General features: G+C 66.7%; 53 protein-coding genes. 28 read left to right on the top strand and 25 right to left on the bottom strand.

What is annotated here, in order from left to right; genetic code table 11:
• The first annotated feature begins 120 nt into the window (after positions 1–120).
• From ABZ004_RS04540 to ABZ004_RS04525, 4 genes are all read left to right on the top strand, one after another.
• Positions 121–1077 carry a tyrosine-type recombinase/integrase gene (locus ABZ004_RS04540; protein ID WP_355678367.1) on the top strand — a complete coding sequence of 319 codons (957 nt, stop codon included), beginning with the start codon at positions 121–123 and terminating at the stop codon, positions 1075–1077.
• Between the two features lie 397 nt (positions 1078–1474).
• On the top strand, positions 1475–2083 hold the full coding sequence (locus ABZ004_RS04535; protein ID WP_355678366.1) for a maleylpyruvate isomerase N-terminal domain-containing protein: 609 nt from the start codon (positions 1475–1477) through the stop codon (positions 2081–2083).
• A gap of 49 nt (positions 2084–2132) precedes the next feature.
• Positions 2133–2846: a UMP kinase gene (gene pyrH, locus ABZ004_RS04530; RefSeq protein ID WP_355678365.1), complete on the top strand. Its 714-nt coding sequence runs from the start codon at positions 2133–2135 to the stop codon at positions 2844–2846.
• 347 nt (positions 2847–3193) lie between these two features.
• Positions 3194–5179: a translation factor GTPase family protein gene (locus ABZ004_RS04525; protein WP_355678364.1), complete on the top strand. Its 1986-nt coding sequence runs from the start codon at positions 3194–3196 to the stop codon at positions 5177–5179.
• A 46-nt stretch (positions 5180–5225) separates the two neighbouring features.
• Here the strand turns inward: ABZ004_RS04525 and ABZ004_RS04520 are convergent, their stop codons facing one another.
• The 5 genes from ABZ004_RS04520 to ABZ004_RS04500 all read right to left on the bottom strand — a co-directional run bounded on the left by ABZ004_RS04520 (position 5226) and on the right by ABZ004_RS04500 (position 9705).
• Complete coding sequence (locus tag ABZ004_RS04520; RefSeq protein ID WP_355678363.1) at positions 5226–6413, bottom strand: macrolide family glycosyltransferase; 1188 nt, start codon at positions 6411–6413, stop codon at positions 5226–5228.
• Between the two features lie 52 nt (positions 6414–6465).
• Positions 6466–6927 carry a GNAT family N-acetyltransferase gene (locus ABZ004_RS04515; RefSeq protein WP_355678362.1) on the bottom strand — a complete coding sequence of 154 codons (462 nt, stop codon included), beginning with the start codon at positions 6925–6927 and terminating at the stop codon, positions 6466–6468.
• A complete protein-coding gene (locus ABZ004_RS04510) occupies positions 6927–7781 on the bottom strand; it encodes a putative protein N(5)-glutamine methyltransferase (RefSeq protein WP_355678361.1) in 855 nt (284 codons plus the stop codon). Before ABZ004_RS04510 ends, ABZ004_RS04515 begins: the two co-directional genes overlap by 1 nt.
• On the bottom strand, positions 7774–8724 hold the full coding sequence (locus tag ABZ004_RS04505; protein ID WP_355678360.1) for an SDR family NAD(P)-dependent oxidoreductase: 951 nt from the start codon (positions 8722–8724) through the stop codon (positions 7774–7776). The genes ABZ004_RS04510 and ABZ004_RS04505 overlap by 8 nt, the downstream gene beginning before the upstream one ends.
• A 90-nt stretch (positions 8725–8814) precedes the next feature.
• Positions 8815–9705 (bottom strand): LysR substrate-binding domain-containing protein, encoded by an 891-nt coding sequence (locus ABZ004_RS04500; protein ID WP_355678359.1) that lies wholly within the window; start codon positions 9703–9705, stop codon positions 8815–8817.
• A 118-nt stretch (positions 9706–9823) separates the two neighbouring features.
• On the opposite strand from ABZ004_RS04500, the gene ABZ004_RS04495 reads away from it, so the two are divergent.
• From ABZ004_RS04495 to ABZ004_RS04470, 6 genes are read left to right on the top strand one after another with little or no spacing between them, the layout of a single operon-like run.
• A complete protein-coding gene (locus ABZ004_RS04495) occupies positions 9824–10810 on the top strand; it encodes a hydroxyacid dehydrogenase (RefSeq protein ID WP_355678358.1) in 987 nt (328 codons plus the stop codon).
• Complete coding sequence (locus ABZ004_RS04490; RefSeq protein WP_355678357.1) at positions 10807–12000, top strand: enolase C-terminal domain-like protein; 1194 nt, start codon at positions 10807–10809, stop codon at positions 11998–12000. The genes ABZ004_RS04495 and ABZ004_RS04490 overlap by 4 nt, the downstream gene beginning before the upstream one ends.
• A gap of 10 nt (positions 12001–12010) precedes the next feature.
• Entirely contained in the window at positions 12011–13306 is a 1296-nt protein-coding gene (locus ABZ004_RS04485; protein WP_355678356.1) for a sugar ABC transporter substrate-binding protein, read from the top strand.
• A gap of 5 nt (positions 13307–13311) precedes the next feature.
• The gene (locus tag ABZ004_RS04480) at positions 13312–14244 is read left to right on the top strand and encodes a sugar ABC transporter permease (RefSeq protein WP_355678355.1); all 933 of its coding nucleotides are present in this window, start codon (positions 13312–13314) and stop codon (positions 14242–14244) included.
• Positions 14234–15076, top strand: a complete 843-nt coding sequence (locus ABZ004_RS04475) for a carbohydrate ABC transporter permease (protein ID WP_355678354.1) — start codon at positions 14234–14236, stop codon at positions 15074–15076. Before ABZ004_RS04480 ends, ABZ004_RS04475 begins: the two co-directional genes overlap by 11 nt.
• Positions 15077–15079: 3 nt before the next feature.
• Positions 15080–15850 carry a sugar phosphate isomerase/epimerase family protein gene (locus tag ABZ004_RS04470; protein ID WP_355678353.1) on the top strand — a complete coding sequence of 257 codons (771 nt, stop codon included), beginning with the start codon at positions 15080–15082 and terminating at the stop codon, positions 15848–15850.
• Here the strand turns inward: ABZ004_RS04470 and ABZ004_RS04465 are convergent.
• A complete protein-coding gene (locus ABZ004_RS04465) occupies positions 15837–17177 on the bottom strand; it encodes a hypothetical protein (protein ID WP_355678352.1) in 1341 nt (446 codons plus the stop codon). The two genes, ABZ004_RS04470 and ABZ004_RS04465, sit on opposite strands and share 14 nt — an antisense overlap.
• A gap of 101 nt (positions 17178–17278) precedes the next feature.
• On the opposite strand from ABZ004_RS04465, the gene ABZ004_RS04460 reads away from it, so the two are divergent.
• Entirely contained in the window at positions 17279–17737 is a 459-nt protein-coding gene (locus tag ABZ004_RS04460) for a carboxymuconolactone decarboxylase family protein (RefSeq protein ID WP_355678351.1), read from the top strand.
• A gap of 45 nt (positions 17738–17782) precedes the next feature.
• Here ABZ004_RS04460 and ABZ004_RS04455 read toward each other — a convergent pair whose 3' ends face one another.
• Positions 17783–18382 carry a TetR family transcriptional regulator gene (locus tag ABZ004_RS04455; protein ID WP_355678350.1) on the bottom strand — a complete coding sequence of 200 codons (600 nt, stop codon included), beginning with the start codon at positions 18380–18382 and terminating at the stop codon, positions 17783–17785.
• Between the two features lie 75 nt (positions 18383–18457).
• On the opposite strand from ABZ004_RS04455, the gene ABZ004_RS04450 reads away from it, so the two are divergent.
• Complete coding sequence (locus ABZ004_RS04450) at positions 18458–19150, top strand: SDR family oxidoreductase (RefSeq protein WP_355678349.1); 693 nt, start codon at positions 18458–18460, stop codon at positions 19148–19150.
• Positions 19151–19200: 50 nt separating this feature from the next.
• A complete protein-coding gene (locus tag ABZ004_RS04445; RefSeq protein WP_355678348.1) occupies positions 19201–19545 on the top strand; it encodes a YciI family protein in 345 nt (114 codons plus the stop codon).
• Positions 19546–20086: 541 nt separating this feature from the next.
• Here the strand turns inward: ABZ004_RS04445 and ABZ004_RS04440 are convergent.
• The 3 genes from ABZ004_RS04440 to ABZ004_RS04430 form a co-directional block, all read right to left on the bottom strand.
• Positions 20087–20596 carry a carbohydrate ABC transporter permease gene (locus tag ABZ004_RS04440; RefSeq protein WP_355678347.1) on the bottom strand — a complete coding sequence of 170 codons (510 nt, stop codon included), beginning with the start codon at positions 20594–20596 and terminating at the stop codon, positions 20087–20089.
• Positions 20597–20621: 25 nt separating this feature from the next.
• The gene (locus tag ABZ004_RS04435; protein WP_355678346.1) at positions 20622–21671 is read right to left on the bottom strand and encodes a LacI family DNA-binding transcriptional regulator; all 1050 of its coding nucleotides are present in this window, start codon (positions 21669–21671) and stop codon (positions 20622–20624) included.
• A gap of 75 nt (positions 21672–21746) precedes the next feature.
• On the bottom strand, positions 21747–22469 hold the full coding sequence (locus ABZ004_RS04430; protein WP_355678345.1) for an SDR family oxidoreductase: 723 nt from the start codon (positions 22467–22469) through the stop codon (positions 21747–21749).
• 54 nt (positions 22470–22523) lie between these two features.
• Here ABZ004_RS04430 and ABZ004_RS04425 point away from each other — a divergent pair, with 54 nt between their 5' ends.
• Together ABZ004_RS04425 and ABZ004_RS04420 are read left to right on the top strand one after the other, a co-directional pair.
• Positions 22524–23069 (top strand): MarR family transcriptional regulator, encoded by a 546-nt coding sequence (locus ABZ004_RS04425; protein WP_355678344.1) that lies wholly within the window; start codon positions 22524–22526, stop codon positions 23067–23069.
• A 67-nt stretch (positions 23070–23136) separates the two neighbouring features.
• Positions 23137–25425, top strand: a complete 2289-nt coding sequence (locus ABZ004_RS04420; protein ID WP_355678343.1) for an excinuclease ABC subunit UvrA — start codon at positions 23137–23139, stop codon at positions 25423–25425.
• A 621-nt stretch (positions 25426–26046) separates the two neighbouring features.
• Here the strand turns inward: ABZ004_RS04420 and ABZ004_RS04415 are convergent.
• The 8 genes from ABZ004_RS04415 to ABZ004_RS04380 all read right to left on the bottom strand — a co-directional run bounded on the left by ABZ004_RS04415 (position 26047) and on the right by ABZ004_RS04380 (position 33455).
• A complete protein-coding gene (locus ABZ004_RS04415; protein WP_355678342.1) occupies positions 26047–26832 on the bottom strand; it encodes an SGNH/GDSL hydrolase family protein in 786 nt (261 codons plus the stop codon).
• A 144-nt stretch (positions 26833–26976) separates the two neighbouring features.
• Entirely contained in the window at positions 26977–27750 is a 774-nt protein-coding gene (locus ABZ004_RS04410) for an ABC transporter ATP-binding protein (protein ID WP_355678341.1), read from the bottom strand.
• Positions 27747–28505 carry a cobalt ECF transporter T component CbiQ gene (gene cbiQ / locus ABZ004_RS04405; RefSeq protein ID WP_355678340.1) on the bottom strand — a complete coding sequence of 253 codons (759 nt, stop codon included), beginning with the start codon at positions 28503–28505 and terminating at the stop codon, positions 27747–27749. The genes ABZ004_RS04410 and cbiQ overlap by 4 nt, the downstream gene beginning before the upstream one ends.
• Positions 28502–29524 carry an energy-coupling factor ABC transporter permease gene (locus tag ABZ004_RS04400; protein ID WP_355678339.1) on the bottom strand — a complete coding sequence of 341 codons (1023 nt, stop codon included), beginning with the start codon at positions 29522–29524 and terminating at the stop codon, positions 28502–28504. Before ABZ004_RS04400 ends, cbiQ begins: the two co-directional genes overlap by 4 nt.
• Positions 29525–29569: 45 nt before the next feature.
• The gene (locus ABZ004_RS04395) at positions 29570–30928 is read right to left on the bottom strand and encodes an NAD(P)/FAD-dependent oxidoreductase (RefSeq protein ID WP_355678338.1); all 1359 of its coding nucleotides are present in this window, start codon (positions 30926–30928) and stop codon (positions 29570–29572) included.
• A gap of 67 nt (positions 30929–30995) precedes the next feature.
• Positions 30996–32087, bottom strand: a complete 1092-nt coding sequence (locus ABZ004_RS04390) for a hypothetical protein (RefSeq protein WP_355678337.1) — start codon at positions 32085–32087, stop codon at positions 30996–30998.
• A gap of 22 nt (positions 32088–32109) precedes the next feature.
• A complete protein-coding gene (locus tag ABZ004_RS04385) occupies positions 32110–32928 on the bottom strand; it encodes a hypothetical protein (RefSeq protein WP_355678336.1) in 819 nt (272 codons plus the stop codon).
• Between the two features lie 5 nt (positions 32929–32933).
• Positions 32934–33455 carry a SigE family RNA polymerase sigma factor gene (locus ABZ004_RS04380; RefSeq protein ID WP_355678335.1) on the bottom strand — a complete coding sequence of 174 codons (522 nt, stop codon included), beginning with the start codon at positions 33453–33455 and terminating at the stop codon, positions 32934–32936.
• A gap of 152 nt (positions 33456–33607) precedes the next feature.
• Here ABZ004_RS04380 and ABZ004_RS04375 point away from each other — a divergent pair, with 152 nt between their 5' ends.
• The 4 genes from ABZ004_RS04375 to ABZ004_RS04360 all read left to right on the top strand — a co-directional run bounded on the left by ABZ004_RS04375 (position 33608) and on the right by ABZ004_RS04360 (position 36445).
• Positions 33608–34354, top strand: coding sequence for a metallophosphoesterase (locus ABZ004_RS04375; protein WP_355678334.1), 747 nt, complete (start codon positions 33608–33610; stop codon positions 34352–34354).
• A 130-nt stretch (positions 34355–34484) separates the two neighbouring features.
• Positions 34485–35330, top strand: a complete 846-nt coding sequence (locus tag ABZ004_RS04370; protein ID WP_355678333.1) for an alpha/beta fold hydrolase — start codon at positions 34485–34487, stop codon at positions 35328–35330.
• 42 nt (positions 35331–35372) lie between these two features.
• On the top strand, positions 35373–36131 hold the full coding sequence (locus tag ABZ004_RS04365) for a methyltransferase domain-containing protein (RefSeq protein ID WP_355678332.1): 759 nt from the start codon (positions 35373–35375) through the stop codon (positions 36129–36131).
• Between the two features lie 98 nt (positions 36132–36229).
• Positions 36230–36445: a hypothetical protein gene (locus ABZ004_RS04360; protein WP_355678331.1), complete on the top strand. Its 216-nt coding sequence runs from the start codon at positions 36230–36232 to the stop codon at positions 36443–36445.
• 67 nt (positions 36446–36512) lie between these two features.
• Here the strand turns inward: ABZ004_RS04360 and lpdA are convergent, their stop codons facing one another.
• A complete protein-coding gene (lpdA, locus tag ABZ004_RS04355) occupies positions 36513–37907 on the bottom strand; it encodes a dihydrolipoyl dehydrogenase (RefSeq protein ID WP_355678330.1) in 1395 nt (464 codons plus the stop codon).
• A 241-nt stretch (positions 37908–38148) separates the two neighbouring features.
• Between lpdA and ABZ004_RS04350 the strand changes: the two genes are divergently transcribed.
• The 3 genes from ABZ004_RS04350 to ABZ004_RS04340 are packed head-to-tail and all read left to right on the top strand — an operon-like array spanning position 38149 to position 41287.
• Positions 38149–40284: a peptidoglycan DD-metalloendopeptidase family protein gene (locus ABZ004_RS04350; protein WP_355678329.1), complete on the top strand. Its 2136-nt coding sequence runs from the start codon at positions 38149–38151 to the stop codon at positions 40282–40284.
• Positions 40277–40810: a M15 family metallopeptidase gene (locus ABZ004_RS04345; protein ID WP_355678328.1), complete on the top strand. Its 534-nt coding sequence runs from the start codon at positions 40277–40279 to the stop codon at positions 40808–40810. Before ABZ004_RS04350 ends, ABZ004_RS04345 begins: the two co-directional genes overlap by 8 nt.
• An 18-nt stretch (positions 40811–40828) precedes the next feature.
• On the top strand, positions 40829–41287 hold the full coding sequence (locus ABZ004_RS04340) for a PGPGW domain-containing protein (RefSeq protein WP_355678327.1): 459 nt from the start codon (positions 40829–40831) through the stop codon (positions 41285–41287).
• Here the strand turns inward: ABZ004_RS04340 and ABZ004_RS04335 are convergent.
• Entirely contained in the window at positions 41237–42163 is a 927-nt protein-coding gene (locus ABZ004_RS04335; protein ID WP_355678326.1) for a helix-turn-helix transcriptional regulator, read from the bottom strand. The two genes, ABZ004_RS04340 and ABZ004_RS04335, sit on opposite strands and share 51 nt — an antisense overlap.
• Positions 42164–42279: 116 nt before the next feature.
• Here ABZ004_RS04335 and ABZ004_RS04330 point away from each other — a divergent pair, with 116 nt between their 5' ends.
• The 4 genes from ABZ004_RS04330 to ABZ004_RS04315 are packed head-to-tail and all read left to right on the top strand — an operon-like array spanning position 42280 to position 48151.
• On the top strand, positions 42280–45051 hold the full coding sequence (locus ABZ004_RS04330) for a family 78 glycoside hydrolase catalytic domain (protein ID WP_355678325.1): 2772 nt from the start codon (positions 42280–42282) through the stop codon (positions 45049–45051).
• Positions 45052–45069: 18 nt separating this feature from the next.
• A complete protein-coding gene (locus ABZ004_RS04325; RefSeq protein WP_355678324.1) occupies positions 45070–46386 on the top strand; it encodes an extracellular solute-binding protein in 1317 nt (438 codons plus the stop codon).
• Positions 46386–47303, top strand: coding sequence for a sugar ABC transporter permease (locus ABZ004_RS04320; protein WP_355678323.1), 918 nt, complete (start codon positions 46386–46388; stop codon positions 47301–47303). Before ABZ004_RS04325 ends, ABZ004_RS04320 begins: the two co-directional genes overlap by 1 nt.
• Positions 47300–48151 carry a carbohydrate ABC transporter permease gene (locus ABZ004_RS04315; RefSeq protein ID WP_355678322.1) on the top strand — a complete coding sequence of 284 codons (852 nt, stop codon included), beginning with the start codon at positions 47300–47302 and terminating at the stop codon, positions 48149–48151. Before ABZ004_RS04320 ends, ABZ004_RS04315 begins: the two co-directional genes overlap by 4 nt.
• Before the next feature lie 569 nt (positions 48152–48720).
• On the opposite strand, the gene ABZ004_RS04310 is transcribed toward ABZ004_RS04315, so the two are convergent.
• Positions 48721–49863: an aminotransferase class V-fold PLP-dependent enzyme gene (locus ABZ004_RS04310; protein WP_355678321.1), complete on the bottom strand. Its 1143-nt coding sequence runs from the start codon at positions 49861–49863 to the stop codon at positions 48721–48723.
• A 233-nt stretch (positions 49864–50096) separates the two neighbouring features.
• On the opposite strand from ABZ004_RS04310, the gene ABZ004_RS04305 reads away from it, so the two are divergent.
• Together ABZ004_RS04305 and ABZ004_RS04300 are read left to right on the top strand one after the other, a co-directional pair.
• Positions 50097–50849, top strand: coding sequence for a glycerophosphodiester phosphodiesterase (locus ABZ004_RS04305; protein ID WP_355678320.1), 753 nt, complete (start codon positions 50097–50099; stop codon positions 50847–50849).
• A gap of 65 nt (positions 50850–50914) precedes the next feature.
• The gene (locus tag ABZ004_RS04300) at positions 50915–52288 is read left to right on the top strand and encodes an MFS transporter (protein ID WP_355678319.1); all 1374 of its coding nucleotides are present in this window, start codon (positions 50915–50917) and stop codon (positions 52286–52288) included.
• Positions 52289–52334: 46 nt separating this feature from the next.
• On the opposite strand, the gene ABZ004_RS04295 is transcribed toward ABZ004_RS04300, so the two are convergent.
• The 4 genes from ABZ004_RS04295 to ABZ004_RS04280 all read right to left on the bottom strand — a co-directional run.
• A complete protein-coding gene (locus tag ABZ004_RS04295) occupies positions 52335–53768 on the bottom strand; it encodes a polysaccharide lyase 6 family protein (RefSeq protein WP_355678318.1) in 1434 nt (477 codons plus the stop codon).
• Positions 53769–53824: 56 nt separating this feature from the next.
• Positions 53825–54679, bottom strand: a complete 855-nt coding sequence (locus ABZ004_RS04290) for an AraC family transcriptional regulator (RefSeq protein ID WP_355678317.1) — start codon at positions 54677–54679, stop codon at positions 53825–53827.
• On the bottom strand, positions 54676–54804 hold the full coding sequence (locus ABZ004_RS04285) for a hypothetical protein (protein ID WP_355678316.1): 129 nt from the start codon (positions 54802–54804) through the stop codon (positions 54676–54678). Before ABZ004_RS04285 ends, ABZ004_RS04290 begins: the two co-directional genes overlap by 4 nt.
• A partial coding sequence (locus ABZ004_RS04280; protein ID WP_355678315.1) for a polysaccharide lyase 6 family protein occupies positions 54801–56212 on the bottom strand: 1412 nt, incomplete at its 5' end. The genes ABZ004_RS04280 and ABZ004_RS04285, both read right to left, overlap by 4 nt.

The following is a 56212-nucleotide window of genomic DNA, read 5'->3' as shown; positions in this document are numbered from 1 at the left end:
AAGCTTTGTCATGCATAATTGGCATTATGCATGACTGCTGAAACTCGTTGCTATTGGCAATCAATGCGCCGGCATCGGCAGTCGACGGGAATTGTCGGTGGGGTCCGGTAGACCTTGCTTATGAAGGTTCTCGCTGCTCAGGCGGCGTTCTTCGCGGCTCGGCGCCCGCGCAAGGACTCGCCGCACACCACCGCCGCTTACCGTCGCGACCTGGCCGGCATCACGGCCCTGCTCACCGGCGATCCCGAGAGCCTCGACGTCACCGATCTGACTCCGCAGTTGCTGCGCGACGCGTTCGGTGCGTTCGCCGACGACCACGCGAAGAGTTCCGTACTGCGTGCCTGGTCCACCTGGAACCAGTTCCTCACCTTCTGTGTGTCCGACGGTCTGCTGACCGGCAACCCGATGGGGGCGGTCGCCAGACCCAAGACCCCTCCCCTCTCCCCCAAGCCGCTGCGTGGCGAAGACACTCCGGAGAAGTTGCTCAAGGCAGCAGCCGACGGAGCACGGCGTACTCGCGACCCTTGGCCGGAGCGCGACGTGCTCGTCATCGCGCTCGGTCTCGTCGCGGGGCTCCGTTCGGCCGAGATGCGTACGCTGACGGCCGACTCCCTCGCCGGCCGCCCTGGCGAGATGCGGCTGCACATCCACGGCAAAGGCAGTCGCGATCGCTCGATCCCGGTCGAGCCGATCATGGAGAAGATCGTTGCCGCGTACGTCGAATCGTGCGCGCGCCGCTTTCCCCGCAAGCGTTTCGGCCGGTCGGTGAAGCTGCTGCTCGACCGCGAAGGTGAGCCGATCGGTCGCGGCGGACTCGAGTATCTGGTCAAGTCCTGCTACCGCTGGGCCGGACTCCACGACCGCGTACCGGTCGGTGCGAACCTGCACGCCCTGCGGCACACCTTCGCCACCCGCCTGGCCGAGGACGGTGCCACCGCGTCCGAGATCATGGCGCTCCTCGGGCACGCCAGCCTGGCGACCAGCCAGAACTACATCGAGGCAACCGGCCGCGAGCAACGTTCCGCCGCCGCCAGCAACCGCACCTACCGAACCCTGGACCGCATGGTCGACCCCTAACAACATCCGCCGCACCGATCAGCCACCTCAAGCCGGACTGCTCCGCCCTGCTCAGGACGGCGCCGCGCTGCTCAGGGGTGCTCCGTCTGTGCTGGGTGCTGCTCCAGAGCTACTCCGGGCTGGTTGGAATGCACTGTGCGGGTTGGCTCGGCCGCGCGCTGGATTGGGGCGGGCTGGGCCGCGCGCTGGGTTGGGGCGGGGTGTGCCGCGCGCTGGTTGGGCTGCTGCGAGTCGTGGGCGGGTGGGCTGGGCCCTGGTGTGCCGGCTGTGTTGGGAGGTGTCGGCTGGGCAGGTGGGCTTGAGCTCAGCCGGGGTGGTTTGCCCGATTGGACCTTCACTGGGAAGGCTTGGCGGGGAGAATGCCTAGATGGATGGGATCAGAGCTGACTTTTTGGACGTGTCTCGGATTGCTGCTGGGTTGCTGCGGGAGCCGCGGCTTGCGACCGTCTGGGGTGAGAGGAGCGCGTTGGCGGAGTTCAGCGTCGGTGGGCTCGCCGGGCATCTCGCGTATCAGGTGCTGGCGATTCCGCAGATCGTCCGCGAACCGATCCCGATGGAGCCGACGATCACGCTCCTCGAGCACTACGCGCGAGTGCAGTGGATCGACGCGAAGCTGGACGACGAGATCAGCGTCCGGATTCGCGCCGGTGGCGATCAACTCGCCGTCGACGGACCTCAAGCGCTCGCCGAGCAACTCGACGCCGCGATCCAGCAGCTGGAGAGCGATCTCTCGACGACGCCCGACCGCTCCGTACGGATCTCGCTGTGGGGTCCGTGGTCGCTCATGCTCGACGACATGCTCGTCACCCGGATGATGGAACTCGCGGTGCACTCCGACGACCTGGCCGTCAGCCTCGGCGTACCGACTCCAGCTTTTCCGGACAGTGCGATGCAGGTCGTCGTGGATCTGCTCACCAGGTTGGCCTTACGGCGCCACGGCCAGACCCCGGTACTACGGGCGCTCAGCCGCTCCGAGCGTTCCCCCGCGTCGATCGCCGCGTTCTGACGGGCTACTCTTCACCCCGCGCCATCCGCCTGATTCCGAGGAGCACGGAATGCCGAAGTACCGCCGCTTGGTCATCAAACTCTCCGGCCAGGCGATCGCCGGTTCGGCCGGGTTCGGGTTCGACAAGGAGCGGCTCAACCATCTCGCCCGGGAGGTGATCGCTGCTCGCGACACCGGTGTCGAGGTGGCTGTCGTCGTCGGTGGTGGGAACGTCTTCCGGGGGAACCGCGCCGAGGACTGGGGTATCGACCGGGTCGAGGCGGACAACATCGGCATGCTCGGCACGGTCATCAACGCTGTGCTGCTCCGCGGGAAACTCCACGAGCTCGGCGAATCCGACGTACGGCTGATGACAGCTCTCCCGATCAACAACCTCGCCGAACCGTACATCCGGCTGCGCGCTCTCCGGCATCTTGAGAAGGGCTCGATCGTCCTGCTCGGCTGCGGCAACGGCCAGCCGTTCACCACCACCGACTACCCCGCCGTCCAGCGCGCCGTCGAGCTTGATGCCGATGCGCTGCTGGTCGCGAAGAACGGCGCCGACGGCGTGTACGACGCCGATCCCAACAAGGTCCCGACCGCGCGTCGCTTCGACCACCTCACCTACCAGCAGGTGATCGACAAAGGCCTCGGCGTGATGGACCAGGCCGCCTTCATCCTCGCCCGCGACCACCACCTCCCCCTGCACGTCTTCGACATCGACCGCCCCGGCGCCGCAGCCGCCATCACCACCGGCTCCCCCATCGGCACCACCATCAGCTGACAACCACTGCGCGTGTACTCCGGTGGGTCGGCGCGCCGGCGACCCAAGCCGGCATCACCGAGCGCCGCTTCGACCTGCTGCGATCAGAAACCGTCAACCAGGCATCTTCTGGCGACCCGAGAACCCACAGAGAGCGCTTGGTGGGGTGCCGGTCTTCATCTCAGGGACGGTAGGTGCGGCCGCTCCGTTGGCGCACGACTCCAGGCGGAAAATGGGTTGGTGGGGTTTGGGTGGGTCTGTTGTACTCGGTGGGTACTTGTTGGTCTCTCAAAGGAGCGCAGTCGTGCGATCTCACTTCATGTCTGGACTGAGCGGAAAGTTCACCTGTTCAAAGGACATGGGGTTTGGTGCGAACACTCAATTTGGGGATTTTGGCGCATGTTGACGCGGGTAAGACGAGTCTGACCGAGCGGCTGCTGTTTGCGGCTGGGGTCATCGACGAGGTCGGGAGCGTTGATGAGGGGAGTACGCAGACCGATTCGCTCGCGCTGGAGCGGCAGCGTGGGATCACGATCAAGTCGGCTGTGGTGTCGTTCGCGATCGACGATGTGACGGTCAATCTGATCGATACGCCGGGGCACCCGGACTTCATTGCTGAGGTCGAGCGGGCGCTCGGCGTGCTCGATGGTGCTGTGCTGGTGGTGTCTGCCGTTGAAGGTGTGCAGGCGCAGACGCGGGTGTTGATGCGGACGTTGCAGCGGTTGCGGATTCCGACGCTGATCTTCGTCAACAAGCTCGATCGGGCCGGTGCGCGCAACGACGAGCTGGTGCGGAGTATCGGCGAGAAGCTGACCAGCGCGGTGCTCCCGATGGGGTCGACCAGCGGGCTCGGTACGCCGGGCGCCGGCTTCACGGCGTACGGGCGAGACGATGCGGGATTCACCTTTGCGATGGTCGATCTGCTGGCGGAGAACGACGATCAGTTGCTGGCGACCTATGTGGAGAACGAGAAAGCGCTCTCGTACGACGCTCTGCGGGCGAAGCTGGCCGAGCAGACGCAGCGGGCGCTGGTGCATCCGGTGTACTTCGGGTCTGCGATCACCGGGGCTGGTACGGACGAATTGATCGCAGGGATCCGGGAGTTGTTGCCGGCGACCGAGGGCGACAGCGACGGGCCGGTCGTGGGGTCGGTGTTCAAGGTGGAGCGTGGGCCGGCGGGCGAGAAGATCGCGTTCGTCCGGATGTTCTCCGGGGCGATCCGGACCCGGGACCGGCTGCGGTTCCAGGGTGATCAGGAGGCGAAGGTCACCGCGATCAGCGTGTTCGACAACGGGTCGACGCTGACCCGGACCGAGGTGTCGGCCGGCCAGATCGGCAAACTCTGGGGCCTCACCGCCATCCAGATCGGCGACGGTATAGGTGCCGTCAGCAACGGAACCGGGAGTGGGTACTTTGCGCCGCCGACGTTGGAGACGGTGATTGCGCCGGTGCGGGCGTCGGACAAGGGAAATTTGCAGGTCGCGCTCTCTCAGCTGGCCGAGCAGGATCCGTTGATCAATCTGCGGCAGGACGATCTTCGCCAGGAGACGTACGTGTCGCTCTACGGTGAGGTGCAGAAGGAGGTCATCCAGACCACGCTGGCCGGTGACTTCGGGATCGACGTCACCTTCCGCGAGTCGACGACCATCTGCATCGAGCGGCTGAACGGCACCGGTGCAGCAGCGGAATTCAAGCGCGTCGACCCGAACCCGTTCCTGGCCACCGTCGGGCTACGAGTCGAGCCGGCTCCGGTGAACTCCGGCGTGACGTTCCGGCTCGACGTGGAGCTCGGGTCAATGCCGTACGCGTTCATCAAGGCAGTCGAGGAAACCGTCCGCGAGACCCTGCAGCAAGGTCTCTACGGCTGGCAGATCCCCGACTGCACAGTGGTGATGACACACTCGGGCTACAACGCCAGGCAGAGTCACTCGCACGGCGTGTTCGACAAGAGCATGTCGAGCACCGCGGGCGACTTCCGCCTCCTCACCCCACTCGTACTGATGGACGCACTGAAGGAAGCCGGTACGACGGTCTTCGAACCGATGCATCGCTTCCAGTTGGAGATCCCGACCGACACAACCCGAGCTGTCCTGGCAGCGCTCTCCCGATTGCGGGCGATCCCGCAGATCCCCGCATTGGCAGCGACAACCTCGGTCCTCGAAGGCGACATCCCAGCGGCTGCTGTCTACAAACTCGAGCAGCAGTTGCCCGCCCTGACACGTGGCGAGGGCGTACTCGAGTCAGCCTTCGACCGGTACCACCCGGTCACCGGTTCGATCCCGACCCGAACCCGAACCGACCGCGACCCGCTCAACCGCCGCGAGTACCTACTACACGTCGTACGGCGGGTCTGAAGGAGCCCTGGGGGCGGGGCCACCAACCTCACCTCCAGGACGAGTCTTACTCAGTTGCCGCGAGGTAGGTCTCAACCGCGTCGGCTGCAGCGATCGGCCCGCCGGCCTCCCGCACGTGCGACGCCATCGCCGCCAGATTCTCCCGGATGGCAGCATCCGCAGCGACGACGTCGATCGTGCTCCGCAGGCTCTCCGGTGACAGATCCGTGATCGTCCGGCCGAGACCGAGCTCCGCCACCCGGCCGGCGTTCGCCTGCTGCTCCGCCGTCTGCGGGAAGGTTGCCAACGGCACCTGGTTGAGCAGCGCCTCCATCACCGAGTTCATCCCGGCATGCGACAGGAACGCCTTGGCATGCTGCAGTACGACGGGTTGCGGGAAATACGTCCGTACGTCGAAATTCGCCGGGATCTCGCCGAGATCTTCGCGCCGCACCTGCTCCCCGATCGCCATCGCCACCCGCCACTCACTCCCGGCGAACGCCTTCGCACAGTTGGCGAAGAAGTCCGGCCGGTCGTTCACCGCCGTACCGAGTGACACGAACAGCACCGGCGCCCCGTCCGTCGGCGGCTCCCAATCGGACGTCTCCGGACGCGCCCCGACGGACGGCCCGACGAAGTGGAAGGACGAGTCGAACGTCTCCCCCGCGATCTGGAACGCGCGTGGGATGAACACCAGGTTGAGCGGTGCGGCCGTCCCGGTCGGCGCCACCTTGTCCACCGGTACGCCGAAGTCGTGGGCGAACGCGGCGCGCGCGGCCAGGAACTCCTGGAACTTCGGATGGGTCGGGTCGAAGTTCGCCGGCACCACCGCGTCGCGCAGGTTGAAGTGCTCGTTGCCGGCGAAGTTGGGCACCGTGGTGGCTTCGCGCAGGCCGAGTCGCTCGGCCATCATCGGACCGAGGAACGTCATCATGTCGTAGCAGAACAGATCCGGCCGGTCGTTCGTCAGCCAGCTTTCCACCGCAGGCAACACCCGTCGCATGCTCTCGACGAAGAACAGCAGCATCGTCGAGAGGTCTTCGGTGGTCTGGCCGTCGCGGGAAACCGTCAGCGTCTTCGGAATCCAGTCCAGCACCACGGCCTCGGCGCCGGCGGCTTCGACCGTCTCCTTGAACGCGGGCCCGGTCGCATAGCTGACCCGGTGCCCGCGTCGTACCAGTTCGGCCACCAGCGGCAGCGTCGGGTTGATGTGCCCGGAGGCCGGAATCGTCAAGAACGCAATGTGCTCACCCATAGATCACCCATCCTCCTGGCGACCTGGCGTCCCGCCAACCGAGTTTGCCCGATCAGGCATCTCTGGCGAGGATGATCGAGAGTGGCGCGAAGCCTCGGCTCTGGTAGAGCGCGATCGCGGCGGCGTTGGCCGAGTACGCCGTCACCTGCAGCCGTGATGCTCCGCGGGTCTGAGCCCACTCGACGAACGCATCGACCAGGCTCCCGCCGACGCCGTGGCCACGGAGTTGCGGTTGGACGTACATGCTGACCAACTCCGCCCGGGGAGCGGTCCACATGTCCGAAGGATCGGAAAGCATCCCGACGAGGTGCCCGCCGATCCCCGAGGGTCCGTCGGCCACCAGAACAAGCGTCTGAGGATCCGCCAGCAACTCACGGCACCACTTCTCTCCGTGCTGCGCCGGCCAATCGAGGTTCCGCAGTGGATCGCGCTCTCCCGCGTCCTCGGCGAACAAGGCCGCGCTCGAGGCGACCACCGCATCCAGATCATCGATCGACGCCGCCCTGATCTCCATCAGGCCAAGGTAGCCCCGCCCCGGGTCCCGACGACGGTATCGTCGTCCTTGGTCCCGACGACGGTGGCGCCGTTGGTCCCGATGACGACGGTCGCGCCGTACTCCGGTTCGCTGATCACCCGGGCCGCCAAGCCGTCACCCTCGAAGATCGCCACCGCAGTCGCCGACTGGTCTTCGCTGGTCTCGACCAGAACATGCCCTCCCGGCACGAGCCAGGAACCCGCTTCGGCACTGACCCGTCGCAGGATCCCGAGCCCGTCCGCTCCCCCGTCGAGCGTCACCAGCGGCTCGTGCAAACGCGCTTCCGCGGGCAGCAGCCGCACCTCATCGCTCGGCACGTACGGAACATTCGCCAGCAGAACGTCCACCCGTCCTTTCAATGCCGAGGGCAACGGCTCGAACAGATCGCCCTCGAACACCCGGCCGCCCACGCCCGACACATTCCGCCGGGCACACCGAACCGCAGCCGCCTCCACATCGGCGGCGTACAACTCCACCGCCATACCAGCAGACGCCACTGCAACCCCCAACGCCCCAGACCCACAACACAAATCCAGTACTACGGCGCGCTCCCCTGCAGCTGGACTCGACGGAAGCAGCGCGATCGCCTCGGCCGCGAGGATCTCCGTACGCCGTCGAGGCACGAAGACCCCAGGGTCGACCTCGATCCGCAACCCACAAAACGACGCCCAGCCGACCACATGCTCCAGCGGAAGACCGCTCACCCGCTGCTCCACCATCCGCGCGAGCTCGACGTCGTCGCGAGCGCTCGACATCAGCAGGTCGGCCTCGTCCTCGGCAAACACACAACCTGCAGCACGAAGGGTGACAACCAGATCGGTCGTGTCAGGCAAAGGCGTTTACTCCGGTGAGGTCTGCTGAGATGGTCCAGAGGCGGGCGGCGGAGTCGGGGTTGATTGCGTAGGAGCGTACGCCGGGTGCGTCGTCGTCCGATACCGGGGCGATGTCGCAGTCCTCGCAGAACACCCCGCCGAGACCATCGAGCTGCGGCGACGTCGCCGCCCACACCTGCGTCGCAGCACCCTGCTCAGGCGTCTTGAACAGCTCGTTGAACTCGCCGGTCTCCTCGTCGATCCAGCCGAATGCGACCATCTCCTCGCGCGGCAGATGCCGCTGCAGCGGCGTCATGATCCCGCCCGGGTGCAACGCGAACGCCCGGACGCCGGAATCCTTGCCCAAAGCATCCAACTGGACTGCGAACAGCACGTTGGCCGTCTTCGCCTGCCCGTACGCCGTCCACTTCTCGTATTCCTTCTCGAACTGCAGATCGTCCCACCGGATGTCCGATCGCCGGTGCCCCGTCGACGACACCGAGACCACCCGGCCGCCACCGTCGGCCGCGATCGCCGGCCACAGCCGGTTCACCAGCGCGAAGTGCCCGAGGTGGTTGGTCGCGAACTGCGCCTCCCAGCCCGGACCGACCCGGGTCTCCGGGCACGCCATGATCCCGGCGTTGTCGATCACCAGATCGAGGCTCCGCCCGGAGGCGAGAAACCGCTCGGCGAACGAGCGCACGCTCTCCAGATCAGCCAGGTCCAGCGTCTCGATCTCGACGTTCTCCACGCCAGAGAGCGCTTCCTCAGCAGTCGCGGGCCGACGAGCCGGTACGACGACGCGCGCGCCCGCCTTCACCAGAGCCTTGGTCGTCTCCAGCCCGATCCCGGAGTAGCCGCCGGTCACCAGCGCGAGCTTCCCGGTCAGATCGATTCCCGCGAGCACGTCGTCCGCAGTACTCCGATAGCCGAATCCCGACCCGAGCTTCTCCTGTGCAGTCATGTCCACGACAGTACGAGCTAGAGCCAGCTCTAGGTCAAGCGGGCAGGTGCGCGACCGAGGTGCCGATCGCGTTCAGACGCCACGCCGCCGTCAGGCATCCAGGTGGGGGCTCTGCTCGAGCGACTCGATCAGACGCTGGAGCGCTGGGTTGGGGTTGTCGGGGCTCCAGCATGCGTGGAGGGTGACCGAGTGGGCGTCGGCGGCGTCGAGTTCGCGGTAGCGGACGCCTTGGACACCCATCGCCATGATCGATCGCGGAACCAGCGCGCAGCCGAGCCCGGCCCGGACCAGCGCCAGCATGGTGGGTACCTGCGAGGCGAGTTGGCTCACGGCGTACCGGTTCATGCCGATCATCGCGGCGCAGATGTCGTGCAGATAGCGCGATCCCTCGGGGCTGTAGCCGATGTAGTCGTCGGTCACGTCCACTAGCGACACCGGACCGTCTCCAGCAGCGAGGGCGTGCTCAGCCGGTACTGCGAGCACGAGGTCCTCCGAATGCACCAGGAGCGACTCGAACTGCTCCGGGATCGGCGGTCGCACCAGGCCGATGTCGATCTCCAGATTCGCCAGCGCCGTGAACTGGTCCGGGCTCACCAGTTCGGTCAGCTCCGACGTCACGGCCGGCGTGCGCTTGCCGACCATCGTGAGGAAATCAGCCAGTACTGCGTACGCCCCGATCGCGGTGAACGCGATGCGCAGCGTTCCCGTCTGTCCGTCGGCCGCTCGGCGAGCCGCTTCGGGGGCGATCTCCAGTAGGGCCAGCACTCGGCGGCAGTGCTCGAGGAAGACCGCGCCGGCTGCGGTGATCCGCACTCCCCGCCCGGTTCGGTCGAACAGAGAAACGTCGAGAGAGCGCTCCAGGCCTTGGATCTGCCGGGTCAGCGGCGGCTGGGTCATCGACAACCGCTCGGCGGCCCGGCCGAAGTGCTGCTCCTCGGCGACCGCGACGAAGCCTTTCAGTTGCTGCAGCGAGAGGTCCATGCGATGCCCTCACGGTATCGGTCGATGCGGAAATGGGCTTGGACGAGCATAACGGAAAGCGCATACCTTCAAGGCAATCCGCCGAGATCGCGCGGAAGCCGCCGAATGAGGAGTCAGGTTGCTGAAGCTGGCTGTGGTGATGTCGCCGGAGCGGGTCGCCGATGTGTGTGGGCCGGATGCTCGGGAGCTGCTGGATGAGCGGTTCGAGGTCAGCTGGGCGGGGACCGATCTGTCGCCGGGCGCTGTCGAGAAGCTTGTCGTCGGGAGCGACGTCGTGCTGACCAGCTGGGGTACGCCTCACCTGGAGCGCGCGTGGTGGGACGGGGGCGACGGGCCGAAGGCGGTGGCGCATGCGGCCGGGTCGGTGAAGAAGCTGGTCGACCCGGCGATCCTCGACCAGGGCGTCGCGGTCTTCTCGGCCGGTCCGCGGATCGCGTGGTCGGTTGGTGAGTACTGCCTGGCGGCCATGCTCACGCTGGCGCGACGACTCCCCCGGTTCGACCAGGCGATTCGGGGAGGTGGCTGGAAGCAGATCGCTTTTCGAGGTGGCGAGGTAGCGGGTCAGAAGGTTGGGATCCTCGGTGCGAGTTCGACCGCACGGGCACTGATCACGCTGCTCGAGCCGTTCGATTGCGAGGTGCTCGTCTACGACCCTTATCTGAGCGACGAGCGAGCCAGGCAGCTCGGCGTACGGGGTGTGTCGTTGGAAGAGGCGTTGCAGTGCAAGTTCGTCTCGCTGCATGTTCCGGATGTGCCGGAGACGCGTGGGCTGGTGACGAGGAAGCTGATCGAGCAGCTGCCAGATGGAACGATCGTGATCAACTCGTCGCGCGGTCCGGCGATCGATCAGGAGGCGTTGCTGGAGCACTGTCTCGACGGCCGGCTCCTGGCCGCGCTGGACGTCTACGATCCCGAGCCACCGAGGTTCGGCCCTGAAGTCCTTGCTGCGAGCAACCTATTGCTGACGCCGCATGTCGCCGGCGACACGGTCCAGGGTCACCTCGCGCTGGCGGGGTATGTGCTCAAAGATGTCGTGAAGTGGCTGGCGGATGGAACTCGCGGACCGAGCTTCGTCGACCCCGCCGTCTGGTCGATCGCCGCATGAGCGGCGATCGGGCCGGCTCTCTGACGCCACCGGGCGGGATCGGCGCCGGTGCGCGGATCTGCAAAGTCGAGGTGTTCCCGGTCGCCGTTCCCTTCGCGCGGAAGTTTGTGCTTGGTAGTGGGGCGGTTGGATCGCCTGACCAGGTGGTGGATCAGGCGAGTGCGGTGGTCTTCGTCAAGCTCACCACCGAGGACGGGGTGGTCGGGTGGGGTGAGCAGAGAGCGCTCCCTAGTTGGAGCTACGAGACGGCCGAGACGATCGCCGTGGTGATCAAGCGGCATCTCGTGCCGATCCTGCTGGAGCTGACGCCTTTCGACATCGAGCTGTTCCACGCGCAGGCTAGCAAGCGATTGAGCCCAGCCGTCTCCAACGGGTTCCCGTTCGCCAGAGCGGCCATCGACCTCGCGATGCACGATGCGGCCGGCAAGCTGGCCGGCGTACCGGTGCATGCCCTCCTCGGCGGGAAGTTGTTCGACGAGCTTCCGCTCTGTTCGGCGATCGGGGTCGGGGCGCCCGACGTGGTCCGGGAGCACGCGCAGCAGTCGGCCGACTATTCGGCGTACAAGGTGAAGATCGGCGGCGATCCCGACGCGGATGCCGCGGCCATCGAGGCCGTTGCCGAAGTCGCCGGTGGGAAGCCGCTGTGGCTCGATGCGAACCAGTCGTACCGGCCGAGTGCCCTCAAGCAACTGCTCGACCGTACCCGCGACGTCGGCACGATCCATTGCGTCGAGCAACCTGTGCCGAGCACCGACACCCTCGCGATGCACCGGCTGCGGAACCTGATCGACCTGCCGATCGCGATCGACGAGGGCAGCTTCACCGCGCAGGATCTCGCCCGAACGATCCAGCTCGACGCGGCCGATCTCGTGGTGGTGAAGATCTGCAAGTCGGGTGGTCTGCGGAACGCCCTGAAGACCGCTCAGGTAGCGCTCTCCGGCGGGCTGGAGATTCTCGCCAGCGGCCTGACCGACTGCGGAATCGGGTTCGCCGCCGCCCTGCACCTGTTCAGCCAGCTCGAACTCGCGCTGCCGGCCGAGCTCAACGGCCCGGAGCTGCTGGCCGACCTGTACGTCGAAGGTCTCACGATCACCAAGGCCGTCGCCACGGTCCCCACCGCGCCCGGTCTGGGCGTCCAGGTCGACGAGGAGCGGATCCGCGCCGAATCGATCGACCTGCTCTTCAGCTGAGGAGTCGCCGATGCTGTCCCGCCGCAGCTTCATCAAAATAACCGGCCTCGCCGCCGCCACGTCTGGAGCGCTCTCCGGATGCTCCTCGGCTCCGGCCGACGCGGCCACCTGGTCGATGTGGTCGAGCAGTCCCGCCGAACGCAAGGTCTGGGACGCGTTCAGCCAGTACGTCGAACAGCAACTCGACGTCCGCTCGATCCCGAGCCTGACCCCATCCAGTGGCTACCCGACCAAACTCGACCTGCAACTGGTCAGTGGCACAGCCGGCCTGGTGACCGCGCTGAACGGAACACTGATCCCGACGTACGCCGCCCGCGGCGCGCACCGGCCGCTCGACGACCTGATCGCCGCCGACCCCGACCTGCGACTCGAAGACTTCTATCCGACGATCCAGAAGATCTCCAGCTTAAACGGCCAGACCTATGCGATCGGGTTCGATGTCGCCCCGACCGTCCTGTATTACAACAAGGATTTGCTGAAGAAGCAGGGCATCGCCGCACCCTCGCGCACCGAACCGATGCAATGGGCAACCTTCCGGGAGCTGGCCAAAGAGCTGACCGGAAACGACCAGTACGGCTTCACCTGTGCACCGGCAATCGACGATCTGGTGTCGTGGATCTACTCCGCCGGCGGGAACGTGATGAATGCCCCGCAAACCGCCAGCACGCTGAACGCGCCGGAAGCGATGCAGGCAATGCAGTACGTGATCGATCTCTTCACCAAGGACAAGGTCACCCCGCCGATCAAGAACCTCGTCACCGAGAGCTCGCTGAGCAATTTCCTGCAGGGCAATGTCGCCTTCATGCAGAACGGCCCGTGGCAGGTGGTGAACGTCCGGAAGGCCAAGTTCGACTGGGACGTGATCCCGTTCCCGGCCGGTCCGGCGGGCAGTCTGCCTCGGGTGTCCGGGTCGTCGTTCGCGATTCCCTCCGCTGTCAAAGGCGACCAGCTGGAGCTGGCCTGGAAGTTGCTGAAGACGCTGACCAGCACGGGCGCCCTGGACATCTATGCGAAGGCCGGGCGAAACAACCCCGCTCGCAGGTCGGCAGGCAGCGCCTTCAAGCCGCCGCCCGACAACCTGGGGATCGTGCAGGACATCCTGGCCGGCAAGGTCGGCGGCGGTCATCCGTTCGATGTCACCACGAACTGGAACCAGGTCAAGCAACTGCTCGGCCAGGATCTGCCGCGGACGTTCCTCGGCCAGGTCTCCGTGGCCCAGGCGATCGACGGCCTGACGCCGCGCCTCGACGTACTGATGAAGCAGCACCAGGACAACATCCGCCAGGCCGCCGCCCGGAAGGGGTGATCATGATGGCCGTCGACACCCTGCCCGCCACCGCGGCAACAGCGCCCCGAACTCCAAGCACCGCAAGGAAGAACACCGAAGCGCTCACCGCGTGGTTGTTCATCCTGCCCAGTCTGATCGGCTTCGTGATCTTCACCGCCGGTCCGGTCGTCGCCGCGGGTGTGATCTCGCTGCTCAACTGGAACCTGTTCAGCGCACCGACCTGGGCCGGCCTGAAGAACTTCGCCCGCCTCGGCCCGGATCCGACGTTCTGGTCGGCGCTCGGCAATACGGCGTACTTCACCTTGGTCAGCGTCCCGGTCACGATGGTCGTCAGCCTCGGGCTCGCCGTCTTGCTCAACCAGGGCCTGCGGCGGATCACCGTCTTCCGCAGCCTCTTACTGTTGCCATACGCAACGATCACGGTGGCGGTCGCGTTCGTCTGGATCTGGCTCTACATCCCACACGACGGGCTGATCAACTCGGTCCTCGGCCTGGTCGGCATCAACGGCCCGGCCTGGCTGATCAGTGACCACTGGGCGATGCCGGCACCGATCGCGATGAGCGTGTGGAAGAGCTTCGGCTTCGGCATGGTGGTGTTCCTGGCCGGCTTGCAGGCGATCCCGCAGCAGTTGTACGAGGCGGCGAAGGTGGATGGCAGCTCGAGCTGGCAGACCTTCCGCAGCGTCACGTTGCCGCTGCTATCCCCCGCGTTGTTCTTCGTCGTGGTGACCTCGATCATCGGATCGTTCCAGGTCTTCGACCAAGCCTTGATCATGACCAACGGCGGTCCGGGATCTCGCACGACGACGCTCGTGATGTACATCTACCGGACCGGATTCGAGAACTACGACCAGGGCTATGCGGCCGCGCAGTCGCTGGTGCTGTTCGCGTTCATCGCGGCGATCACCGCGTTCCAGTTCCTCCTCCAGCGGAGGCTCGTCCACTATGACAACTGAAGTCCTCACCCCGGTACGCCGTACGCAGAAGCTCGTCGTCTTCGCCTGCTTCCTGGTCACCGCGGTCACGCTGATCCCGGTCGTGATGATGGTGCTGGTCGCGTTCCAGTCCGATGCCGAATCGATGGCCGCGAAGCCGTCCTTCTGGCCGAGCAGCTGGCACCCGGAGAACCTCCAGCGGGCCTTCGACCTGGTGCCGCTCGGCCGCTATCTGCTCAACACGGTGATCTTCGCGGGCGGTACGACCCTCCTGGAGACCATCACCGCAGCCCTGGCGGCCTACGCCTTCGCCCGGCTGCGGTTCCCCGGCCGGACCTGGCTGTTCGGCATCTACCTGGCGACGCTGATGATTCCCACCCAGGTCACGCTGATCCCGCAGTTCGTTCTGGTGGCGAAACTGCACGGCATCGACACCTGGCCGGGGATGATCCTGCCGCACGCGTTCACCGCGCTCGGCGTCTTCCTGCTCCGCCAGTTCTTCCTGGGCATCCCGCGCGACTACGAGGAAGCGGCCCGCCTCGACGGCGCGAACCGCTGGCAGGCCTTCACCCGCGTGATCGTCCCGCTCGCGATCCCGGCGATCGCCACCCTCGCCGTCTTCAAGTTCATCGGTCAGTGGAACAACCTGCTCTGGCCACTCGTCATCTCCAACAGCGATTCCACCCGTACTGCGTCCGTCGGGCTCCAGGTCTTCCAGGACACCAACGGCACCCAATGGAACCTGCTCCTGATGGCAGCGACCGTCACGACCGTCCCGCTGATCGTGCTCTTCTTCCTGACCCAGCGCTGGTTCGTCAAAGGCATCACCATGAGCGGGCTGGGAGGCCGCTGACCTATGACTCGATATCTCTGGTCCGTCTTCACCAAGCCCTGGGCCGGTCTGCCGGGTGACGAACTCGGCCGGCTGGTCGCGGGACTAGGGTTCGCCGGGGCAGAGATCCCGGTCCGGGACACCGCCTACGTGACGCCGGCGACCGCCGAAGCCGAGTTGCCGAAGTTCGTGGCCCAGCTGCGGGCCGCGGGAGTCGAGCCGATCAGCGTCGCGAGCGATCTCTCGGAGAGCGCGTTCGCGGCGTGTGCCGAAGCCGGAGTCCCGTTGATCCGGATCATGGCGGCAGTGGGCGACGACGGGTACGCGGCTTCGGTACGGCGTACGCGGGCGTTGTTGGAAGAGGTTGCCGGGTTCACCGAGCAGTACGGCGTACAGGTTGGGGTTCAGCCGCATCATGGGCGGTTCGTGGCGTCGTCGCTCGGTGTTCTGCAGTTACTGGAAGGGCTTCCGAAAGAGCGCTTCCTGGTGATCTGGGATGCGGCGCACGACGTTCTGGCGGGCGGCGATCCGGCGGTCACATTGCCGTTGGTTGCCGATCGGCTGGCGATGGTCAATCTGAAGAACGTCATCTACACCGCTACGGACGGGAAGCCGTGGTTCGTCCAGGGCAGTGAGGGGCTCGCCGACTGGCCGGCGATCTTCCGCCAGCTCGAGGGGCTGAACTATTCCGGTCCGATCTGCCTCACCGGCCAGTACTCCGACCCGGTCGTCCCCGTCCAAGGCCGCCTCCAGGTTGATCTGGAGGCGGCCCGGCAGGCAGCTACGACGTCGTGAGGACGAAGTTCGGCGACACCTGCCAGCTCAGCGGGCGCCCGGCGTACGTGAACGCGGGCACCAGGAACCGGTAGGCGACGCGGCCGCGCTGGGTGGCGGTGAAGGTGTAGTTGCCGACGCCATCGGTGAGTTGCACCGACTTGAGGTCGCGCCAAGCGGTGCCGTCCCAGCGCTGAAGTGTCGACGGCACGTTGGCCAGCGGGATGATCGACACATGCGCGGTCGCCTTCTGGCCGTAGGTCACCGTCGGGTCCAGGAACCGGCCGCCGACTTGCGGCCGGACGGTCGTCGTGGCCGCACCACTGACGGTGCCGTAGCCGAATCCGATGGCGCTGAAGTAGTCCGGGACGACCAACCGGTACTGCCTGGTGCCGAGCGATGTCGGCGCGAAGGTGAAGTTGCCCTGGGCATCGGTCTTGGTGCTGCCGACCGTGTACCACGCCGACGTTGCGTTGGCGCGGGCCTGCAGGATCACCGGGCGCGAAGGGTCGGGGTAGGTGGACGTCCAGCAGGGTCCGGGATCGCATTCCTGTACTCCGCGCCCGAGCTGGCCGGTGATGTTGGTGGGCTTGGCGTAGTCGGCGAACGGCGGCACGGCCAGCTTGAGCCACTCCTCACCGTCGACTCGCTGCGTCGCGGAGTACTGCACGCCCCACTCGTTGTAGGTCAGGACGCCGAACTTGAATGACGGCCCGGTGAGTTCGGTGAACGTCGCGCTTGTCGCGGTGGTCTTCGGAGCCACCACCTCGTACTGGTTGAAGTTGTTGTAGTTGGCCCGGATCTCGTACTGCGGCGGCACGGCCGGCAGGTCGAGCGGGTCACCCGGATTCGGATCCGCCACCGTCGCCGGGTGCCACCTCACGGCCACCTTGTTCACGCCCGCTCCGCCGATCGAGTCGACCAGAGCCTTCGGACCGGTCAACGTGTCGAACGCAGGCGACAACCCGGCCGGGCTGGTGTTCCCGCCCGCTTCGGTCCCCACGAACACCGCGACCCGGACCGCAACCTGGCCGGCTCCAGTGGTCGAGAACTGAGCAGCCGGTACGTCGAGCTGGTTCGGAGCGGCAGCGGCCACGTAGTGCTTCTCGGATCCACCCAACGGCGATTCCGACGTCACCACGTTCGGCTGCGAACCCGTCTCCTTCCAGGTCACCCGGACCAGCGTGTGAGCGGCGTCTGCCCAGGCAACCGTCACCCCCGTCGGAGCCGGATCCGCGCTCGTCGCAGCCTCCGCCGAAACCACCAGCCCAGGCAGCGCCACCACCGGCAACGTCACAGCAAGCCCGGCACTCATCAACGCCCTACGCACCAACGATGTCTTCTTCATATCCACCTCGATGCGGCCACTGCCCGGAAAGTTCTGTCACATCTGTGGGCGGTGGCTCGTCAGGGGGGTGGAAGTGCAGACGATCAAGGAGTGAAGGAACTATGACTGCTCGGATGAAGAACCCCGCGGTGATCCTGCCGGACGCGATGGCCGGGATCCAGAACATCTACAAGGCGATGTACAAGGGCGGGGTGCCGCAGGCGACGCTGGAGCTGGTGCATCTGCGGGTGAGCCAGATCAACGGGTGCAGCGCTTGCATCTACGGCGGGATCGACTCGGCCAAGAAGAACGGTGAGACCGACGAGCGGCTGCATCAGGTGGCGGCGTGGCGCGAGTCGGAGCTGTTCACCGGCGCCGAACGGGCCGCGCTGGCGATGGCCGAAGCGGCGACCCGGCTGGCCGACCACCCGAACGCGGTCAGCGACGAGATCTGGGACGAGGCGGCCGACCACTTCGACGAGACCCAACTGGCGGCGGTGGTCTTGATGATCAGCCTGACCAACCTGTTCAACCGGCTGAACACCACCGTCCGCGCCACCGCCGGCGCCACCTGGAGCTGACCGACGCCCTGCCGGTGCGGGGGAAGACGAGCCCCGGACCGGCAGTCAGGCGCTGATCGGCCGTCTGGTCCGGACCGGGGTGAGGGCCGCGCGTAGTGCCGGGGTGAGGATGCGGCGTACGTCGGCGTCGCTCAGGGCCGCGACCGGGCGGAGCGGACTGAGGTAGCGGGTGAAGACGACCCCGCCGATCACCGCGACCGCCGCAGTCGCCCGCTCGGTCGCATCCGGCCCGCGGAGAAATTCAGCAATCCGGCCGAGGATCTCCCGTTCGAGGAACTCCTGCAGCACCTGCAGTACGTCGACATCCTGCGGCGCCATCCGGGTGAGCTCGGCCAGCGGCTCGGTGTCGGCCCACATCTGAAGTACCGCGTCCAGCAACCGGTCGGCGAACCCCGCTTGGTCGCCCTGCAGTGCGAGTGCCATCGCCGGCGATTGCCCGCAGCGGAACTGCATCGCCTCGCCGAACAGGCCTTGCTTGGACCCGAAGTGGTAGCTGATCAGCGCGGAATCCACCTCCGCCGCCGCGGCCACCCGGCGTACCGTCGTACCGCGATAGCCGTGCTCCAGGAACAGGTCGTAGGCCACCTCGGCGATGCGTGCCTTGGTGTCCGGATTGCCTCGGGGACGTCCTCGGGATTTATTCATCAGCGTTGAATATGGTCGCGTACCCGCGCAGAGTCAAGGGCGTCACCGGATCGTCCGGGACAGCGAGGGAGTGAGATGCGCATCGTCGTCTTCGGCGCGGCCGGTTCGACCGGCCGCACACTGGTCGAACAAGGTCTGGCCGCCGGCCACGAGGTGGTGGCCGCAGTCCGGAGTCCCGAGAAGGTCGAGCCGCGCACCGGGCTGACCGTCGTACGGGCTGATGTGGCCGATCCGGACGCGGTGCGGTCCGCGGTCGCGGGCAGCGACGCGGTCCTGTCGGTGGTCGGCGGAAAGCCGAGCCGGCAACCGGTCAGCCTCTACTCGACCGCGGCCCGCAACATCATCGAGGCAATGCACGAGTACGGCGTGAAGCGGCTGCTGATGGTGAGCACCGTGATCCTCGAGCCCGGATGGCGACCGAGCAACGCCTTCTTCTTCAACAACGTTCTCGATCCGCTGGTGAACCGGGTGCTGGCCAGGACCACTCACGACGACATGCGCCGGATGGAGGCGCTGGTCCGCGAGAGTGGACTCGACTGGACGCTCGTGCGGCCGTCGGGGCTGTTCAGCAACAAGGCGACCACGCCGTACGAGGTGCACGAGGACCAGGCCGACGGGTTGTTCACAGCCCGGGAGGATCTGGCGGCCGCGATGCTCGCGCAGCTGACAAGCGACGAGTTCGTCCGGCGCGCGATGGCTGTCATCACCACTGCGGTGAAGCCGAATGTCGCACAATTGATCTGGCGAGAGGCCATCATGTCGAAGTGAGACAGGCGGCTCCGACGTCGCCGGTATCAGTGGCCGACGAAGGAGAACCGATGAAGTACATGTTGCTGATCTACGGGAACGACGAGACCTGGAAGCAGCTGCACGAGACCGGCATCGACGCGGTGATGGAGCAGCACCGGGTGGTGACCGAGGAGGCGAAGGCGGCCGGAGAGTTCATCGAGTCGCACCCGCTGACCACCCAGCGTGCGCGGATCGTGCAGCTTCAGGACGGTGTCGCGACCGTGACGGACGGGCCGTTCACCGAGGCGAAGGAAGTTCTGGCGGGCTACTACCTGCTGGAATGCAGCCTCGAACGAGCTACTGAGCTGGCCGGCAGGCTGCCTGAGGCGCCCTACTCCCCGATCGAGATCCGCGAAGTGCCCGACGAGGATTAACGCCCACGGCCGGGGAAAAACTGTTCCAGAGGCTTGCCGGTCTCAGCTCGGCGCTGACCTGAGACCGGCGAGCCACTGATTCAGCTTGTCGAGCTCGACGCCAAGGTGACCCCACCTGAAACGGGCTGGTCGCCCATCCCGCGGCCACCCTGGACATACACGGTCGCGCCCCGCTCGGGTGCCGGAGCACCGTGGGCCAGACGCAGAGTGGTGGTGAGGCCGTTACTCAACCTCAGCACCGCTACTCGGCGCGGTTGTCCGGTCGTCGTCGACGAGCTCACCTCGTGGATGCCGGTACAGACCGCAGGTTGGATCGAAGCCCTACCGAGTTTCGTCGTACCGTGACTCCTCACACCACGGCACTGCTCGGCGAGCTGCTGCATCGCTGACACTGTTCCCCCTTCTCGTTCCCCCGGGCATTAGTTGATGAAACACACAACTGCCCGCCATCACCGCGCAACAGTCCGCACTGCGCAGTACTGCGCACCAGTTGCCAGCACCCCTGTTCCTCACGACGCAAAGGTGATCGAAGAAGCCTTGCTCACCGTGACGGCGATTTCAAGGGATGGCGGCGGTTATCCCGGTAGGCGGAACCGCTGTCCACCGCGCTACTGCCCACCGAAACGGTGGTGGCAATTCCCTTGATGATTTGTCTTTGGAAGAAGAGGAAAACCACGACCAGTGGCAGCGCGGCCAGGATCGCGGAGGCCATGTTCTGCGCATACTGTTGCCCGTAGGCACTCCTGACCGTCTGCAGCCCGACCGGCAACGTCATCAGGTCAGCGTCAGTGGTGACGATGAATGGCCAGAGGAAGTTGTTCCAGGCACCGATGAGGACGAAGATCGCCACCGCGGCAAGGATCGGGCGTGACAATGGCAACACGACCGACCAGAACACGCGGAGCCGATTTGCGCCGTCGACCCGGGCGGCATCCTCCAACTCGACCGGAATCTGGTCGAAGAAGCGCTTCAAAATGAGCACCATGGCAGGCGCAAACGCTTGCGGAAGAATGATTCCCCAATACGTGTCGACCAGATCGAACGCCAGCATCTGCCGGAACAACGGCAATTGCGGGCTAGCGGGTGGTGCTGGCGCGTTGCACGATGCGGTGCGGGATGAGCACCCGGCGCGGTACTGCGGTCCTATCGGTCATCCGTTCGCCGAGCAGGTCCAGGGCCGACTGGACGAAGACACGCCGGTCGAAATCGACGGTGGTCAGCGGCGGTACGGCGTACTGGCTCTCCAGGATGTTGTCGAAGCCGGCCACCAGGCAGGTGCCCGGTACGGCGATGCCGGCTGTCCACAGTGCCGAGAGTGCGCCGACGGCGATCGTGTCGGTGAAGCAGAAGAACGCGTCCGGTGGCTCGTGGTCGGCGAGGAAGCGGTTGACGACAAGGTTCGCGCCGTCCGGGCTCCAGCGATCGAGGGCGATCTCCAACGCCGGGTCGGGCGCGATGCCGGCTTCGGCCAGTGCCTCGTGATAGCCGGAGGTGCGGAGACGGGCGGCCGCAGTACCGGTGACGCCTGCTGATCCGCCGAGGGCGCCGGCGCCGCTCGAGCCGCTCGGCGACTCCGGCGTACCGACTGCTGCGATCCGGCGGCAGCCCTGGTCGAGGAGGTGCCGGACCATGTCCTTCGCGGCGCCGACGTTGTCGATCGCGACCTGACTCACGACGTCCTGGTCGACGTCACCGATCAGTACGACGGGCGGCAGCGGACCCGCGGTCATTACGGCACTGTCGTCGAGGTTGATCGGGTTGAGGATCAGGCCGTCGACCAGGTGAGCGCGGGCCTTCGACAGCAACTCGAACTCGCGCTCCGGTTCGGCCGCGGTCTGCTCGATCTGGACTCCCCAGCCGCGCTTGTGGGCGAGCTCGACGACGAGGTGGGTGATCTCCGCGGAGTACGGGCGGAGCAGGTCGGGCAGGGCCAGGCCGATCATCCCGGAGCGGCCGTTGCGCAGTCCGCGGGCACTCATGTTCGGGACGTAGTCGAGCTCGCTGACCGCCTGTTCTACCCGGGCGCGGGTCTCCGGGCGGACGAACACGACGCCATTGATGACGTTCGAGACCGTCTTCGGGGACACCCCTGCCAACTTGGCAACATCTTTGACGGTCGCTCGCATACACCCATTCTCACTGAAGAAACAAAAACAAGGGAGGGAAGGAAGGAAGGCGGAATTGGGCGGCCGAGGATGGGGCTAGCGGGTAGTGAGTGCGCCGCCGTTGAGGTGGATGGTTTGGGCGGTGAGGTGGCGGGCGCCGGGTGAGGCGAGGAACCAGATGGTTTCGGCGATGTCGGTCGCGACGCCTTCGCGCTTGGTCAACGTTGCCTGGATCAACGATTCGCGGCGGGTGTCGGTCAGCTGTCCCTGGAAGAACTCGGTGTCCGCGGTGAAACCGGGGGCGACCACGTTCGAGGTGATGCGGCGCGGGCCGAGCTCGGTGGCGACGTCCAGGTTGTAGGTCGTCAGGGCCGCCTTCGACGCGCCGTACGAGCTGCGCCCGAGATTCGCTGCGATCGAGCCGAGGTGGATGACCGATCCCCCGTCGGCGAGCTTCGGCGCGAGGGCTGTCGTGGTGAGCACCGCGCTGAGCAGGTTGCTTTCCAGATTCGCCAGCCAGTTCGCCCGCAGCTGGACGAGGTCATCTGCTGCATCGGGCCGGGCGAAATCCGTGTTCCCGCCCGCGTTGTTCACCAGTACGTCGATCTGCGCCGGCAACTCGGCTGCCAACCGCGCGACCGCCACCGGGTCCGTCCCGTCGCACACCACCGCCCGCACGCCCAGGTCGGCGGCCGCCTTCTCCAGTACGCCGACCCGTCGGCCGGTGATCACTACTTCGTCACCGCCGGCCACGAACCGCTCGGCCACCGCCCGGCCGATTCCTGTCGCTCCCCCGGTGACCACGATTGTTCTCGACACGCCGTACTCCTTCGTTTAGGTCTAAATGTTTAGACCTAAACGTACCATCATCGAGTGACCGAGGACAGTTATCCCTTCGACGGGCCGAGTCCCTACCCGGCCTCCGAGATCGCGCGCGCCTGGGAGCGGGAGCGCCCGGGGACGCCCACCGACTCGATCGAGATCGTCACTCCCCTGTGGCGACTCGCCAAGCTCTTCGCCGACGACCGCCGCCGGCTCCTGGCGGATCTCGGGATCGACCCGGCCACCCTCGATCTGCTCAGTGTCCTGCGTCGCAGCGGACCGCCGTACGAGCTGACGACCCGCGAACTCGTCCGGCGCACCCTCGTCACCGCCGGCGCCATCTCCCAGCGCGTCGGCCGCGCCGAGCGGGCCGGCCTGGTCGCACGGCGTACCGAAGGCCGGGGCTCACGCGCGGTCCTCGTCACCTTGACCGACCAGGGCCACGCCTTGATCGAGCAGACCGTCGAACAGGTCCTCACCCGCGAATCCAGCCTGGTCGCGTCCCTCTCCCCAGCAGACCGCGAGGTCCTGGCGATCCAGCTGCAGAACCTGCTCGACGACGTCCAGCAGAAGGTTGCCCGACCTGTTGAAGGTTGAGGAACTACTCCACGGCTGCGGAACGCAGCAAAGCCTCTACGGACGTGGAAATGTAAGAATTGAATGTATGCCTGTTGCGAATTTCACTGACCAGCCAACCGCCGACAGCCATGACGTGATCGAGGTCCGGGGAGCCCGGGAGAACAATCTCGCCGGGGTCTCGGTCGACATCCCGAAGCGCCGGTTGACCGTCTTCACCGGCGTCTCCGGATCCGGCAAGTCCTCCCTCGTCTTCGACACGATCGCCGCCGAGTCCCAGCGGATGATCAACGAGACCTACACCGCGTTCGTGCAGAACTTCATGCCGAGCCTGTCCCGCCCCGACGTCGACTCGCTGCGCAACCTGAGCGCCGCGATCATCGTCGACCAGGAACGGATCGGCGCCAACGCCCGCTCCACGGTCGGCACCGCGACCGACGCGCACACGATGCTCCGCGTCCTGTTCAGCCGGATCGGTACGCCGTACGCCGGTCCGCCGTCGGCCTTCAGCTTCAACCGCGCCGAGGGGATGTGCCCTTCGTGCGACGGACTCGGCAAGGCCTCCGAGATCGACCTCGCCGAGTTCGTCGACCGGTCATTGAGCCTGAATGCGGGGGCCATCAAGGTTCCCGGGTACGCCGTCGGTACCTGGTACTGGCAGGTGATGGCGGGCTCCGGGTTGTTCGATCCGGACCTGCCGCTCGAGGACTATCCGGCTGATCAGTGGGAGCAGTTCCTTTACCAGCCGGCCATGAAGGTCAAGGTCGGGAAGAGCAACCTGACCTTCGAAGGACTGGTCACCAAGGTGAAGCGGCAACTGCTCGCGAAGGATCGCGAGTCGATGCAGAGCCATACCAGGGAGTTCGCGGATCGGGCAGTGAAGCTGATCCAGTGCCCGGACTGCGGTGGAGCCCGGCTGAACAAGGCGGCTATGGCGGTGACCATCGACGGGTACGACATCGCTCGCTGCTCGTCGATGCAGATCAGCGATCTGGCCGAGTTCGTGCGCGGGATCAGCAACCCTGCGGTCGGGCCGATGCTGGAAGGTTTGCAGGAGACGCTCGACTCGATGGTCGACATCGGGCTCGGGTATCTCAGTCTCGACCGGGAGTCGTCGACGTTGTCCGGCGGCGAGGCGCAGCGGGTGAAACTGGTCCGGCACCTCGGGTCGTCGCTGACCGACGTCACCTATGTCTTCGACGAACCGACGGTCGGGCTGCATCCGCACGACATCCAGCGGATGAACGACCTGCTGCTGCAACTGCGCGACAAGGGCAACACCGTGCTCGTCGTCGAGCACAAACCGGAGACGATCCGGATCGCGGACTATGTCGTGGATCTCGGTCCCGGTGCCGGTCATGCGGGCGGGCGTCTTTGCTATGCGGGTGATCTGAAAGGGCTGAAGAAGTCGGGCACGCTCACCGGGCGGTACCTCGATCATCGGGTGAATGTGCGCGACGACGTACGGCAGCCGACCGGGGCGCTGAGGATCGAAGGGGCCACGCTGCACAACCTGCAGAACGTCAGCGTGGACGTGCCGCTCGGCGTACTGACTGTCGTGACGGGTGTCGCCGGGTCGGGGAAGAGCTCTCTGATCCATGGTTCGCTGGCTGGGCGCGAAGGGGTCATCGTTGCCGGGCAGGAGCCGATTCGGGGCTCGCGGCGGAGCAATCCCGCGACGTACACGGGTCTGCTCGATCCGATCCGGGCCGAGTTCGCGAAGGCGAACAAGGTGAAGCCGGGGTTGTTCAGCGCGAACTCTGTGGGTGCCTGTCCGACCTGCAAGGGGCTGGGGCTCACCTATACAGATCTGGCGATGATGGCCGAGGTCGCATCGGTCTGCGAGGACTGCAACGGAGAGCGGTTCACTCCGGAGGTGCTGGCGTATCGGCTGCGTGGGAAGAACATCAGCGAAGTACTCGGGTTGTCGGTGATCGAGGCGCGCGAGTTCTTCAGCAAGGGACCGGCCCGCGCGATCCTCGACCGGCTGTCGACGGTCGGGCTCGGGTACATCGGGCTGGGTCAGCCGCTGACGACGCTGTCGGGTGGCGAGCGGCAGCGGCTGAAGCTGGCGATCAACATGGGCAAGAGCGGCTCGATCTACATCCTCGACGAGCCCACCACCGGACTGCACCTCGCCGACGTCGACCAACTCCTGGCGATGCTCGACAAGCTCGTTGACGACGGCAACACCGTGATCGTCATCGAGCACCACCAGGCGGTGATGGCGCACGCCGACTGGCTGATCGACCTCGGCCCGGGCGCCGGCCACGACGGCGGCCGGATCACCTTCACCGGCATCCCCGCCGACCTGGTCGAGAGCAGCGCCTCCCTCACCGCCGAACACCTCCGCCAGTACGTCTCTCAAGATCGGTAGGCATCATCCATCCACCGAGCCCGAGTCGTCACCACCGGCAGCCCACCGCAGATGCGATGGCGAACGGGGCCCCGCCAGGAAGAGACCTGGCCGGGGCCGCTGCTCGTCACCTCGGACACCGCGCCGGAGGTGCGGACACCAAATCGGAGGTGCGGACACCGAATCGGAGGTGCGGACACCGAATAACCTGTCCAGGACCCCCGACCTGGTGTCCGAACCCCCGGCGGTCGGACCGAACCCCGGTCAGCTCCGGTCGAAATCATCGGATAGGGCAGTCGGTGACCTGATGTTCGGCCGATGCCGCGAAATGAACGTGTCAGTGGGCGAAGAACCCTCCTGCGGCCGTGGGGGCTTCGTCGAACGGGCTGAGCAGCGTTTGCCGGGTAGGGCATGACATCGGGGACCGATGACGCCACCACTCCTCGTCGGTCGGTGCCGAGGTCTCAGCGCGCCAGATCGGCACATCGACTCTGGGCAGGCCGATGGAGCATTTGACTGCGCAAAGAGCCGTCCGGTGCCCGACGTCGGCACCCCTCCGGGGCAGGCCTCGGGCACCGGACGCGTCTGCGCGGTACCTCAGCATCACACCACGAACCGAGGGACCGCGCAGGTCGAGCCGCGTCAGCTCAGCTGCGGCTGCACCAGGTTCGCGAGATTCGCGTGCCCGGTGGTGTTCGGGTGGTAAGACTCGCTGATCGGGTTCGACAGGCCGTTGATCCACTCCGGGCTGCCGCAGACCGCGTGCCCGATGAAGGCCGACGTCGGGTTCACGAACGGGAACCCGGCCGCGCTCGCCGCCGCCGAGATCTTGGAGTTGAGCAGGTCGGCGGTCGCGTTCAGCCGGGTCATCTCCGCGCCGCTGAAGAAGGTACCGGCGTTGCAGTCGGTGCCGTTGAACAGTCGCGGATAGCCGACCACGATCACCTTCGCGGTCGTGGCGCGGCTCTTGATGTTCGCGTAGAGCCCGTTCAGCCGGCTCGGGATGGTGTTGTTGATGGTCGCCTGGGCGGTGTCGATCGCACCGTTGCAGTCGCTGAGCCAGGCCGGCTGCGCGCATTCGGTGATCACCGACGAGAAGCCGGCGTCGTTACCGCTGACCTGGACGGTGACGAACCGGGTCGTGCTGTTCAGCGGCCCGAGCTGGTTGGCCGTGACGTCGGCGACCCGGGCGCCCGAGCAGGCCATGTCGGTCAGTGCCGCGCCGATCCGGCCCGCATCCAGGTAGGGGTAGGCCTTGGTGGAGCGCTGGCAGGAGCCGCTCTCGGAGGTGTAGGTGCGGGTGCCGACACCGGAGGCGTACGAGTCGCCGAGCGCGACGTACGACGGGGTGGCGGCGTGGGCGAGGGTGGGGCTGAGGAGCGCGGTGGCGACGACTGCCGCGCTGACCAGTCCGGCAAAGAGCTTCATGGGGCGGACCGCCTTTGCACTAGAATGGACGCTTTTTTGCAAGGGAAGACGGTGAACTCAGAGTTACGATCTCCGACCAGTGAGTAACATGCAAGACCTCAGTAAGAAATTCACCGCCAGTTTCTGAATCAGGTAGGCGCCGTACTAGTGCAGCTCCGGGCCCGGGACCGACAGTGGGTCGAAGCCATAGGGCAGCTCGAGCCGGTGAGCGGTCATCAGTTCCGCGTTTCCGAGCAACTCCCGAGTGGCTCCGTCGGCAACGATCCGGCCCGCGTCCATCAGCAGGCTGCGCTCGCACAGCTGCAACGCATACGGCAAGTCGTGCGTGATCATCAGCAAGGTCACGTCCAGCCCGCTGAGGATGTCGGCCAGCTCGCGCCGGCTGGCCGGATCCAGATTGCTCGACGGTTCATCAAGCACCAGTACTTCGGGGCGCATGGCAAGCACCGTCGCAACGGCGACCCGACGGCGCTGGCCATAGGACAAGTGATGCGGAGCGACGTCGATCTGGTCCTGCATGCCGACCTGGACCAGTGCCTCGTGCACGCGCTCGTCGAGTTCCGCGCCGCGCAGACCGAGGTTCGCGGGTCCGAAGGCGACGTCGTCGCGGACGGTCGGCATGAACAGCTGGTCATCGGGATCCTGGAAGACGAGGCCGACCTTACGGCGTACCTCGGGCAGGTGTTCGCGGTGCAGGTCCGAGCCGCCGACCTGGATCCGGCCGCTACCGGTGCCGCCGGCAACCGAGCCGAGGATGCCGTTGAGGTGCAGCACGAGGGTGGTCTTGCCGGCGCCGTTCGGGCCGAGCAGGGCGACCCGTTCGCCGCGCTGGATGGTGAAGTCGACGCCGTACAGGGCCTGCCGGCCGTCGGGGTAGGCGAAGACGAGACGTTCGACGTGGATCGAGGGGCCGCTCACAAGCCGACAACCCTAGCCGTGACGGCGATGACGACGGCGGCCAGGGAGATCGCGAGACCTTCCAGCCATTGGGCCTGCGCGGCGCCCGATTGAGACAGTTGCGGCATGCGGCCGTTGTAGCCGCGGGACTGCATGGCCAGGTGGACCCGTTCGCCGCGCTCGAAGCTGCGGACGAACAGGGCGCCTACTCCCCCGGCGACGGCCTTGAGATGTCCGGCGCGGCCGCCTTGGTAGCCGCGGGATTCACGGGCGATGCGCATCCGGTGCAGGTCGTCGGAGACGACGTTGAGGTAGCGGACCATGAAGGACAGGATCGCGATCAGGGCCGCCGGGAGTTTCAGTCGTTCCAGGCCGGCGAGCAGGGCGCGCGGGCTCGTCGAGGCGGACAGGATGATCGCGGCGACGACGCCGAGGGTGCCTTTCGCGAGAACGTTCCAGGAGCCGAGCACGCCTGATTCGGACAGTGAGACACCCAGTACTTCGAGGCGCGGGCCGGTTGCGACGAACGGGAGGAGCAGTGCGAACACCAGGAACGGGGTTTCGACGGCGAGGCGTTTGAGGACGACGAGGGCGGGGAGCCGGGCAACTTTGACGACGGCGACCAGCAGTACGGCGTACAGGGCGAAGGCCCAGAAGGCGGTGGACGGGGTCGCGACGACGGCGAGGACGAAGACGAAGAGCGCGACGATCTTCACCTGTGCAGGAAGTCGATGGATCCGGCTGTCGACCGGGACCAGTAGACCATCTCCATTCACAGTTCTGACCGAGCTGAGCGAAGGGAGGCCAGCTTTGCAATCAGGAGGCCGACGGCGATCGTGACCAGGACGCCGATGATGCCGGCGAGGGCGCCGGAGACCTGGGCGTTGCCGATGCCGCTGACGCCGTAGTCGGCGAGCGGGCTGCCGGCGACGGCCGAGTTCTTCGCGGCACCGCCGAAGCCGAGCTTCGCGCCGACGAACTCCAGGCCGTCGGGATGCGCGCTGGCGAACAGACTGACCACGCCGGCCACCACGAAGGTGGTCGCGATCCCGATGCCGAGGCTGCGACCAGCCGGCTTCGCCGCGATCGGGCGATCCGGTGACACGGTCGAACTATTGCCGTCGGCATCCACCAGGACGAGGTCGGCCTGCAGATGGCGAGCGGCGTACACGAGGTCCGGCCTGGTCGCGACGACGGCGCTGAGGACCGCGGCCGTGATGACCGCCTCACCGAGGCCGACCAGGATGTGCCAGCCGACCATCGCGGTGGCGAGTTTGCCGATCGGGATGTCGACCGCGCCACCGATCGCGTACAGGCCGGTGAAGGCGAGCGCCGCGACCGGGACCGAGATCAGCGCGCCGACCGTCGTCGCCGGGACCACGCTGCCGACCCGCTTGGGCAGCGCCTTCAGGAGCGCGCGGGTGACGAAGTAGCCGACGACAACGGTGACCAGGCCCATCAGGGTGATGTTCGTCCCGAGCGCGGTCAGCCCGCCGTCGGCGAAGAGCAGGCCTTGCACGAGCAGGACGGTCGACATCACCAGGACCGCGGTCCATGGACCGACCAAGGCGGCCGCGAGCGCGCCGCCGAGGAGGTGACCGCTGGTGCCCGCGCCGACCGGGAAGTTGACCATCTGGACGGCGAACACGAAGGCGGCGGTGAGGCCGGCCAGCGCCGGACCGGTCTCCCGGATCTCCCGGTTGGCCCGCTGCAGGCTGAACCCGACGGCTCCCGCGGCGATCAGGCCGGTCGCGATGGAGGTGGGCGCGTCGAAGAAGCCGTCAGGTACGTGCATGCGGACATTCTTGTTCTAGTTGCGACTCGATCGCAACAGAACGGGCTAGAGAGCTTTGAGTGCGTCCCCGATCGCACGGTGGAAGGTCGGGTATGCGTAGATCATCTGTTGCAGAGAGTGAACCGGAACGGCCGCGTGGACGGCGACCGCGAGCGCGCCGAGCACCTCGCCACCGGTCGGGCCGGCGCTCGTCGCACCGACCAGCACACCGCGTTCGTTGTCGACGACAAGTTTGATGAAGCCCTCGTTGCCGGCCTTGTGGATCCAGCCGCGCGACGACGACGGGATCTGGCTGCTCGCGGTCCTCACGTCGAGACCCGCCTCGCGCGCCTGCTTCTCGGTCAGCCCGACCGCGCCGATCTCCGGGTCGGTGAACGTCACCCGCGGCATGGCGTGGTAGCTGGCGACCGGGGCGCCTTCGGAGCGGAGTACGTCGAACACCGCGACGTCGGCCTGGTACATCGCGGTGTGGGTGAACGCGCCCGCGCCGGTCACGTCGCCGATCGCCCAGACGCCGTCGGCCGCGCGGACATGCTCGTCGACGGTGATCTGCCGGGCCTCGGGATCGAGCCCGGCCTTGTCCAGCCCGAGTGCCTTGAGGTCGACCCGGCGACCCGTTGCCACTAGCAACTTCTCGGCCGACACGGTGCTGCCGTCGCCGAGCGTCAGGGTGAAGCTGCCGCCGTCGTACGCCACACGCTGGGCCTGTACGCCGGTCCGGAAGGTGACGCCGTCGCGCTCGAGGGCTGCCTGGGCCAGCTCGCCCGACTCGGGCTCCTCCAGCGGGAGCACCCGCTCGGCACCTTCGACCACGGTCACGGCGACGCCGAAGCGCGCGAAGACCTGGGTCAGCTCGAGGCCGATGGCGCCACCGCCGAGCACGACGATCGAGGCCGGCAGGGTGTCGGCCTCGATCGCTTCGTGGTTCGTCCAGTACGGCGTACCGGCGAGGCCCTCGATCGGTGGGATCGAGGGGACGGTGCCGGTCGCGACGATGATGCCCCGGGTGGCTTCGAACTCGCGATCGCCGGCGGTCACCCGGCCGGGACCGGTGATGGTGCCGCGTTCGCGGAGGAAGGTGACGCCCTTCTTCACCAGCCGGTCGACCGCGACCTGGTCGTTCCAGTCGTCGGTCGCCTCCTCGCGGATCCGCTGGGCGACCGGGGCCCAGTCGGGGATGACGGTCGCCCGGCCGGCCATCCCGTCGACGCGGCGGGTCTCGGCGATCAGGTTCGCGGCGCGGATCATCATCTTGCTCGGGACACAGCCCCAGTACGGGCACTCGCCGCCGACCAGCCGTGGGTCCAGGCCGACCACGCTCAGTCCCGCCTCCGCCAGTCTCCCGGCCGCCTCCTCGCCGCCGACACCGAGCCCGATCACGACCACATCCACCTGTTCAGCCATGCGCCAAATCTCGCAGAAGCCTGTGGCGCAGCCAAACCCAGCGGCGCCGCGTCACCAAGCGGTAATCCTATTTGGTGAAGGCGGCCAACGGGGTGTAGCCGGGGTTCGACGGCGTCCAGGTGTAGCCGGCCGTCCAGAGCTTGCTCGGTGTGGCGAGCAAGCTCGACAAGGTGCCTTCGGTGCCTGCCGGAGTGGGGACGGTCGTGGTCACGAACTTCGAGCCGTCGTACCGGAGGGCGAGCGGGTAGTTGGAGAAGTGGTTGCCGTCATCAACGAATCGTTCGCCGACGGCGATCGGGCGGCCGTTCCAGAAGGCGATGTCGGAGAGCTGGCCGCTGGTGTCCGGGACCTCGACCGAGCGCCATGACCTGCCGTCGTACCGCATGACCAGGGGGCGTTCGCCGGTCGGACCGCCGGTGTGCTGTACGCCGGTCAGCCAGATGTCCTTCGTGCCCCGGTTCGCCATCGCGACCGGGATGACCGAGCCGTCGGTGGGGACGCTGCCGACGTACGTCCAGGTCTTGCCGTCCCAGTGGGCCAGGCCGGCGTTGAGGCCGAGCCAGGCGTCGGTGTTCGAGAAGACGGTGAGGACGTTGCCGTTGATGGAGTCCTCGAGGCCGGCGGTGAGCGGCTGCCACTTGCCACCGGCGTACCGGTAGACGACTCCTGGTTCGCGATCGCCGATCCTGGCCCAGCCGGCCACCCAGAGAGCGCCGTCGGGGGCGATCTTGATCTCGCCGAACTGACCGGCGGGAACATCCGGACCCTTGATCTCGGTCCAGGTGCGCCCGTTCCAGTGCATGAGCAACGGGGTGGTATCCCGGGAGTCGGCGTTTCCGACGCCGACGACCCAGACACTGTTCGGGCCACCGACCGCCATGCCGTACAGGAGGTAGTTGGTCTTGTCGGGAGCAGGCAGTCGTACCCACTTGTCGCCGACCTTCCGGAGTACGGCGGGCAGGCCCGACCACGGGTCCTCCGCCTGGCCGAGCGCGAACATCGCCCCGCCCTTGGCCTGGATGTCGACGAGGTACAGGTGCTCCTGCCCGACCGGACTGGTCTTCCACACCGGTTCCGGCTCGACCTGGGCGGTGGCAACCGGGGCTGCCAACGGCGCCAGCACGAGCATGGTGGCCAGCAGTGTCACGATCCGTCTCACAAAGAACTCCTTCTGGGTGATATCAGCGGTGGGTGAACCAATGAGTGCTGGTCACGGCCTTGGTCATCTGGTCGATGCTGAACGGCGGCTGGGCGCTCAGCGCGGGCAGGTGCTTGCCGGCTGTGTTGTAGGAGATGACCTCGATGGAGTAGCCGTGGTTGGTCAGCAGCGCCACGGACTGCGCACTACTTCCCGGCACGTCGGGATCCTTGTCCCACCACGCCATCAGGACCGTGCCGTCCGGCCTCTCGGTGCACGTCGTCCTGATCCGGCCGTCCGACTTGAGCAGGTTGCAGCGTTGGATGGGCGTTCCGGCGAACGCCGCAAATACGACCGAGGTCTGCTTGCCGTTCCAGAGGAAGTGGGCGATCTGGGCGGCGTTGACTCCGTGCCGGCCGTTGTCGATGATGCGTCCGGTGCGTTCCTCGGCCGGGGTGACCTTGCCCGGATAGAGGTCGGTGAACAACTTCGGCAGCTCGGCGGCCCGAACAGGAATGTCGCGGACGACCACCGGTTGCCGCTTCACGACAGGCAACTTGGCCGCGGGCGTTGCGGCCGTCGATATCGCGGATGTGGCGGGTGTCGGGACTAAGCCAGCTGGGTTCACCCTCTGCGCCGCGCGGCCGGGAAGAACCGTCGTGGCCAGCGCGACGACGCCGACCACTCCAGCTGCTGCCAGCGAGGTCGCGACAGTACGCCGCTGCCGGCGCAGTCTGACCCGACCCCGGTCCATGCCCACGCTCACGAGCGCGGTGACGTCGACAGGCAGCCCGTTCGACGATTCGTGCAGGAGTTCCGCGAAGCGCTCGGCGGTCTCCGGAGAGGTGGTGGTGTCGTCCATCGGGTTCAGTCCTTCCTGATCAGTAGCGAGTCGTCGACCAGCCCGCGCACCCGTTCGAGTGCGCGCATGGCCCGGTTGCGAACCGCACCCGCCGACAGCCCCATCCGGGCGGCTACCTCGTCGACGCTGAGGTCGTCGAAGTACCGCAGGATCAGCACGGACCGGTCCTGCGCGGGCAGCTCACCGAGCACGTTCAGCAAGCTCAGCCGGACGTCCGAGCCGTCCGCGGGGTCGGCCGTCGGCTGATCCGGCACCGAGCCGAACATCTTCTCGTCGCTACTGCGCCGCCGCCGGGCGCTCAGGAACGTCCGGGTCAGCGCTGTCTGCGCGTAGGCCGCCGGGTTGTCGATGCGGCCGAACGGGCGGTGCCACTTCGCATAGACCTTGGCAAGGGTCTCCTGGACCAGGTCTTCGGCTTGGTGGTGCGAGCCGCAGAGCAACCAGGCCGAGCGATAGAGCTGGGCGGCCCGGGCGCGGGCGAACTCCTCGAACTCGTGCTCCCTACGGCTTCCGCTGTTCTTGGGCATCTGGCTCCTTCAGCTGGTGTCACCCTTTTCGACTCCTCAGCCGCCCGAAGTGTCACAGACCGGCCCGGTCAGCGGTGTGCGATTAATCGATGGGCACGACCCCGCGCTAACGGTAGATTGCTCGCCTACCGTTAGCACATCGGAGGCTGCTCATGTTTGTGATCGCTCATCTCAGTGACCCGCACCTGGACGGCTCGGCCGACGCGCGAGATCGGTTGCGGCGGGTGACGTCGTACTTGAAGGAGCTGTCGCGGCCCGTCGACGTGGTGCTGGCGACGGGTGATCTTGCCGATCACGGGCTGCTGGCGGAGTACGAGGACGTTGCGGCCGAGCTGGCGTTCGACGTACCGGTGCTTGTTCTGCCGGGCAACCACGATGTGAGTTCGCCGTTGCGCGATGGGTTGGCGTCGCTGGTGTCGTCGGAGGGTGCTGGGCATCCGGTTCATCAGGTGCGGGAGGTGGGTACGGCGCGGTTCGTGCTGCTGGACACGTCGGTGCCGGGCGAGGACCACGGGTTGCTGAGTGCCGAGTCGCTCAAGTGGCTGGCCGGCGTACTGGACGAACCTGTCGACGGGCCGCTGTTCGTCGCGTTCCACCACCCGCCCAACAAGCTGCAGCACCCTGTGCTCGACGAGTGGATCCTGCGATCCGGCGACGCCTTTGCGGCCGTACTGCGCGGCAGGCCGATCACTGCGCTTCTGGCCGGCCACGTGCACAACGGTGTCGCGACCACGTTCGCCGGATTCCCGCTACTCGTTGCCCCGGGCATCCGTTCCACCGCCAACCTGCCCTTCGAACCGGGTCAAGGTCTAGTAGACCTTTCAGCACCACCCGGGTTGGCGCTGCACATCTGGACGCCGGATCAACCTCTAGTTACGGTTTACCGTTTCCTGCCGTGAGCCTGAAAGGACTTCCCGATGACCGCTCCTTTGGTACTGCGGCCGATCGGCCGGGTCCTCAAACCCGTCCTCGGCAACGAGCGTTAACCCGGTTGCCTGCCTGCCGACCGGGCTGACAGGGTGATCGGCTGTGCCTACCTTCAATGCTGCTGACGGAACCGAACTCGGCTACACCCTGGTCGGCGAAGGAGCGCCACTGGTCTGCATCCCCGGTGGAATGCAGGACAGCCTGTACTTCGAAGATCTCGGCGGACTCGCGGCGCATCGGCAGCTGGTGCTCTTCGATCTGCGGGGAACCGGGCGATCCGCCGTACCGGACGACCCGTCGTCGTACCGGTGTGACCGGCTCATCGGCGATCTCGAGGCGCTGCGTGAGCATCTCGGCCTCGACCAGCTGGATCTCCTCGCACACTCGGGTGGGACGAATCTGGCCCAGCGCTACCTGGAGGATCACGCGGACCGGGTCGGCAAACTCGCCCTCATCACACCCAGCGCAATGGCCGCCGGCATCGACGTTCCCGGCGAGATCCGGGCCGAGATCGCAGCCCTCCGCAGCCACGAGCCTTGGTACGCCGAGGCCTCGACTGCCCTCAAAGCACTCATGGCCGGCGAGGCGACCGCGGACACGATGAACGCCATCGCACCCTTCTCCTACGGTCGCTGGGACGCAACCACCCAGGCCCACCACGCCGCTCAGGCCGGCCATCGCAACACAGCAGCCTTCGCAACCTTCGTCTCCGAGGGCGCCTTCGACCCGCCCGCAACCCGGGCCGCCCTGAGCACCTTCCCCAACCCGGTCCTCGTCCTCGCCGGCGAGTACGACCTCAACTCCCCACCACAGGCGGTCGCTGAACTGGCCGATCTCTTCCCTGATCCCCGGTACGTCGTACAGCCGGGCGCCGGCCACTACCCCTGGCTCGACAACCCCGCCGGGTTCGTCGCTACCCTCACCGCTTTCCTAGATGCCGGCCGATAATCGGTTGTCTGGTCGCGGATGCCCCGCGCACACTCCGGTCGCATGGATGATGCTGAGCTCGAGAGGTTGTTGAGGAACGAGCGGTATCCGCGGTCGGCGGGGTATTCGGTTCGGTGGATGGTGGACGGGGCGATGGGGCCGAACACCCTCTGGCAGGCGGAGGCGCTGGCCGAGCACGTATCGCTCGAGCCGGGGATGCGGGTGCTGGATATGGGGTGTGGGACCGCCAGCAGCTCGATCTTTCTGGCCAAGGAGTTCGGGGTCGAGGTCTGGGCGACGGATCTGTGGGTCAGGCCGGAGGAGAATCTGCGCCGGGTGATCGAAGCGGAGGTCGAAGCCCAAGTTCATCCCATTCACGCCGAAGCCCATGCTTTGCCTTACGCGGAGAACTTCTTCGATGCGCTGGTCAGCATTGGCGCCTACCACTACTTCGGAACCGACGACCTCTACCTCGGCTATTTCTCACGTTTCGTGAAGCCAGGTAGTCAGATCGGGATCGTCCAGCCCGGTCCCGTCGAGGAGTACGAGGTATTTCCACCGCCCCACCTCGAGCCCTACTGGAAATGGGACTTCTGCGCCTGGCACAGCCCCACGTGGTGGCGCCGGCACTGGGAGAAGACCGGCTTGGTCGCCGTCGAGGTCGCCGATCAACTACCGCACAGCTGGCACGACTGGCTGCAATGGAACGACGCGTGTGACCTGGACGCCGGTACCCCGAACCGAGAAGAAGCCCAAATGCTCCGAGCAGACAACGGCCGCACCCTAGGCCTCAGCCGAGTAATAGCCCACCGCACAAGTTGAGCTGAGGTTCAGCATGCCCCGCTGACGCGACCTTCGCCCGCTACCGCGAAAATATCCCGCCACTGGCCGAACAACCGACCAGCGGCGACCATCGGAGCATGGTGGACGAGCCGCGATGGACTGTCGACACGGTTGCTCTTCAAACGGTCCGCCAGAGGCTGCACAGCGCCCTCGGAGACCGCCTTCTCCAATCGTCGGCTCCCGACGGAATCCTCCACCTCGTCCTCGTCACCGCAACGCCGGAACAGGCCGAGCACCTACGTACGCAGTACGGCCCGCACCTCGTCGTCAGCAGCTGGCTTCGCCCGGTGTGACGACGGCGGTTGGTGCAACGCAAACGGCGGCAGGCCCGGGAGGTCTGCCGCCGTTCAGGGGGTGGAGCTAGAAGTTGATCATGTGGCCTTCGAGGCCGTGGAAGGCTTCTTGGAGGGCCTCGGACAAGGTGGGGTGGGCGTGGACGTTGCGGGCCAGTTCCTTGGTGGTGAGGTCCCACTTCTGGGCCAGGGTGAGCTCGGGGAGGAGCTCGGTGACCTCGGGGCCGATCAGGTGGGCGCCGAGGAGTTCGCCGTACTTCGCGTCGCTGATCACCTTGACGAAGCCGTTCGGGTCGGCCAGACCGTGCGCCTTGCCGTTCGCGGTGAACGGGAACTTGGCCACCTTGACGTCGAAGCCTTCGAGTCGCGCCTGCTCCTCGGTCCAGCCGAAGCTGGCGATCTGCGGCTGGCAGAAGGTCGCCCGCGGGATCATCACGTAGTCGAGTTCCATCGTCTCGTGCCCGGCGATGGTCTCGGCCGCGATCACCCCCTGCGCCTCGGCGGCGTGCGCGAGCATCAGCTTCGCGTTCACGTCACCGATCGCGAAGATGTTCGGCACGTTGGTGCGCAGGAAGCCGTCGACGTCGATCGCGCCGCGCTCGGTCAGCTTGACGCCGATCTTGTCCAGCCCGTAGCCGTCGACGCGCGGCTGGAAGCCGATCGCCTGCAGCACCTTGTCGGCCTCCAGCGTCTGCTGGCCGTCCTTGCCGGTGACGGTGACCTTCACCTTGTCGCCGGAGTCGTCGATCGCGTCGACCCGGGTGCCGGTGAGCACCTTGACGCCGAGCTTCTTGTACGCCTTCGCGAGCTCCTTGGAGACCTCGGCGTCCTCGAGCGGGACGACCCGGTCCAGGAACTCGACGATGGTGACGTCGACGCCGTAGTTGGTCAGCACGTAGGCGAACTCGACACCGATCGCGCCGGCACCGGCGATGATGATGCTGCCGGGAAGTTCCTCGGTGAGGATCTGCTCCTCGTAGGTGACGACCCGCTCGCTCAGCTGGGTGCCCGGCAGCAGCTTGGTCGTCGCGCCGGTGGCGATGATGCAGTTGTCGAAGGTGACGGTCTCCGACGACCCGTTGTTCAGCGATACGTCCAGGGTGTTGGCGTCGACGAACGAGCCCCACCCGTCGTACTCGGTGATGTTGTTCTTCTTCATCAGGAAGTGCACGCCCTTGACGCGGCCGTCGGCCACCTTCCGGCTGCGCTGCACCGCGGTCGGGAAGTCGAAGGTGACCTCGCCGCTGATGCCGAAGGTCTTCTTCTCCGCGGTGAAGATGTGCGCCAGTTCGGCGTTCCGGAGCAGAGCCTTGGAGGGGATGCAGCCCACGTTCAGGCAGACACCGCCCCAGTACTTCTTCTCGATGATGGCGGTCTTCAGCCCGAGCTGTGCGGCGCGGATCGCCGCGACGTACCCACCCGGGCCGGCGCCGAGGACAACAACGTCAAAGTGCGAGGCCATGGTGGAAATGCTAGTCGGTCGCACCAGTACGCCGCGCAGCCGGGCAGGCGCCCGGCAGCGGGGGGTGACGACGGTCACCATCGGGTCGTGTGTCCTGCCTCATCGTCACTGTCGGTGAGCAGGCCTTCCTTCTGCTCCCCCGCCCGCCTACGCTGGGGCACGCACGGGGGGAGCTCCCTTTCCGTGCGCGCGTGAGGCGCCTCTGGAAACGTAGTGGGAGCACTAGACGGTGGGGACAAGGATGCTGGGGAACAGCCGCAGACTGCGGCTCGCCGCGATCGGCGCGCTGGTGGCAGTGGTCGCACTGCCCTCGTACGCCGCTTACGCCGACGACCCGACTCCCCCGCCGCCCGCGTCCGTCACCGACGTCAAGAGATCCCTGGAGCAGTTGCAGGCCGAAGCCGCGCAGATCCAGGCGGAGTTCGCCAAGACCACGATCGAGTACACGAACGCGCAAAAGGCAGTCCAGACCACCGAGGCCGCAGCGAAGAAGGCCGAGGCGTACGCCGCGAGCAAAAAGGGCGTCTCGGACGTCGAACGCCGCAAGCTCGGACTGCTGACCGCGCAGGCATACCAACTGGGCATCCCGACCGTCCTGGGCACCGAGTCGATGCTCTGGTCGCTGGCCCCCATCGCGGAAAACCTCCAGGAGATCGCCGACCGCCAAGCGGCCATCCGGCAACTCGGCAGCACCCAGGTCGCGCAGTACCAGACAGCGACTGCCGCGCAGGACGCAGCCGGTACGGCGGCCGACGACGCGGCCAAGAAGCGCGCCGCAGCGGATACCGCAGCCCAGACCGCCAAGACCCTCGGTCTGGAGGTCAAGGCGAAGGCGCAGGAGGCGGCGCTGGCGATGCAGGGCCAGATGGCCGACCTGGCCGGCGCGAGTGCACTGTCCAGTCAGTTGCAGAACGGCCGCAACGCCCAGGCCTTCGCGAAGTGGCAGACCTACCTGACCGAGCTGGCCGCCGCCAAGGTGACCGCACCCGCCGCCGGCTTGATCAGGAACCCCTCGAAGCTCCCCGCCGGTCTCAAGCCGTACGTGGCCGGCGGTCAGAACGTCCCCGGCACCGCGTCGGTCAGCAGTGCGGGCAAGACCGTGCGGGTGTTGTCGGCCGAGACGATCCAAGCAGTGAACCGGGCCTTCAGTCTGCTCGGCAAGCCCTACGGCATCGGCGCCACCGGTCCGGCGAAGTACGGCTGCCTCGGCGCGGCCCGGGTCGCCTGGCAGCCCTACGCGAACCTGCCGAACCTGATCAGCAAGGTCTACCCGAACTACCAGAAGGTGCCGGCGGCAACGATCCAGCCGGGCGACATCCTGCTGATCGGCAGCAAGTCGATCGGACTGTTCCACATAGGGATCGCGCTGGACGGCGACGAGATGATCGCGGCCGACGAGTCCAAGGGTTCGGTCACCGTCACGAATGTCCCGGACAACCTGTTCGCCGCGCTGCGCCCGACGCTGGGTCAGCCCGCGGTGCACCAGACCCCGCCGCAGTCCTCCTCGCAGGCGTACCAGTTCCGCTGCGGCAACACCGCCACGTCGTACGACGTGGGCACCGGTGCCTGGACCTGGCCGATCGCCGAGGGACAGTACGAGATCGGTACGCCGTTCGGCCAGGCCGGTCCGCTCTGGTCCTCCGGCTTCCACACCGGCCAGGACTTCGTGGCCCCGACCGGTACGCCGGTGCGCGCGGTCACCGCCGGCACCGTGCGGGTCGAGCACCCCGCGTGGGCCGGCAACCTGATCCGGATCGACCACGGCAACGGACTCGAAACGCTCTACGCGCACCTCAGCCGGGTCGATGTCGCCGAGGGCGCCCACGTCGTCGCGGGGCAGCAGATCGGAGCCGTTGGAGGGCTGGGCAACGCGACCGGGCCGCACCTGCATTTCGAGGTCCGCCTCGGTGGCGACGCGGTGAATCCGATGCCGTTCCTGGCGACCGGGAGCACCAGCACCGGCTGGGGTGGTTACAGCAACGGCATGATTCCCGCCGACAAGCTGTGTGGAATCAGCGGCAACTCCGGCCACATGCTGCGCTGCGACGCGGCTGCGTCGTACGCGCAACTTGCCGCCGCCTACAAGGGCCGCTTCGGCAAGACGCTCTGCATCACCGACTCCTACCGCTCGTACGCGTCGCAGGTCGACCTGTACGGCCGCAAGCCGTCGCTGGCAGCACTGCCCGGTACGTCGAACCACGGCTGGGGCGTAGCCGTCGACCTGTGCGGCGGTATCGACCACTTCGGCACCGCGCAGTACCAGTGGATGCTGGCGAACGCCGGCAGCTACGGCTGGGTCCACCCGGCCTGGGCGAACAAGGGCGGCGGCCGCGAAGAGCCTTGGCACTGGGAGTTCGGTAAACCGGCCAGTGCCTAGCCGCCTGACCAGCTGGATCCGCAGGCATCGCGTGATCAGCTCGGCTGGTGCTGTCGTCCTGTTCGGCTGCCTGGTCGTCGGCGCCACGCCGTACGCCGCTGTGCTCACCACCGCCGAGGGTTGGCAAGGCTACGGCAACGGACTGATGCCCGCCTCCAAGCTCTGCAGGGTCCCTGGCGGGCAGAAGCTGCGCTGCGACGCTGCCGCGGCGTACAAGTCTCTGGCGGATGCCTACACCGCTCACTTCCACACGCGGCTCTGCATCACTGACTCCTATCGCCCCTGGCGGGTTCAGGCGCTCTTGCTGATCCGCAAGCCCGGTCTGGCCGCAGTGCCCGGTACGTCGAACCATGGCTGGGGGCAGGCTGTCGACTTGTGTGACGGCATCAACGACTACGGGACTCCTGAGCACGAGTGGATGCTGGCCAACGCACCGGCGTACGGGTGGGTTAGTCCGGACTGGGCGCGGCAAGGGGGCCCTCGGCAAGAACCGTGGCATTGGGAGTTCCAGGGGGTTACTCCTTAGACCACGTAGGCTTGAGGTGTGGCCGAGCAGACCAGTCCGGACCGCGCGGACGACAACATCACGCTGGACGCCCAGGACGATCGCTGGGAGTGGCGGCGCAAGATCCGGAGCAACCCGCGGAAGCTGTTGTTCTACCGGATCGGTGTCGGCGTGCTCGGCGGCCTGCTCATCATCGCCGCTCCGTTGACCGGCTGGTTGCCAGGACCGGGCGGGATCCCGCTGTTCATCGCGGGCCTCGCGGTGCTGGCCAGTGAGTTCGAGTGGGCACAACGCCTGCTCTACAAGGTGAAGGACTGGGTCAAGCAGTTCACCACCTGGACGGGCAAACAGCCGGCCTGGCTGAAGGCTCTGGGCACCCTGGCGATCTTCCTGTGCGTGGTCGTCGCCATCTGGCTCTACCTGGCCGTCCTCGGCGTCCCCAGCTGGCTACCGAACTCTTGGGAGAGTTTCCTTCACAAACTGCCCCTTCTTGATTGAGCGTGAGCGGGTGAAGCGGGACCGGTAGTCGGTGGCACTCAGCCCGTAGTGAGACTTGAAGCGGCGCGCGAAGTAGTTCTGGTCAGGCCAGCCGACCGCCTCTCCGATCCGGCTGATGGGCTCGTCGGTGTGCAACAGCCGATCAGCGGCGAGCTCGGCGCGGAAGCGGGACAGGTATGCCATCGGTGGCAAGCCGGTGGCCGCCTTGAAGATCCTCACCAGATACCCCGGCGCCAGATGCAGCTCCAGCGCCAACTCGGTCAGCGTCCAGCGGTAAGCAGGCCGCGCTTCCATCAACCGCAGAGCATCCAGTACTGCGGGGTGCTGCTCCCCGCCGCTGACCCGACTGTCACCTGCTGCCCTCGCCAGCCGGTTCAGGAACAGCGACAGCCAGCCGATGACTTCACCGTGATGCAGGTTCGCCGGCCGATGCCGGAGGTTCCCCAGCGCGTCCAGGTGACCAATGCACTCCGCCATCGCTGCAGGGTCGAGCCGAGTGGTCAGCACTCCACGACGCTCGGCCGTGTACGGCAGGGTCCACAGCAGGTGACCCAGCAGCGGGTCCTCGCGCGTCCAGGCCAGCTCGCGCCGCAGTAGATCGGCGGAGAAACAGCAGTTGTAGATCTCCAGGTCTTCGCAGTCCTCGTACCCGTGCCAGACCCCCGGCCGCAGCAGCAGGACATCGCCGACCCCGAGCTCCTCACGCCTGGCGAGGCAGTTGTGCACACCGCGTCCGCCGATCACGACGACGACCTCGAAGAAGCTGTGCGTGTGCACGGGGCGGTCTACGTCATGCAGATAGCGGCCGGCGAACGCCAGCGACCCTTCCACGAGGTGCACGAGCGTGCCGTAGCTGTCGACCGGCGGTTCCTCCATCTGCGCACTCTAGGGGCCCAGGTTCATTTTGTGCTAGGTCGGGTGCACTGCGGACTATCGGCGGCGGGACGGTGGTCGCAAGATCGAATGAATCGTTTCATATCTGGGAGTTGCCCATGCCGCGTCCTGCCGCACCCGTCCATCTCCGCTTCGAGCACCGGACCGACGAAGGCCCCGTTCTGGGCCTCGGTACCGGCTCACCACGCCTGTCCTGGCAGGTGCCGGCCGCCGATCCGGGCTACACCCAGTCCGGCTACGAGATCGAGATCACCCGGCCCGGCGTACCGCAGACCAAACACGCCATCACGTCGGCTGACCAGGTCCTGGTGCCCTGGCCGAGCCACCCCCTCGGCTCCCGCGAGTCGGCCGAGGTCCGCATCCGGGTCCGCGACGACGAATGGAGCGACTGGAGCGAACCGGCCGTCGTCGAGGCCGGTCTGCTCTCTTCCGACGACTGGACCGCACGCTTCGTCAGCCCGCGCGAATCAGCCACCGCCCCGATCGTCAGCGGCAGCATCGAGCTGCCCGGCGACATCGTCCGGGCCCGGCTCTACGCGACCGCCCACGGCGTCTACATCCCCGAACTCAACGGCCACCGCGTCGGCGACGAGCAACTCGCGCCGGGCTGGACCGCCTACCAGTTCCGCCTGCGCTACCAGACCCACGACGTCACCGAACTCGTCCAGCCGGGCGTGAACCAGCTCGACTTCCTGCTCGGCAACGGCTGGTACCGCGGCCGCCTCGGCTTCCACGGTCAGCGAGCCGTGTACGGCGACCGACTCGCCGTCCTCGCCCAACTTGAAGTCACCACCGCCGATGGCGCCGTCCATATCCTCGCCACCGACGGCACCTGGACCGCCCGCGAGAGCCAGATCGTCGCCGACGACCTGTACGACGGTCAGCGCGTCGACCTCACCCGCCAACCGTCGGCACCGTCGCCGGTGGACGTGCTCGACGCCGACCTGAGCCTCCTCGTCGCACCCGACGGCCCGCCCGTCCGCGTCACCGACCTCCTCCCCGCACAGAAGATCTGGACCTCCCCCGCAGGCAAGACTCTCGTCGACTTCGGCCAGAACCTGGTCGGCCGGGTCCGCCTGACCGTCCGCGGCGCCGATCCCGGAGCCGAGGTCGTCCTGCGGCACGCCGAGGTCCTCGAGAACGACGAACTCGGCGTCCGCCCGCTGCGCTCCGCCAAGGCCACAGACTCCTACGTCCTGGCCGGCCCCGACGAGACCGTGCTCGAAGCGGAGCTCACCTTCCACGGCTTCCGGTACGCCGAGGTCACCGGCGTACCGGATCTCCAAGCCGACGAAATCCAGGCGGTCGCCATCAACTCCGATCTCCGGCGAACGGGCTGGTTCGAGTCGTCGGACGAGACCCTCAATCGGTTCCACGAGAACGTCGTCTGGGGGATGCGCGGCAACTTCGTCGACGTCCCCACCGACTGCCCACAGCGCGACGAGCGGCTCGGCTGGACCGGCGACATCCAGGTCTTCTCCCCCACCGCGACCTTCCTGTTCGACAGCGCCGGCTTCCTCGGCAACTGGCTGACCGACCTCGCCGCCGAGCAGCACAAGGACGGCTCGGTGCCGTTCGTCATTCCCGACGTACTGCGTGACGCCTCGCCGTCTACGGCTGCGTGGGGTGACGCGGCAGTGGTTGTGCCTTGGGTTCTGTACCAGCGCACAGGCGACCTGGGTCTTCTAGCTCGCCAGCTGCCGAGCATGCGTGCCTGGGTGGACCGGATGACGGACCTGGCTGGTGCGGATCTGCTGTGGACCGGCGGGTTCCAGTTCGGTGATTGGCTGGATCCCACTGCGCCGCCGGACAACCCGTTTCGCGCCAAGGCTGACCCGGACGTCCTGGCGACGGCTCACCTGGCCAGGTCGGCACAGATCGTCGCAGAGGCTTCGGCGCTGACTGGCGATGCTTCGCAGGAGTACGCGGAGCTGGCTCGTCGAGTGCGGGCGGCTTTCGCAGCGGAGTACGCGACTGAGGGCGGCCGGGTGCTGAGCGACGCGCCTACGACGTACGCGATGGCTTTGCAGTGGGCGCTGCTGCCGACAGAGGAGCAGCGTCGTCGTGCAGGGCTTCGCCTTGCCGATCTGGTACGGACAGCAGGCTTCCGGATCAGCACTGGCTTTGTCGGTACGCCGCTGATGGCCGATGCGCTCACTGATGTAGGAGAGCCCGAGCTGGCCTACCGGTTGCTGCTGCAGACCGGCTGTCCGTCCTGGCTCTACGCGGTGACCATGGGCGCCACCACCATCTGGGAACGCTTCGACAGCATGCTGCCCGACGGCAGCATCAACCCAGGCGAGATGACGTCCTTCAACCACTACGCACTCGGTGCTGTCGCGGACTGGATGCACCGGCGGGTAGCGGGTATCGCCCCGGGCGCACCGGGCTACCGCAGCATCGTGGTCGACCCACTGCCCACGTCGAAGCTCACCAGAGCAGCTGCGCGCCACCTCACGCCGTACGGCGAAGTGCGCGTGGGCTGGGAGCGCTCGAGCGGCTCGTTCCAGTTGAACGTCACCGTTCCTGTCGGCTCCACAGCAACAGTGCACCTGCCGGGAAGCTCCGAACCGGTCGAAGTCCGGCACGGAGACCATGAGTGGACTGTCGACGACCCGTACGCCGAGGTGCCGGGTCTGCCCGCTGATGCCACCATCCGTCAGGTCGTGGACCACGAGCCCACCTGGAACGCTCTCGTCGAGACGGCCGTGGAGACCGGCGTCGTCGACGACGATGCTCAACTCGCCGGCCGGCTGGAGCGCTACCTCGACGCGCCCGCGACCACCCTGGTTCAGGTCGCCGGTGGATGGCACAGCGCCGACACCACCGCCCTGCAAGCCCGCCTCGACTCCCTGCTCGCAACGCACTAACAGTTTCTGGAGGTCACTATGACGATCCGCCCACCTTCGACAGCCATAGCGCTGATCGGCCTGCTTGCACTGACGGCCTGTAGCGCCGGCAGCCTGGGATCCAGCGACAGTGCAGGCGACGGCAAGGTCAGCATTACCTTTCTGATCGGCAACCAGGACCAGGACATCAAGACAGCCGAGCAACTGGTCAAGGACTTCACCGCCAAGAACCCCGACGTCACCATCAAGACCGAGACCCGCCCGGCCGGTACCGAGGGCGACAACATCGTCAAGACGAGGCTGTCCACCGGGGACATGCCGGACGTGTTCAACTACAACACCGGCTCGCTGTTCCAGGCGATCGCGCCGCAGAAGAACCTGGTTCCGCTGAGCGACCAGTCCTACATCGGTGATCTGGACGAGAACTTCAAGAAGACGGTGACCGCCGACGGACAGGTGTACGGCGTACCGGTCGGTGGCTTCATGGGCGGAGCGGTGCTCTACAACATTCCGATCTACACCAGGCTCGGGCTGAAGGTACCGAAGACGTGGGCCGAGTTCATGGCCAACAGCGCCAAGATCAAGGCGGCCGGGATCCCTCCGGTGATCCAGACCTATGGGGAGACCTGGACCTCGCAGTTGTTCGTGCTGGGTGACTTCCACAACGTCGCAGCGGTCGAGCCGGACTTCGCCGACAGGTACACCAAGAACCAGGCGAAGTATGCGACGTCGCCGGCGGCGCTGAAGGGTTTCGAGCACACCGAGGCCGTGCACGACGCCGGCTACGAGAACAAGGACTTCGCCTCGGCCAAGCTGCCGGACGGTCTGCGGATGCTTGCCCAGGGCAAGGGAGCGCAGTACCCGATCCTGTCCGGCGTGGTCGCGAACATGGTGGCCACCTATCCGGACGCGGCCAAGAACGTCGGACTGTTCGCGTTGCCTGGTGACGACGCGACCAAGAACGGTCTGACCGTGTGGACGCCCGGCGCGAACTACATCCCGAAGACGACGACCGGTGCCAAGCTGGACGCGGCGAAGAAGTTCCTCGCCTTCATCGCCAGCCCGGACGGCTGCAAGTCCCAGGCCGCCGCGGGCGCGCCCACCGGCCCGTACGCCGTCAAGGGGTGCGCGCTGCCGACCGACGTACCGCAGTCGATCAAGGACATGCAGCCGTATCTCGACAAGCCGGGCGCATCGAGCCTGGCGCTGGAGTTCGTGTCGCCGGTGAAGGGCCCGTCGCTGGAGCAGATCACCGTCGAGGTGGGCTCCGGCATCCGCAAGGCGAAGGACGGCGCCGCGCGGTACGACGAGGACGTGAAGAAGCAGGCACAGCAGCTCGGGTTGGCGGGTTGGTGATGGCTGCGTCCATCAGTTCGGCTCAAGCCCGCGCCAAGGTGGCGCGGGCCGCGAGGCCGAAGGTCTACACGCCGTACTCGAACTGGTTCTACCTGCCCTCGGCAGTGATCTACGGCGTCCTGTTCATCGTCCCGACGTTCGCCTCGCTCTACTTCAGCCTGACCCGGTGGAGCCTGTTCGAGTCGAAGTTCATCGGGCTGGAGAACTTCAAGCTGTTCTTCTCCGAGCCACAGCTGGTCAAGGGTTTCACCAACACGCTGATCTTCGCTGTCGTGACGTCAGGCACCAAGGTGGTTCTCGGGTTGTTACTGGCGGTCCTGCTGACCTCGCAGATCGTTGCCCGTGGCTACCTTCGGTCGGTGGTGTTCTTTCCGGTCCTGGTCTCGACGATCGGTGTCGGCATCACGTTCACCGTGTTGATGAATCCCGAGCACGGGCTGATCAACGGCGCGCTCGGCACGCTGGGGATCGACGGACCGGGGTGGCTGACCGACCCGAAGTACGCGTTGTTGTCGGTCGCGGCGGTGGATATCTGGAAAGGGGTCGGGCTGGCGACGCTGATCTACATCGCCGGGATCGTGTCGATTCCGCGGGAGTACATGGAGGCGGCGAGGGTGGACGGCGCCGGGTCGTGGGAGACGTTCCGCCGGATCGTCTTGCCGCTGTCCCGGCCGGCGACGGTGACGGTGATCATCTTGTCGCTGATCGGCGGACTCAGGTCCTTCGAGCTGATCTGGGCGATGACGCGGGGCGGGCCCGGGTTCACCTCGGACGTGATCGCGTCGGTGATCTACAAGCAGTACCAGGCCGGCTTCTACGGCTTGTCGACCGCAGGCAACGTCGTGTTGTTCCTCGCAGTCACCGCGATCGTGCTACCGCTCTCCTACTTCCTCAACCGCAAAGAGGTGGACCTGTGAGCACCGCGGAGCTCGTCAATCACAAGCCGGGGCGGAACTATCTGCTGAGTGCGGTCGCGATCGTTGCCTCGGTCATCGTGTTCGTCATCCCGTTCGCGTTCATCGTGCTGACCGCGGTGAAGGACCGGCAGCAGGCGGCGCTCCTCGACTTCTCCTGGCCGCACCAACTGCGGATCGTGCAGAACTTCGTCGAGGTGGTGAAGGCGCGGGACTACATGCTGGTGATCGCGTTCATCAACTCGACGATCCTGACGGTCGCGAGTGTCGCCGGCATGGTCGTGCTCGCGGCGATGGCCGGGTTCGTCCTGCAGCGCCGGAAGAGCCGCTGGAACGGGCTGATCAACTTCCTGGTGCTGTCCGGCCTGATCATCCCGCCGGCCGTCGTACCGACGATCTGGGTGCTGCAGAAGTTCGGGCTGTTCAAGACCATGCCGGGGCTGATCCTGATCGAGATCGCGTTCGGGTTGTCGTTCTGCGTGCTGCTCTTCCGGGCGTTCGTGGCGACCATCCCGCGCGAACTCGACGAGGCGGCGATCATCGACGGCGCCGGACCGCTGCGGCTGTTCTTCGGAGTGATCTTCCCGCTGCTGCGCTCAGTCATCGTGACCGTGGTCGTCGTCCAGTCGGTGGCGGTGTTCAACGACTTCACGAACCCGCTCTACTTCCTGCCGGGCGACCAGAACGCAACGGTTCAGCTGACCCTCTACAACTTCCAGAGCCAGTTCAGTACGCAGTACAACCTGCTCTTCATGAACATCCTGCTGATCACCATCCCGCCCCTGGTGATGTTCCTCTTCTTCAACCGCCAGATAGTCGCCGGAATGACCGCCGGCGCCATCAAGGGCTGACCGGCCTACTAATACTGCTGCCAGGTTGGCGGCGAGGGAGCGGGCGTCTGCGGAGTCGGTGGTTGAGGGAACCCCGGAAGCCGGCCGATCCCGGGGTGGACCGCCGAGGTCGGCCGGATCCTGCGCGAACTTCGGGTTACCTCCCCTTCGCGCGCTCACCCCATTGGTGGAGCAGTGGGGGAAGCAGTCAGAGAGGAGGTAACCATGCCAAGAGGAGGAAGCGGGCCTGCCCGCGGGGCGGCGTACCGACGGACATGAGGTATCCGCCAAAACCGGCCCGGCCCCGGCCCAGCCAAGCGTAGAACTCAGCCCGCCCCCGGACACCTCATGTCCGTCGGTGCACCGCGCCACGCGATTCTGCGCGAACTTGCGCGTTACACGCCGAATCAGACAATCGTCGGCTGCCCGCTGCCCGCTGGCGTCGGTCTAGGCAGTCACGCTGGTGCCGCCCGCCCAAGGCTTCGTCCCCAACTGGCCGACCAGAACAATCACGCAGCCCGGCGACGCGCACCCCAGTCCCTCCCGCCAGCCCACTACCGGCCCTGCCGGGCTGTCGGAGCAGGTGGGGATCAGAGCACCGATGGCAGGAGATCCGCGAGTTTCGCGTAGTCGGCGAGCGAGTTATAGGCGTGGGCCGAGAGACGGATGAAGACCCGGGTGTCGAAGGCGGTCAGGGTGATCTCGGCCTTGAGCTCCCGCGATACCCGGATCTTGAAGGCCTCGCCCGCGTCCTCCGACCGCTCGCCGGGCCACGGGGGCTCGACCAGGCGCATCGTCGGCGCCGGGTTGACGACGTCCGGCACCGACGAGCCGAGTGACTTCGCGACCAGCCCGGCGCCTTCGTCCAGCATCGAGGAAAGTTCCGTACGCCGACGCGGCCAGTCGATCTCCTCCAGGACCCGCAACGACTCAGGCGCCGCGATCCAGGGCGCGTAGTCGTACGTGCCCAGCATGTCGAACCGCTCAGGCATCCGCTCGTCGTACTCCGACCACGAGACGATCAGCGGCAACGTCTCCGCGCGCCACTTCTCGGCGACCACCAGACCGGCCGTCGCCCGCGGCGAGGCGGGCCACTTGTGGAAGTTCCCGGTCCAGAAGTCCGCTCCGTCACCGGCCGGGGCGTCGATCAGCGCCGGCGCGTGAGCCCCGTCGACGATCACCGGGATCCCGTACTCCGAACAGGCGTCGACCAGTCGCCGGATCGGGAAGATCATCGCGGTCGCCGAGCTGATCTGGTCCACCACGAGCGCGGCCGTGTTGCCGTCGAGCGCGGCGGCGATGATCGCGACGACGGTGTCGTCGTCGGACTCCAGCGGCACGTCGACCACGACGATCTCGGCATGGTGCTGCCGGGCGAACCGCTCCGCCGCGAACCGCACCGCGCCGTACGCGTGATTGGTCAGCACGATCCGGCTGCCGGTGGCGATCGGGATGGTCGCGAGGGCGGCCGTGACGCCGGCGCTCGCGTTCGGGACCAGCGCGAACCCGGTCGGGTCGGTGTCCAAGTACGCCGCCAGCTCGAGCCTGGAGGTCGCGAGCCGGCCGGCGACCGAGCGGAACCAGGCCATCGGGTTCGCGTCGGTCTCGGTTCGCAGCGCCGACAGGAGATCTTGGGTACGCCGTGGCACCGCGCCGTACGAGCCGTGATTGAGATGCAGGACGCCGGGATCCAGGCTCCACAGATCCGGCCGGGGCGGGCTGATATCAGTCACCGGCCCAACGCTACCGAACCAGCTGCCGGAGGCCGCGCCGAGTCCAGTGCACGCGGTCCCCGGCTTGGGAGGGTCGGGGACCGCATTGTGCCGCCGCTCGCGGTACACGTCGGGCAAAATTCCCTCTGCCCGGATAAGTGCCGTCGAAGCGCGCGGGGGTGTTGCCCCGAAACTACTGCCGTTGCCGAGGGCCCTCAAGACCTGGCGCCCTTGGCTCGGCGATACTTCCGGTTGTGTATCCCTATCTCGACCACGACGGACCGATCGCGATGGCCCACCGTGGCGGCGCCTTGCACCCTGACAACGTCGGCTATGAAAACTCGATGCATGCCTTCGAGCAGGCGGTCGGACTCGGGTATCACTACCTCGAGACCGACCTGCACGCGACCAGCGACGGGGTGGTGGTGGCGTTCCACGACCACCGGCTGGACCGGGTCACCGACCGCACCGGAGTGATCGCGCAACTGCCCTGGTCGGAGGTCAAGCGGGCCCGGATCAACGGTCACGAGCCGATCCCTCAGCTTTCCGAAGTACTGGAACACTTCCCGGCGATCAAGCTGAATCTCGACATCAAGGCTGACAACGGTGTCCGCCCCACTGCCGCCGTACTCCGGAAGGCCGGCGCCATCGACCGGGTCTGCGTCTCCTCCTTCTCCCAGGCCCGGGTCCAGCGGATCCGCGCCGAGCTCGGCGAGCGACTCGCCACCGGCTTCGGCCAGAACGAGATCGCCCGGCTCCGGTTCTCGCCGTACCGGTTCGACTCCCCCGGCGCCTGCCTGCAGATCCCGGAGTACTTCGGCAGGATCAAGGTGCTCACCCGGGGACTGCTCCGCCGGGCGCATGCCCTCGGCAAACAGGTGCACGTGTGGACCGTGGACGACCCGGTCGACATGCATCGCCTGCTCGACTTCGGCGTCGACGGCCTGTTCACCGACCGGACCGACCTACTCCGCGACGTACTCATCGAACGAGGTCAATGGCACTGAAAGAGGGGCGCGGCGAGTGGTGCTGAGGGGGCCAACTCGGCTGTTGAGCTGCGACACTCCTCCGCATGGGAATCCTTTCCGCCCCCGCGAGCGTCGACCAGCGCGAATACTGGGGGTTCAGCCTGTACGACTGGGCCAACTCCGGCTACGTCACCACCGTCGGCACCGTACTGTTCGCGCCGTACCTCACCTCGGTCGCCGAACAGGCCGCCTGCGGCCGGGTCGGTACGACGGACGCCCCCTGCCACACGAACCTGCACGTCCTCGGACTCGGCATCTCGCCGGGCTCGCTGGCCTTCTACGTCGTGACGGTCGCGACCCTGATGTCCGCGCTGTTCCTGCCGGTGGTCGGCGCGATCGCGGACCGGTCGCCGCGGAAGAAACTGTTGATGTGCGGCTTCGCCTGGGTCGGTGCGCTGGCCGCGTGCTGCATGGTGTTCGTGAGCGGCGACCGCTGGGCGCTCGGGGCGCTGCTGCTGTTCGTCGGGAATCTCTGTCTGGGGTCGTCGCTGGTCGTCTACGACTCGATCCTCATCGATATCGCCGGGCCCGACGACCGCGATGATGTCTCGTCGCGGGCGTGGGCGTTCGGGTATCTCGGCGGCTTCATCCTGCTGGCTCTGAATCTCGGTGTCGTCACGGCGCACGACGCACTGGGGCTGAGCAAGGGAACCGCGGTCCGCCTGAGTCTGCTGAGCGCGGGCATCTGGTGGGGTCTGTTCACCTTCATCCCCTATCTGCGGCTCAAGGACCGGCCGCCGGCGAGCGTCGTACCGGTGGGTGGGGGCAGTCTGATCCGGCAGAGTTTCGGGCAGCTCTTCGCGACGCTGAAGCACGTGCGGACGTATCCGATGACGCTGCTGTTCCTGGTCGCGTACCTGTTCTTCAACGACGGGATCCAGACGGTCATCTCGGTCTCCTCGACGTACGGCGAGAAGCAGCTCGGGTTCGAGACGCAGATCCTGATCATGACGATCTTGTTGGTGCAGTTCATCGCGTTCTTCGGGGCACTCGCGTTCGGGCGATTCGCCCGGCGGTACGGCAGTCAGCGCACGATCATGGGCGGGCTGGTGGTCTGGATGGTGATCGTGATCGCCGGCTTCCTGCTGCCTGCGCACCAGGTCGTCCCGTTCCTCGCGATGGGTATCGCGATCGGCATCGTGCTCGGCGGAACCCAGGCACTCTCCCGCTCCGCGTTCAGCCAGCTGATCCCGAAGGGCCGCGAGGCGGAGTACTTCAGCCTCTACCAGGCCGGCGAACGAGGCACCTCCTGGCTCGGCACCCTCGTCTTCGGCCTGGTCCACCAACTCACCGGCTCCTACCGCCCCGCCATCGTTGCCCTAGGCATCTTCTTCGTCGTAGGCCTCGCCCTCCTCACCCGAGTAGACATGCGCCGAGGCATCACCGAAGCCGGCAACACCCAACCCGCCCTCGTCTGACCCGTAGCCGGCCCGCCACCGCGGTGGCGCGGCGGGATGAGCGGTACTACGCGGCTCCGGGGCCGACGTCGGCCGATGTGAGGGGACGGCGCAACGGGGTTTGGGTGGAGAACTCGTCGGCGCCTACGTCGTACGGGGTGGTGCGGGGTTGGCCGTCGAGGTCGTCGGTTACCTGGGTGGAAGAGGCGGCGTTGATTGCGGCGCTGCCGGTGGCTAGGCGGTAGATGCCGTCGCTGCCTGCCTGGAGCTTCGGGTCGGCTCGGGTGAAGCCGGAGGTGGGGATGTTGCCGTTGGTGGCGTTGCCCCAGAGGATGTTGCCGGACCAGGTGATGCCGGACAGGTAGGGCATGTCGACCAGGGCGCCGCTGTCGCCGACGAGGAGGTTGTCGGCGATCTGGCAGCCCAGCGGCGGGACCGTGCGGTTGCTTTCGCCGTTGATCGCGCCGTCGGTGTTGTTGCGGAGGGTGTTGAGCACGATCGTCACCCGGTCCGGTGCGTCGTTGCCGGTGCGCGAGGAGGACGGCTCGCCCTCGTAGTGATCGCGCTCGGTCCCGCTGCCGAGCACGATCCCGGCACTCGCGACGCCGCCGACGTAGTTGTTCACGATCAGATGATCATTGCCGTAGATCCGGATCCCGTTCGCGCCGGACAGCAGGTAGTTGCTCTCGACGCGGTTGTTGTTGCCGTGCCGCAGCACGATCCCACCGGTCGACGAGCGAACCGTGTTGTAGCGGATCGTGTTCCCCGACGACTTCACCGAGATCGCCTCCGGATCGCCGTTCGCCCGCTCGAACAGGTTGTACTCAACCGTCGCGTCGGCTGTCGACAATGCGCGACCGCTGACCCCCAGGCGAATCGGCTCGCCGCCGTTCAATCCGGAGTACGTGTGATCCCGGAAGTAGTTCCGGGCGATGTACGTCCGCTGTGCCATGTCCTCGGTGCCAGGTCCGTCTATCACCAGGTAGACGCCCTTCGTGGACTTGTCGTGGAACGTGTTCCGGTCGATCTTGACGTCATCGCCGCGCACCACGACCCAGTGCTCGGCCGCGGTCGCGAACTGGAGGTCGTTGCGGGTCAGCCGGATCCGCGGGCAGGTGGTCGGGATCTCCAGCGTCGTGCTCTGCCGGAAGTTGAACCCGCTGATCGTGACGTACGACGAGTTGGCGAACACGAAGCTCTGCGCGCCGGTCAGCGTGACACCGCCACGCGATTCGGCCACGATCGTGATCGGCGAGGTGCTGGTCCCGTGGCGCCCGCTGACGGAGATCGGCGAGCCCGACGGTACGGCGTACGAGCCGTTCGCCACGGTGATCGTGGTGCCGGGGCCGGCGCTGTTGATGGCGGATTGCAGTTGGGACAACGAGGTGACGGTAGCCGTCACCCCGGCGTCCGCCGGGCGGGCACGGGACAGCTGCAGTGCAGCCGCCCCGATGCCAAGCGTGCCGAAGGTGCCGACGGCAAGGAATGAACGACGATCCATGACGAGCTCCTGATGACGTAGGGAACCAACTACGGGGGCGGTAGGTGGGTAGGAACCTAGTTGCGGGGGCGGTACATCTTCCGGTATTCGCTCGGGGTGACCGAGCTGACCTGGCGGAACACCTTGGAGAAGTAGGACTGGTCCATGCCGACCGCGGCCGCGATCTCGTCCATCGGCTTGGTGGTGTTCACCAGCTCGTACTGCGCGTGCTCGATCCGGGTGCGCTTGATGAACTGCTTCGGCGACAACCCGAACTCCGCGCGGAAATGCCGGACGAAGGCACTCAGCTCGAACCCGAACTCGGCCGCGAGCTCCTCGACCGTCAGTGCCGAAGTGAGGTTCTCCTCGATGTAGCGGACGATGCCGGACTCGCCGGTCTGCTGCGGCGACAGCCGGACCGAACCTGCCGGCGCGCTGTCGAGGAAGTGCGCGAACAACGCGGTCAAGGCGGACTTGATCCGCAACGGCGTCGCGAGACCCGGCGGATCCCGATCGGCCGCACCGACCTGCTCGAACAGCGCGGCAGCCTCTTCCGGCGCCCTGCTGGGGACGATGAACGGCAGGGTCAGCAGTTCGCCGATGTCGCGATCGCCGATCAGCGCGGAGAAGTGCAGCCAGTGTTTGCGGAAGGTGTTGTCGCTGATCGTCGAGTAGGAAACCGGAACGTCGGCCGGCAGGTAGCAGAGCTCACCGGGCTTCGGATAGAGCTCCTGGTCCCCCACCACGAGGAGACCTTCTCCTTCGAGGATCAGGTACAACCGGGAGAACGGATCGGGCTGCAGCGGCCGGTGCCACTCGCGATGAACATGCGTGATCCGGCTCGCGACCACCAGATCCAGCCGGAGCCGATCCAGATGAGTCCGAATGATCTCCTCATCACTACGCACCGCGACAACTTCCGTCTCACTCATCCGCCGACCATCTCCTCGTTCGCCCGGACGGCTCGGTGCTGCTCGCCGGGCTGCTCGCCGTCGCGGTCGCGCTCGGAGATGATCTCCTCGGCGCAGGTAGCTCCGGCGACTCGGATCTTGTTCATGAGGCGTGGATCCCTACGTCGGCCGCCGTCAGCGGGCGGTACTTCGGCTTGCGATGCGAGAACTCGTCCGCACCGACGTCGACCCTACGACCGCGCCGGTCCCCGTCGACATCGAGAGCGTCCGCCGGATAGGAGCCGGTGGCTGCGTCGATCGCGGGGCTGCTCGCCGACAGACGCCGTACGCCGTCAGGCCCTGCGACAAGCCGCGGGTCCGCCCGGGTGAACGTGCCGGCCGGGGCATTCCCGTCCGCCGCCTGACCCCAGACGAGGTTGCCGGACCAGCTGATGCCCTGCTGGAACGGCATGTTCACCAGCTGACCGGTATCGGCGACGAGCAGGTTGTCGGCGATCGTGCAGTCCAGTGGCGGCAGCGTCCGATTCGTCTCACCGTTGATGCCGGTCCTGCAGTCCAGCAAGGTGTTGAGCGCGATGCGGACCCGGTCCGGAGCGTCGTTGCCGGTGCGCGAGGTCGGCGGCTCACCGGGGAAGTGATCCCGCACGCTGCCGCTGCCCAGCACGATCCCGCTCACCCGCTCGAGGTAGTTGCTCTGGATCTGGTGGTCATTGCCGTAGATCCGGATCCCGTTGGTCCCGTTTACGATGAAGTTTCCCTCGACCCGGGTGCCGTTGCCGTGCCGGAGCACGATCCCACCGAGGCTGTCGCGGATCGTGTTGTGACGCAGGACATTTCCGGACGACTTCACCGAGATCGCCTCGGGATCACCGTTGGCGCGCTCGAACAGGTTGAACTCCACCACCGCGCCGGCTGTCGAGAGCGCCCGCGGGCTGACCCCGAGCCGGATCGGCTCACCACCGTTGTCGCCCGGAAAGGTGTGGTCGCGGAAGTGATTGCGATAGATGTGCACGCCCTTCGCCATCTGATCGGTGCCCGCACCTTCGATCCCGAGATAGATCCCGAGCGTCGACTTCCCATGAAACTCGTTGTGATCAATCGTTGAGTAATCCGCGCGCACCATCACCCAATGCACGCCCTCGATATCAGCCAGCTGGAAGTCGTTCCGCGTCAACCGAATCCGCACACAATCCGGCGGCACCTCAAACGTCGCGCGCTGCCGAAACGCAAACCCACTCAAGGTGACATCCGACGAACTACTCAACACAAAACTCTGCTCACCAGCCAGCACCACCCCACCCGGAGACTCGGCCTGGATCACCACCGGCTTCCCGGGGCGCCCGCGAACACCAGTCAACGCGATCGGCGCCTCCGCCGGCACCTCATAGGTGCCATCAGCAACAGTAATCACCGCACCAGGCCCAGCACTCCCAATCGCCACCCGCAACTCCTCAAGCGACCGCACGAACCGCCGCCCGGCGTTCCCGGCACCTTCGCCCTGGTACGCCGTACCGGAGCCACCGGCGCCGCCGAAGTCGTCCGGGCTGCCGACGC

The organism is Kribbella sp. NPDC006257, from assembly GCF_040613535.1.
Taxonomy (GTDB): Bacteria; Actinomycetota; Actinomycetes; order Propionibacteriales; family Kribbellaceae; genus Kribbella.
The sequence above is the reverse complement of the archived record's forward strand: the minus strand, read 5'-3'. Positions and strand labels throughout refer to the sequence as shown.

What these genes read in the sequence shown, in the direction of transcription:
- ABZ004_RS04540 (WP_355678367.1), top strand. Translation starts at nt 121, where the DNA reads ATGAAGGTTCTCGCTGCTCAGGCGGCGTTCTTCGCGGCTCGGCGCCCG.
- pyrH (WP_355678365.1), top strand. Translation starts at nt 2,133, where the DNA reads ATGCCGAAGTACCGCCGCTTGGTCATCAAACTCTCCGGCCAGGCGATC.
- ABZ004_RS04520 (WP_355678363.1), bottom strand. Translation starts at nt 6,413, where the DNA reads ATGGGTGAGCACATTGCGTTCTTGACGATTCCGGCCTCCGGGCACATC.
- ABZ004_RS04515 (WP_355678362.1), bottom strand. Translation starts at nt 6,927, where the DNA reads ATGGAGATCAGGGCGGCGTCGATCGATGATCTGGATGCGGTGGTCGCC.
- ABZ004_RS04505 (WP_355678360.1), bottom strand. Translation starts at nt 8,724, where the DNA reads ATGACTGCACAGGAGAAGCTCGGGTCGGGATTCGGCTATCGGAGTACT.
- ABZ004_RS04500 (WP_355678359.1), bottom strand. Translation starts at nt 9,705, where the DNA reads ATGGACCTCTCGCTGCAGCAACTGAAAGGCTTCGTCGCGGTCGCCGAG.
- ABZ004_RS04490 (WP_355678357.1), top strand. Translation starts at nt 10,807, where the DNA reads ATGAGCGGCGATCGGGCCGGCTCTCTGACGCCACCGGGCGGGATCGGC.
- ABZ004_RS04485 (WP_355678356.1), top strand. Translation starts at nt 12,011, where the DNA reads ATGCTGTCCCGCCGCAGCTTCATCAAAATAACCGGCCTCGCCGCCGCC.
- ABZ004_RS04480 (WP_355678355.1), top strand. Translation starts at nt 13,312, where the DNA reads ATGGCCGTCGACACCCTGCCCGCCACCGCGGCAACAGCGCCCCGAACT.
- ABZ004_RS04475 (WP_355678354.1), top strand. Translation starts at nt 14,234, where the DNA reads ATGACAACTGAAGTCCTCACCCCGGTACGCCGTACGCAGAAGCTCGTC.
- ABZ004_RS04470 (WP_355678353.1), top strand. Translation starts at nt 15,080, where the DNA reads ATGACTCGATATCTCTGGTCCGTCTTCACCAAGCCCTGGGCCGGTCTG.
- ABZ004_RS04465 (WP_355678352.1), bottom strand. Translation starts at nt 17,177, where the DNA reads ATGAAGAAGACATCGTTGGTGCGTAGGGCGTTGATGAGTGCCGGGCTT.
- ABZ004_RS04460 (WP_355678351.1), top strand. Translation starts at nt 17,279, where the DNA reads ATGACTGCTCGGATGAAGAACCCCGCGGTGATCCTGCCGGACGCGATG.
- ABZ004_RS04455 (WP_355678350.1), bottom strand. Translation starts at nt 18,382, where the DNA reads ATGAATAAATCCCGAGGACGTCCCCGAGGCAATCCGGACACCAAGGCA.
- ABZ004_RS04450 (WP_355678349.1), top strand. Translation starts at nt 18,458, where the DNA reads ATGCGCATCGTCGTCTTCGGCGCGGCCGGTTCGACCGGCCGCACACTG.
- ABZ004_RS04445 (WP_355678348.1), top strand. Translation starts at nt 19,201, where the DNA reads ATGAAGTACATGTTGCTGATCTACGGGAACGACGAGACCTGGAAGCAG.
- ABZ004_RS04440 (WP_355678347.1), bottom strand. Translation starts at nt 20,596, where the DNA reads ATGCTGGCGTTCGATCTGGTCGACACGTATTGGGGAATCATTCTTCCG.
- ABZ004_RS04435 (WP_355678346.1), bottom strand. Translation starts at nt 21,671, where the DNA reads ATGCGAGCGACCGTCAAAGATGTTGCCAAGTTGGCAGGGGTGTCCCCG.
- ABZ004_RS04420 (WP_355678343.1), top strand. Translation starts at nt 23,137, where the DNA reads ATGCCTGTTGCGAATTTCACTGACCAGCCAACCGCCGACAGCCATGAC.
- ABZ004_RS04415 (WP_355678342.1), bottom strand. Translation starts at nt 26,832, where the DNA reads ATGAAGCTCTTTGCCGGACTGGTCAGCGCGGCAGTCGTCGCCACCGCG.
- ABZ004_RS04400 (WP_355678339.1), bottom strand. Translation starts at nt 29,524, where the DNA reads ATGCACGTACCTGACGGCTTCTTCGACGCGCCCACCTCCATCGCGACC.
- ABZ004_RS04395 (WP_355678338.1), bottom strand. Translation starts at nt 30,928, where the DNA reads ATGGCTGAACAGGTGGATGTGGTCGTGATCGGGCTCGGTGTCGGCGGC.
- ABZ004_RS04385 (WP_355678336.1), bottom strand. Translation starts at nt 32,928, where the DNA reads ATGGACGACACCACCACCTCTCCGGAGACCGCCGAGCGCTTCGCGGAA.
- ABZ004_RS04380 (WP_355678335.1), bottom strand. Translation starts at nt 33,455, where the DNA reads ATGCCCAAGAACAGCGGAAGCCGTAGGGAGCACGAGTTCGAGGAGTTC.
- ABZ004_RS04375 (WP_355678334.1), top strand. Translation starts at nt 33,608, where the DNA reads ATGTTTGTGATCGCTCATCTCAGTGACCCGCACCTGGACGGCTCGGCC.
- ABZ004_RS04365 (WP_355678332.1), top strand. Translation starts at nt 35,373, where the DNA reads ATGGATGATGCTGAGCTCGAGAGGTTGTTGAGGAACGAGCGGTATCCG.
- ABZ004_RS04360 (WP_355678331.1), top strand. Translation starts at nt 36,230, where the DNA reads ATGGTGGACGAGCCGCGATGGACTGTCGACACGGTTGCTCTTCAAACG.
- lpdA (WP_355678330.1), bottom strand. Translation starts at nt 37,907, where the DNA reads ATGGCCTCGCACTTTGACGTTGTTGTCCTCGGCGCCGGCCCGGGTGGG.
- ABZ004_RS04350 (WP_355678329.1), top strand. Translation starts at nt 38,149, where the DNA reads ATGCTGGGGAACAGCCGCAGACTGCGGCTCGCCGCGATCGGCGCGCTG.
- ABZ004_RS04335 (WP_355678326.1), bottom strand. Translation starts at nt 42,163, where the DNA reads ATGGAGGAACCGCCGGTCGACAGCTACGGCACGCTCGTGCACCTCGTG.
- ABZ004_RS04330 (WP_355678325.1), top strand. Translation starts at nt 42,280, where the DNA reads ATGCCGCGTCCTGCCGCACCCGTCCATCTCCGCTTCGAGCACCGGACC.
- ABZ004_RS04325 (WP_355678324.1), top strand. Translation starts at nt 45,070, where the DNA reads ATGACGATCCGCCCACCTTCGACAGCCATAGCGCTGATCGGCCTGCTT.
- ABZ004_RS04320 (WP_355678323.1), top strand. Translation starts at nt 46,386, where the DNA reads ATGGCTGCGTCCATCAGTTCGGCTCAAGCCCGCGCCAAGGTGGCGCGG.
- ABZ004_RS04300 (WP_355678319.1), top strand. Translation starts at nt 50,915, where the DNA reads ATGGGAATCCTTTCCGCCCCCGCGAGCGTCGACCAGCGCGAATACTGG.
- ABZ004_RS04295 (WP_355678318.1), bottom strand. Translation starts at nt 53,768, where the DNA reads ATGGATCGTCGTTCATTCCTTGCCGTCGGCACCTTCGGCACGCTTGGC.
- ABZ004_RS04290 (WP_355678317.1), bottom strand. Translation starts at nt 54,679, where the DNA reads ATGAGTGAGACGGAAGTTGTCGCGGTGCGTAGTGATGAGGAGATCATT.
- ABZ004_RS04285 (WP_355678316.1), bottom strand. Translation starts at nt 54,804, where the DNA reads ATGAACAAGATCCGAGTCGCCGGAGCTACCTGCGCCGAGGAGATCATC.